We start from the raw sequence: 56,188 nt of genomic DNA, 5'->3' as shown, positions 1-56,188 counted from the left end.
GTAACGGCCGGGTCGATGACGATAAAATCGGCCTCTTTGCCGGGGGCGAAATTGCCAATTTTATCGTCCAGCCTCAGGGCGTGAGCGCCGCCCAGCGTGGCGTGATAAAACGCTTCGCTGGCGCGCAGGCGGTAGCTCTGCAGCTGACCCACCTTGTACGCCTCCCCGAGGGTGCGCAGCATGCTGAAGGTGGTTCCGGCACCCACATCGGTGCCAATGCCCATACGTACCTGGTGTTGCCAGCAGGCGGGTAAGCGGAACAGTCCGCTGCCAAGAAACAGGTTCGAGGTGGGGCAAAACGCCACCGCCGAGCCGGTATCGTGCAGACAGCGCCATTCGCTCTCATGGAGGTGGATCCCATGGGCAAACACGCTGCGTTCGCCGGTCAGCCCGTAATGATGATACACATCCAGATAACGTTCATGTTCCGGCCACAGATCGCTTACCCAGGCCACTTCATTTGGGTTTTCGCTCAGATGGGTCTGCATCCACGTGTCGGGAAACTCCTCTCTGAGCAGGCTGACCGCGGCCAGCAGTTCCGGTGAGGAGGTCGGGGCAAAGCGTGGCGTAATGGCGTAGCCCAACCGTCCACGGTGGTGCCAGCGCTGGATCAGCTCGCGCGTCTGCCGGTAGCTCTCTTTCGCGGTTTCACTCAGGTAGTCAGGCGTGTGGCGGTCCATCATCACCTTCCCGGCGATAAGGCGCATGTTAAGGCGCAGGGCCTCGGTGAACAGCGCCTCGACCGATTCAGGATGCAACGTACAAAACACCAGTGCGGTGGTGGTGCCGTGGCTGACCAGTTGGTTGATGAAAAACGCCGCGATCTCTTTCGCATAGGCCTCATCGGCAAACTGGCTTTCTACCGGGAACGTGTATGTGGTCAGCCACTCCAGCAGCTGCTCACCAAAAGCGCCAATCATCTCCGTCTGCGGGTAATGGACGTGGGTATCGACAAAACCCGGGAGCAGCAGTTTGCCGCGCAGGTCGGTGTACCCTTTGTAGGGATCAAGATACTGCTCGCCCTCCTGCCAGGCCATCTGCGCCAGAATTTTGCCGTTATGGATGAACAACAGCCCGTCTTCAAGGTAGCGTGCCTGTTGGGCGATAACGTCTGCACTGTCGCAGACCCGGGCAATATCAAAAAATGCACCGCGGATCGCAGTCTGGTAGTCCATCATGATTCCTGCCTTAGTGTTTGCGTAGCGGGGTGATGAGACTGAGCAAAAACGGTGCCAGAATGAAAAAGGCCGCAGAGGAACTGCGGCCAGGAGGAAGGGTTACTCTTTTTGCGTCGCCACGCGGGGGCTGAACGACGAGGTGCCTGCCGCTTCACGCTCTTCCCGCGCCAGCCAGCGGTAGGTGACCCCGCCCAGGAAGACGCCGATAAACCAGCTAAAGTTTGCCACTTCATGCAGGGAGGGAATAAAGCTTATCACCAGTCCAACGGCAACGGATGGCACCAGCGCGCCGATGGCTTTCGGGTTGAAACCGTTGCGATACCAGTATTTGCCTTTTGGCGTGTCATCAAACAGATCGTCTACGGAGACCTTGCCGCGCTTAATCAGGTAAAAATCGGCAATCAGAATCCCGAACAGCGGGCCAATAAATGCCCCGAGCACGTCCAGAGTGTAGTGGATAAGCTCCGGCGAGTTAAACAGGTTCCACGGGGTTAACAGGATAGAGCCGACGGCGGCGATCATCCCCCCGGTGCGGAAGCTGATTTTTTGCGGTGAACAGTTAGAGAAATCAAACGCCGGGGAGACGAAGTTCGCCACGATGTTGATCCCGATGGTGGCGGTGATCATGGTCAGCAAGCCAATGGCCACCGCCAGATCGTTGCCCACACGGCTGACGGTTTCAATCGGGTCAGTGATCATGCGGCCAAACAGCGATTGCGTACCCGACACAATCACCACGGTAACGATGGAGAACAGCAGGAAGTTAAACGGCAGGCCCCAGCGGTTACCGCGGCGGATCTCCCCCATGCTTTTACCGTAGCGGGAGAAGTCACCAAAATTGAGCAGCGGGCCGGAGAAGTAAGAGACCACCAGCGCCGTGGCGGTGATCATCTGCCAGGTCTGCTCACCGGCGCTCAGGGATTTGCTGGCAAGGGTAAAGGAGATGCCGTCAAAACCGGTCTTGTATACAATCCATCCCGCCAGCGCCAGCATCACCACGTAGACCGCCGGACCGGCGATATCAATAAAGCGCTTAATGGCGCTCATGCCGTGCCAGAAGACCATCGCCTGAAGCACCCACATGATAGCGAAACAGATCCAGCCAAGATGCGACAGGCCCAGGAACGAACCGGTGGTGAGCGTCGCGAGTGAAGGCCAGAACTTAAGCGCCACCAGCATCAGCGCGTTGGCGGCCAGGTAGGTCTGAATGCCGTACCACGCGAAAGCAATCAGCCCGCGGATCACCGCCGGAATATTGGCCCCGAAAACGCCAAATGCCTGACGGCAAATCACCGCGTAGGGTACGCCTGCCATCTGACTCGGTTTCGCCACCAGGTTGGCGCACAACTGCACAATGCAAATCCCTATCAGCAGGCAGAGCAAAACCTGCCAGCTTGCCAGCCCGAGCGTAAAGAAGCTCGCGGCAACAACATAACCCCCCATGCTGTGGACGTCCGACATCCAGAAAGAAAAGATGTTGTACCAGCTCCAGTTCTGGTCACGCGTCGGTGCCAGATCCTCATTGCAAAGACGTGGGCTGTAAACCGCACCGGAATCAGCGGCCGTACCGTACTGCGCGTTTTGTCTGTTTGGCATGAAACCTGCTCCTGTGAATGAAAACCCGTTAAGTGGGAGTGCAGACGGTGTTGCAGGATCCAGGCCAAAATAATAAATCTTGTATGCAATATTTTATTTTTATGTATACGATTCGATAGCGAAAAGTAAAAATCGGAGTGGTGAATGAACAACATAAACAGCCTGCAGACCGCGCCAGACCTGCATGACAAAGATGAATCCATCTTTCAGGCGCTGATGACCGCGATAGTCGAACATCAGTTGCTCCCGGGAAGTAAATTGCCTGAAGAGGCGCTGGCTGAGGTCTTCGGCGTGAGCCGCACCGGTATTCGCAAGGTGCTGCAACGACTCGCCGCTGTGCAAATGGTCACCTTAACGCCCAAACGTGGTGCACACGTGGCCAGCCCGACGGTAGAAGAGGCGCAGCAGATCTTCCGCACGCGCGCTCTGCTTGAGGTGGCTAACCTGCCGGACGTGCTGACCCACTGTCAGCCGCCGCATCTGGCTGCACTGGAAGGGATTATTCGCCAGGAGCAGCAGGCGCACGAGGCGTATGACGGTCCCGCCGCAATCCGCCACTCCGCCAATTTCCATATTCAGCTTCAGGCCATTTCAGGCAATCAGGTGCTGACAGAGATGGTGACCGGACTGAGCCAGCGGTCGTCGCTGGTGATCGCAGCCTGGGGCGCGCCGTGGCGTCAGGGCTGCCGCTGCAATGACCACGAGCAACTGGTGGAACTCTTGCGTCAGAAGGCGCTCCAGCCCCTGAGTGAGGCCTTAATGCACCATTTTGAACATATTGTCGCCAGTCTCTGTTTCGAACGGGCCGGTGAGTGCCTGCCTGATTTTGCCCGGCTGTTCGCCAGCCACAAGGAGTCGTAATGTCGTCTGTTTGTATACAAGTGATTAACCCCAACACCAGCCTCGCGATGACGGAAACCATCGGCGCCGCAGCCCGCGCGGTAGCAGCACCGGGAACGGAGATCCTCGCCGTCTGCCCGAGCGCAGGTGTGCCCTCGATAGAAGGTCATTTTGATGAGGCCATCGCCGCCGTGGGCGTTCTCGAACAGATAAAACGCGGACGGCAACAGGGCGTGGATGGACACGTGATTGCCTGCTTTGGTGACCCCGGCCTGCTGGCGGCGCGCGAGTTGGCGCAGGGACCGGTCATCGGTATCGCAGAAGCTGCGATGCATATGGCCACGCTGGTGGCAACACGCTTTTCCGTTGTGACCACGCTGCCTCGCACGCGGATTATCGCCCGCCATCTTTTGCACCAGTATGGTTTCCAGGACCACTGTGCAGCCCTGCATGCCATCGATCTGCCGGTGCTGGCACTGGAAGACGGTAGCGGCCTGGCTCAGGAGAAGGTGCGCGCGCGCTGCATCCAGGCGCTGAAAGAAGATGGCTGCGGCGCGATTGTGCTCGGCTGCGGTGGAATGGCGACGCTGGCGCAGGAGCTGACGCGTGAGCTGCACGTGCCGGTGATCGACGGCGTCAGTGCGGCGGTAAAAATGGTCGAGTCGCTGGTGGCGCTGGGGCTGTCAACCAGCAAGCACGGGGACCTGGCTTTCCCGGAGAAAAAAGCGTTGAGCGGACACTTTCAGGCACTGAATCCATTTTAATTGAGGGGGTGATAATGGCGCTTTTTAACGAAGATTATCCGCGGGACTTACGCGGCTATGCAGGCAAGCCGCCGCACGCGCAGTGGCCGAACCAGGCGCGCATCGCCGTGCAGTTTGTACTCAATTATGAAGAAGGGGCGGAAAACCACGTGCTGCACGGTGATGCCGGCTCAGAACAATTCCTCTCGGACATCATCAGTGCGGCCAGTTATCCGGACAGACACATGTCGATGGACTCTCTCTATGAATACGGCAGCCGCGCCGGGTTCTGGCGGATCCATAACGAATTCTGCAAGCGTGGCCTGCCGCTGACGGTCTTTGGCGTGGCAATGGCGCTGGCGCGACATCCCGATATCGTTGACGCCATCAAAGCGGCTGATTATGACGTGGTTAGCCACGGCTGGCGCTGGATCCACTATCAAAGTATGGATATCAACCAGGAGCGCGAGCACCTGCACAAGGCGGTGCATGTCCTGACTGACCTGTTTGGCAAACCGCCTGCCGGCTGGTACACCGGGCGTGACAGCCCAAACACCCGCCAGCTGGTAGTGGAGCATGGGGGCTTTGACTATGACAGCGACTACTATGGCGATGATTTACCGTTCTGGACGCAAGTGGCGTGCAGCGACGGCACGCGCAAACCCCACCTGATTGTGCCGTATACGCTGGATGCCAACGACATGCGCTTTGCGACCGCGCAGGGGTTCAACACCGCCGAGCAGTTTTATACCTACCTGAAAGACAGCTTTGACGTGTTGTACGAAGAAGGGGAACGTGCGCCGAAGATGATGTCCATCGGCATGCATTGCCGCCTGCTGGGGCGTCCGGGGCGTTTTCGTGCTTTGCAGCGGTTCCTCGATTACCTTGCGCAGCACGATCGGGTATGGGTCTGTACCCGCCAGCAGATAGCCGATCACTGGCGTGAGGTGCACCCGTTTCAACAATAACGGTCCAGCAATGCACCGGGGGGCGGTGACGCCTGTCCCGGCCTGCTGCTTATCTGATGGGAAAAGCGCCACCGGGCAGGGTTATTAACATTACGCCATCACGCTCACCTGCGCCGCCACAATCCGCCAGCCGTAAGGGAAGCGTACCCATGTCTGCTGCTGGCGACCAATCCGCTCCGTTCCTTCGCGGGTGAATTCGGTGCTACACACGGCGTAATCTTCTCCGAAGGTGGTGATTACCGTATGGCGCAACGTCCTTTGCAGACCCGCGGACGGGCGCGCCGCCCGAAAGGCGCGGATTTCCTCAATGCCGTACAGGTTTTCGCCCGCACCGAGACGCACCGTGTTTTTGTCGTGCCAGAACAGCTCATCCAGCACCGGAATGTTGTTGCTTACCAGCGCGTCTTCATAGCGGTAAAAGGCTGCGGTCACTTCTGCAACGACCCACGGAAGGTTAATGTCATCGTGATTTATCATGGTGCCATCTCCGCCGGCCGGGCATCGGTTATTCCGCTTGCTTCCAGCACCCGCGCCACGCGCAGGCAGGCTTGCTCGTTAAACGGTGCGGCGATCAACTGCAGGCCAACAGGTGCGCCCTGAGCGGTGCGCAGCGGGACGGTGGTAACGGGTAAACCTAAAAACGAAATCGGCTGCGTCAGCATGCCCATGCTGGCGCGAACCGGTAACGGCTGGCCGTTGATCTCCATAATCTCTTCGCCAATCCGCGTTGCACTGCGCGGCGTGGCCGGGGCGATCAGCACGTCGGCCTGCGCAAACAGCGCTTTAAACGCCTGTCGGGCCTGCGTGCGAAAACGCTGGGCCTGAATATACCAGGCAGAAGGGATCATCGCGCCGGCCAGCAGTCGCTCGCGCGAATGGGGTTCAAAACGCCCGGGCTCGCGGCGAAGCGCGGGCAGGTACTGATTTCCGCCTTCCGAGGCGCTGATGATAAACGCTGCGGAGCGGGCCAGCTCGGCATCGGGGAATTGCAGCGTTTCCTGCACGTCGAGAGCTTTTGCCACCCGCGCCACGGCGTCTCGCATGTCGCTGTCGCACCAGGTACTGAAATAGCCGCCGAGCACCGCGCAGCGCAAACCATCCAGACCGCGGTCGAGCAGGGGCCGGGTCTGCTCCCGGGAGCTCTCCGCCTGAAATCCGTCGCTGGTATCCCGACCCTGCAGTGCATCGTACACCGACGCCAGATCGCTCACGCGACGGGCAAACGGCCCGATGTGATCCAGACTGGCGACAAACGGATGGCTGCCGGCGCGTGACAGACGACCAAAAGTGGGCTTAAGACCGTATATTCCGCACAGGGAGGCCGGTACGCGAATCGACCCGTTGGTGTCGGTACCGAGCGAAAAATGGACCAGTCCGGCAGCGACCGCGGCGGCAGAGCCGCCGGACGATCCTCCGGCAATGCGCGTCGCATCGTGCGGGTTACGCGTTGCGCCGTAGTAAGTGTTTTCCGTCGTAAAGCCGTAGGCGTAGGCATCCATGTTGACCATCCCCGACAATAAGCCACCGGCACTGCGCAGCTGGCGTACCGCAAAGCTGTCAGCGGTGGCGGGGGGGCGCTGGCTGAACAGCTCTGCACCGGCAAGGGTCGTATGCCCGGCGACGTCGAACAGGTTTTTCACCGCGTAGGGAATACCTGCCAGCGGCGGCAGAGGGCGTTTCTCCCGACGCAGGGTGTCGATATTCTCGGCTTCGGCCAACATGCGTTCTTCCGTGACGGTGGTCCAGGCGTTGATATGGGGATTGATGCGCGTAATGGCTTCCAGGGTCTGGCGGGCGATGTCATGGGCGCTCAGGTCGCCTGCACTCAGCGCCTGCTGGATCTCACTGATACTCATCTCGTGTAGCGTCATGCTTTGTATACTCCTGCGATCTCCAGACGGTCATCAAACGGCAGCGCCATCAGCGGGGCGGCCATCGCCGCGATACGGCAGAACTGTACATGGAGTTCTGCCCGGCGGGCGTCATCCAGCTCAACGCCCAGCACGGACTCCATTTGCGCCAGATAGGCATGCCAGTCAGGTTGTGTGGTATTCATCAGTCTCTCCTTAAAATCCGGCGGCGGCGCCGTTGCTGCGCGGGTCAAATGCCCCTTCAAACAGCCCGTTAGGATGGCGAACAATCGCACCCGCGTGGCCCATGGCTTCGCTGAATGCCGGGAAGCACTCCACGTCGTGGCCCAGCGCCTGCAGGCGCGCGACGGTCTGCGGCGTAAAGCGGCCTTCCACCTTCAGGGTGTCGGACGTCTGTCCCCAGGTGCGCCCCAGTAACCAGCGCGGGCGGGCGATGCTCTCTTGCAGTGGTACCCCCTGCACCACATAGCGGGTAAACAGGGTGGCCTGGGTTTGCGGCTGGCCGTCACCGCCCATCGAGCCGTAGACCATGACGCGTCCGTCATGCAGACGCGCGGCTGCCGGGTTCAGGGTGTGGAACGGTTGTTTTCCTGGCGCAAGCGCCAGCAGGTGACGGGGATTGAGGCTGAATGAGGCTCCCCGGTTTTGCCAGACGATGCCGGTATCAGGCAGGACTACGCCGCTGCCGAACTCGTGATAAATGCTCTGGATAAACGACACGGCAAGACCGCTGTTATCCATCACTCCCATCCAGACCGTATCACCAGGGCCTTTGCCGCAGCCCCACGGTGCGGCCTGGTTATCATCGACCTGGTCGGCGAGGGCGGCCAGTGCGGCAGGATCCAGCAGACCCTGGATATCGGTTTTCAGCTCGCGCGGGTCGGTGATATGGGCATCGCGCAGACCAAACGCCAGTTTGGTGGCCTCTACAATGCGGTGAACAGTGGTCGCTTCGTCAGCATCGGCCATGGACAGGCGGTCGGTTATCCCGAGGATCGCCAGCGACACCAGCCCCTGCGTTGGCGGCGCAAGGTTCCACACTTCGCCCTGCTGATGCTGTAATTTCAGCGGCGTGGTGCGCCGGGCGACATGCGCGTTTAGGTCAGCCAGGGTGATGGGCAGCCCCAGCGTTGCCATGCCCCGGGCCAGACGCTCCGCCAGCGGGCCGCGATAAAAACTGTCCAGACCGTCTTCTGCGAGGTGCGAGAGCGTGGAGGCCAGCGCCGGTTGATAAAACCGGCTGCCGACCTGCGGCGGTTTGCCGTCCGTCAGCCAGGTCTCCGCGAAGCCGGGCAGGTCCTTCAGTTCATCCAGCTTACTGGCCGTGGCGGCGGCCTGAGACGCGGTCACCGGCGTGCCGTTTCGGGCATAGTCAATGGCGTCTGCCAGCAGGCGATTCAGGGGAAGAGCGGTGCCCGTCAGCGTGCGCGAAACCTTCAGCGCTTCGTCCCAGCCGCTCACCGTTCCCGCCACGGTCAGCGCCGCACGAGGCCCGCGATGGGGGATCTGAGAGACATCGTCATAGGCGGCAAGCGTCGCCAGTGAGCCAGCTGCGCCGCTGGCGTCAATGGCGACTGGTTCGCCGTCGGGCGGCACGATAAGCCAGAAACCGTCCCCACCGAGACCGTTCATGTGCGGGTAAACCACGGCAATGGTTGCGGCGGCGGCGACCATTGCCTCAATCGCGCTACCGCCTTCGCGCAGAATGGCCAGGGCGCTCTGGCTGGCAAGATGGTGAGGCGCCACGGCCATTCCGTGTACGGAGACATTACTTTGCATGGAGAGTCCTCATAACCCAAAAGTCATAAGGTGCTGCAAAAGCTGTTCCAGTTATGAATGAAAAGTTTCACGTCAGTCGTAACATAACGTTTTAACAAGCTGGCATGCTTAATGAAAGGTATAGTGAGGTGAAACAAAAGTTACAGAGGCTTTATGGAACAGCTTGATGAACGTCTGAAAGCGCAATACGCGTCGTTGTCACCGCAGGAGCAACGGGTGGCTGATTTTATTTTTGATCATTTCGACGACCTCATTAGTTATAACAGCGCCGAGCTGGCGCAGCTGAGCGGGGTGTCGAAAGCCACGGTGAGCCGTCTGTTTAAGCGTCTGGGCTATGAGAAGTATAAAGAGATGCGCGACGAACTGCGCACGCTGCGCCAGAGCGGCATGCCGCTGACCGATAACCGCGATGCGGTGCAGGGCAACACTCTGCTGGCGCGGCATTATAAGCAGGAGATGGCAAACCTCACCCAGTGGGTCAACGCTCTGGATGCTCAGCAGTTTGCCGAGGCCATGGCCTCAATGGTGAAGGCGCGGCGGATTGTGATTATCGGGATGCGCAACGCCTATCCGGCGGCGCTGCACCTGCGCCAGCAGCTGTTGCAGGCGCGCGGACAGGTGCTGCTGCTGCCGCAGCCGGGGCAGAGCCTGAGTGAGGAACTGGTCGATCTCACGCCCGACGATCTGGTGATTATGATGGCGTTTCGCCGTCGCCCGCGGATCGTTCGGCCGCTGTTGCAGCAGCTTCAGCACAGCGGTATTCCGGTTCTGCTGATGTGTGAGCCGCAGGCACACAGCCTGTTTCCGCTGACCAGCTGGCAGCTCTGCGCCCCGCTGGACAGCGTCTCGGCGTACGACAGCTACTCGTCGGTCAACAGTCTGATCAACCTGCTGGCTAATGCCTTCCTGCATGAAATCCTCGATAAAGGCCGTCCCCGGATCCACAATATCGCCTCCCTGTATCAGCAACTGGACGAACTGGAACAGCGATAATGGGGCATCAGGCTGGTGCTTTGCATTAAAATGGTGCAGCAGAGCGGGGCGGAAAAGGGAGGCCTTTTCCGCCCCGCTCTCGTTTTATCAGGCCTTCAGAGAAAATTTCCCGTTTCGCTTCATCTGGCACATTAGTTGCAAAATCCAATTCAAAGAATCTTTTGTTTCATGTTAACGTTACGGGGAAGCACCATGAAAAAGTTATTGATTGCACTGACCGGGGCCGTCTGTCTGTTTGCAAACCTGCCAGCAAAAGCTGACCAGCTTCAGGATATTGAGAAACGCGGCACTCTTCGTATCGCCGTCCCGCAGGATTTTCCTCCGTTTGGTTCGGTCGGGACCGATCTCCAGCCGCAGGGCTACGACATCGACATGGCGCGCTATCTGGCAAAACAGATGAAGCTCAAGCTGCAGCTGGTGCCGGTGACCAGTGCCAACCGCGTGCCGTATCTGCAAACCGATAAGGTGGATCTGGTGATCTCAAGCCTCGGTAAAAACGCCGAGCGTGAAAAGGTGATTGATTTTAGCCGTGCCTATGCACCGTTCTTCCTCGGCGTGTTCGGCCCGAAAGGGGCTGAACTGAAAGATGCAGCTCAGCTGAGTGGAAAAACCATTGGCGTGACGCGCGGCGCGGTTGAGGACATGGTGCTGACCAGCCTTGCGCCGAAAGATGCAGACGTCAAACGCTACGAAGACAATAACACCACCCTGTCGGCTTACCTGTCCGGTCAGGTCCAGTACGTGGCGACAGGCAATCTGGTCGTGGCGGCGATTTCCCGCCAGAACGCCGCCAAAGCCCCGGTTCCGAGCTTTATGCTGAAGGACTCGCCGTGCTTTATCGGGCTGAAGAAAAACGAACCGGCGCTGAAAGCGAAAGTTGATGCGGTGATTGAGCAGGGAATTAAAGACGGCACCCTGAATAGCCTCTCTGAGCAGTGGCTGAAAGCGCCGTTGCCGGCAAGCCTGGGCGTGTAAGGCGATGACAGAGCAACTCCATTTCTCTGCGCTCTGGCCGTACTGGCCGGCGCTGCTGGCAGGGCTGTGGGTCACCATTCAACTGACGGTGATGGCAACCCTCGGCGGGCTGGCGATCGGTATTTTCGGGGCGGCGATTCGCAGCGGCCGGACGACGTGGTTCAGCAGGATCTGGGGCGGCTACGTGGAGATTATCCGCAACACGCCCTTTGTCGTGCAGCTGTTTTTCATTGTGTTCGGTCTGCCGAATCTGGGGCTGAAGATGACGGCGGGCGAAGCGGCGCTGCTGGCAATGGTCGTCAACCTGGGCGCGTACAGCACGGAGATTGTCCGTGCCGGTATTCAGGTTACGCCCAAAGGACAGTGGGAGGCCGGCCGCGTGCTGGGGCTTACCCGCCTGCAAACGTTTATACGCGTGGTGCTGCCACCGGCACTGCAGCGTATTTATCCGGCGCTGGTCAGCCAGTGCATTATCGTTATGCTCGGTTCGTCGGTGGTGTCGCAGGTCTCCTATGAAGAGCTGACTTTTGCCGCCAACCTGATTCAGTCAAGAACGTTCCTGAGCTTTGAGGTCTATCTGGTGACCACCGGAATTTACCTGGTGCTGTCAATTACCCTGCGCCAGCTAATGATGGCGGCAGGACGGAAGTGGCTGGGGGTACAGGCATGATGACCACCTTTACCGACTGGGACATTATTCGCAATCTGCTGCTCGCCGGACGCTGGACGGTGCTGCTGTCGCTGGTGGCGTTTGTCGGCGGGGCGGCGGTAACGCTGCCGCTGTTGCTGTTGCGCCTCACGGGTGGGCGTACGGTAAAACGTCTTATCCGCGGCTATATCGAACTGTTTCAGGGCACGCCGCTGCTGATGCAACTGTTCCTGGCCTTCTTCGGCGTGGCGCTGTTGGGTATCGATGTTTCGCCGTGGACCGCCGCGTCGCTGGCCCTGACGTTCTACACCAGCGCCTTTTTGCTTGATATCTGGTTTGGCAGTATTCGTGCGCTGCCGAAAGGGCAGTGGGAGGCGTCGCGCTGTCTGGGGCTGACCTTCGGCCAGACGCTGTTTCGCGTGGTGGCTCCCCAGGCGTTACGCATCGCCATCGCCCCAACGGTGGGGTTCGCCGTGCAGGTGATTAAGGGGACCGCGCTGGCATCCATTATCGGTTTTATCGAGCTGACCAAGGCCGGGACGATGCTGACCAACGTGACCTATCAGCCGTTTAAAGTCTTTGCGCTGGTGGCGCTCGGCTACTTCATTCTGTGTTATCCGCTGTCGCGCTACAGCCGTTATCTGGAGACTAAATTCAATGCCTCTCATCACCATTAATCAGGTGCAGAAGTACTACGGCGATAACCACGTGCTCAAGGGCGTGGATCTGGACATCGACATGGGCCAGGTTATTTCAATTATCGGGCGCAGCGGTTCGGGTAAAAGCACGCTGTTGCGCTGCATTAACGGCCTCGAAGGGTATCAGGACGGCAGCATCAAGCTCGGCGGCATGACCATTACCGACCGGGATTCCCAGGCGCGTGAAATCAGCCGCTCGGTCGGCATGGTATTTCAGAACTTCAACCTTTTCCCGCACATGACGGCGATGGAAAACGTGATGCTCGCGCCACGTCGGGTGCTGAAGAAAAGCGCAGCAGAATGTCAGGCACTGGCGCAGCGCATGCTGGAGAAAGTCGGGCTGGGTGACCGTCTGGATTACTACCCGTCAAGCCTCTCCGGGGGCCAGCAGCAGCGCGTGGCGATTGCCCGTGCTCTGGCGATGTCGCCTAAAGTTTTACTCTGTGACGAGATAACTTCCGCGCTCGATCCGGAACTGGTAGGCGAAGTGCTCAAGGTGCTGGAACAACTGGCCGCTGAGGGGATGACGCTGATCCTGGTGACCCATGAAATGAATTTTGCCCGCGAAGTGGGCGACCGCGTGGTGTTTATGCATCAGGGGCGCGTCTGGGAGCAGGGCGACAGCAAAACGCTGTTCGCTAACCCACAGACCACTGAGCTTAAACAGTTTATCTCCTCCGTGCGCGGCCTCAATTAACTAAGGACTTAAAAATGGATATCGCTCAATTTCCGCAAATCAATCCGCCACAACGTCTGCTGATGGGGCCGGGGCCGATCAACGCCGATCCGCGCGTGCTGCGTGCCATGTCGAGCCAGCTTATCGGCCAGTACGATCCGGCGATGACCCACTACATGAACGACGTCATGGCACTCTACCGCGGCGTGTTCCGCACGGAAAACCGCTGGACGATGCTGGTGGACGGCACTTCCCGCGCGGGGATTGAAGCGATTCTGGTATCGGCCATTCGTCCGGGGGACAAAGTGCTGGTGCCCGTTTTTGGTCGCTTCGGCCATCTGCTGTGCGAAATTGCCCGCCGCTGCCGCGCAGAGGTCCACACCATCGAGGTACCGTGGGGCGAGGTGTTCACACCGGATCGGGTGGAAGATGCCATTAAACGCGTGCGTCCGCGCCTGCTGTTAACCGTGCAGGGGGATACGTCCACCACCATGCTGCAGCCGCTTGCAGAACTCGGGGCAATCTGCCGTCGTTACGATGTCCTGTTTTATACCGATGCTACCGCGTCGCTCGGCGGCAACGTCCTGGAGACCGATGCCTGGGGGCTGGATGCGGTCTCGGCGGGGATGCAGAAATGTCTTGGCGGTCCGTCCGGCACCTCGCCTGTTACCCTGAGCCCGCGGATGGAAGAGGCAATCCGTCGCCGCAAATGCATCGAAGAGGGGATCCGTACCGATGCCCATCGCGACGGCGACGAAGAGATGATTTACTCCAACTATTTCGACCTCGGCATGGTGATGGATTACTGGGGACCCGAGCGTCTGAACCACCACACTGAAGCGACCACCGCGCTGTTTGGCGCCCGCGAATGTGCCCGTCTCATTCTGCAGGAAGGGCTGGATAACGGTATCGCCCGCCACAAGCTGCACGGGGATGCGCTGCTGAAAGGTATTCAGGCGATGGGACTCGAGACCTTCGGCGACCTCAGGCACAAGATGAACAACGTGCTGGGCGTGCTTATCCCTCAGGGCGTAAACGGTGACCAGGTGCGTAAACTGATGCTGGAGGATTTCGGCATTGAAATCGGTACTTCGTTTGGTCCGCTGCACGGCAAAGTGTGGCGTATTGGCACCATGGGCTATAACGCGCGTAAAGATTGCGTAATGACCACCCTGAGTGCGCTGGAGTCGGTACTGAACTACCTGAAGTTTTCCACTACGCAGGGTGCCGCGATGCAGGCCGCGTGGGATCATTACCGCACTGAGACGGCGCTATGAATCACGCGACACGCCAGCAGGCGGCAGAACGTGTGATGGCCCGCGCCGATGCGCTGGCCGCCATCAGCGAAACCCAGGATTCCCTTACCCGCGTGTATCTCTCTGCCCAGCATCTGCAGGCTAACCAGCTGGTCGGGCAGTGGATGAACCAGGCGGGCATGACCGTCTGGCAGGACAGTGTGGGGAATATCTGCGGACGTTATGAAGGCGAGCAGGAGGGCGCACCGGCGGTGTTGCTTGGCTCGCATCTGGATACCGTGCGCAATGCCGGGCGCTACGACGGGATGCTGGGGGTGCTGACGGCCATTGAAGTCGTTGACAGCCTGCATCAGCAGGGAAAACGGCTGGCGCAGGCCGTTGAGATTGTCGGCTTTTGCGATGAAGAGGGTACCCGCTTTGGTATCACGCTGTTGGGCAGCCGCGCGTTGACGGGCACCTGGCCTGTGGGCTGGCTCGACACGTGCGATGCCAGAGGTATCAGCGTGGCGCAGGCGATGGTACAGGCAGGGTTAGATCCCAGCCGTGTCGCGATGGCCGCAAGACGCCCGGATGATTTCAGCGCCTGTCTGGAGCTGCATATTGAACAAGGACCGTGTCTGGAACAGGCCGGTCTGGCGCTGGGCGTGGTTGAAGCCATTAACGGCGCGCGTCGTCTGAACTGCCGCTTCACCGGTGAGGCCGGCCACGCCGGGACCGTGCCGATGGCGCATCGTAAGGACGCGCTGGCCGCCGCCGCCGAATGGATGGTGCTGATTGAAAACACCACCCGTCAGCACGGCGGCAACCTGGTGGCCACGGTGGGTGAGTTGCGCTGTCTGCCTGGTGCGGTAAACGTCATCCCCGGCGAGGTCGCGCTCTCGTTAGATATTCGCGGCCCGCAGGATGCGCCGCTTGACCTTCTGCTTACTGCACTGCTGACGCAGGCGCAGGCGATAGCGGCCCGTCGCGGAATACATTTTGCAGCCGACGAATTTTACCGAATCGCCGCCACGCCATGCGATACACGTCTGCAGGCGCTGCTGGCGGAGGCTGTAGAATCGGTGCAGGGGAAGACATTATCGCTGCCGAGCGGTGCCGGTCATGACACCATCGCCCTGGCGGAGCGTTGGCCGGTAGGGATGTTGTTTGTGCGGTGTAGGGGAGGCGTCAGCCACCATCCGGCGGAATCGGTGATGGCTGAGGATGTCGCGCTGGCGATTGATGCCTTTACGCGTGCGGTAACGCGTCTGGCGGGTTAAGCGACCGAGCGTACCGCTTCATCGATGTCGGCACTCACCCGCACATCCTGCTCGTCAAACACCATGCAGTGGCGATCGTCAAAAGCCACATCAATTTGCTGCCACGGCGCGAATTTCACATCGCCCGGCAGCAAAATCTTCACATTGTCGTGGCCGTAGCACTGACCAAAGAGGTAGGTGTTGTTGCCCAGACGCTCAACCACTTCACAGTTAAACGTCAGCCGCGTGCCGTGGCGGAGATCGGTGGTTAAATGTTCCGGACGAATGCCCAGCGTCACCGGGCTGCCTGCGTTCAACGGTGTGGTGGTCAGGGCCAGTGTGAGCGTCTTCTGCTGGGATAATCTCACCGTCAGCTCACCCGGTTGCCAGGCCTCTACCGTTGCTGGCAGGAAATTCATCTTCGGCGAGCCGATAAACCCGGCCACGAACTTGTTCGCCGGTTTGTAGTAGAGTTCCATCGGCGCGCCCATCTGCTCAACCTTTCCGTAGTTCATCACCACAATTTTATCAGCCAGGGTCATCGCTTCTATCTGGTCGTGGGTGACATACACCATGGTGGTTTTCAGTTCCTGGTGCAGACGGGCAAGGTGCAGACGCATCTCCACGCGCAGCTCGGCATCCAGGTTGGAGAGCGGTTCGTCGAACATAAAGACCCGCGGATTACGCACGATGGCGCGGCCAATGGCCACACGCTGGCGCTGACCGCCGGAAAGCTGCTTAGGTTTGCGATCCAGAAGGTGGGAAAGCTGCAGCGTTTTGGCCACCATCTCGACCTGATGGCGGATCTGATCTTTCGGCACCTTATTGACCTTCAGGCCGTATCCCATGTTTTCGGCCACCGTCATATGTGGGTAGAGCGCATAGGACTGAAACACCATCGCCACGCCGCGGTGGGAGGGGGCAACGTCGTTCATCACCTCGTCACCAATCAACACTTCCCCTTCGCTAATGTCCTCCAGTCCGGCAATCATGCGCAGCATTGTCGATTTACCGCAGCCGGAAGGACCGACAAAGACGGCAAACTCACCGTCTTCAATCTCAAGATTCACGTTGTGCAAGGTTACGGTGTCGCCAAAGCGTTTGGTGACATTCCTCAATTGTATGTTCGACATCTGTATTCCCCGAGTAAACCGCCGCGTATGTATTACGTATAACAATTATTTGCTACATGGCTGGACGGTGCAATTTGTCTGCTCTGACTATAACTTCCAGTATTCACGCACCCTATACCGATATTCCATTAATGTTATGACGATCACACAACTTACAGTTTTTTGTAGAGTTATCATGATGTGAAGGGTAGCGTATACCAAACCAAAGGCATTTGATGCTATACGTTGTACGCCAGTGTTAGTCGGTTTTCTGGCGAAGGTGTATGGCGATGAAATGCAATAACAACCATAAAATTGTTATACCTTCACATGAGGTTGATAATGAAAAAGAACATACTCGCTGCTCTGATCCTCTCTACGCTCGCGGTGCAGGCTTATGCCACCACGCAGCTTAACGTCTGGGAAGACATCAAAAAGTCGTCCGGCATTAAAGACGCGGTCGCCGATTTCGAAAAGCAGTACGACGTTAAGGTTAACCTGCAGGAGATGCCCTACGCGCAGCAGCTGGAAAAACTGCGCCTCGACGGCCCGGCAGGAATTGGCCCGGACGTGCTGGTCATTCCCAATGATCAACTGGGCGGCGCGGTTGTGCAAGGGCTGTTGACCCCCCTGAATCTGGAGGCGAAGCAGACCGCACAGTACACGCCGGCGTCGATAAACGCCTTCAAAATGGATAACACCCTTTACGGTGTGCCGAAAGCGGTTGAGACGCTGGTGCTGATTTACAACAAAGACCTGATCGCGAAGCCGCTCAACTCACTTCAGGACTGGTATGACTTTTCTAAACAGCAGCGCGCCAAAAACCAGTACGGCCTGCTCGCCAAGTTCGACCAGATTTACTACAGCTGGGGGGCTATCTCCCCGATGGGCGGGTACATCTTCGGTAAAAACGATAAAGGCGGTTATAACGCCAGCGACGTGGGCCTGAACAAGCCGGGCGCGGTAGACGCGGTCACCTACCTGAAAAAATTCTATACCGATGACGTGTTCCCGGCGGGGATCATCGGCGATAACGGTCTGAACGCGATCGATTCTCTGTTTACCGAGAAAAAAGCGGCAGCCGTCATCAACGGTCCGTGGGCGTTCCAGCCGTATGAAGCGGCGGGCATTAACTACGGCGTTGCGCCGCTGCCGACGCTGCCGGACGGTAAGCCAATGAGTTCATTCCTGGGCGTGAAGGGCTATGTCGTCTCTACCTGGAGCAAAGACAAAGCCATGGCGCAGAAATTTATCGAATTTATCAACCAGCCGCAGTACGTCAAAACGCGCTATATCGCGACGCGAGAAATTCCGCCGCTGACCGCGATGATTGACGATCCGCTCATTAAGAACGACGAGAAAGCCAGCGCGGTTGCCGTGCAGGCCGCACGGGCGACAGCGATGCCGGGCATTCCGGAAATGGGTGAAGTCTGGGCTCCGGCGAACGCGGCCCTCGAGCTGAGCCTGACCGGTAAACAGGATCCGAAAGCCGCGCTCGACAGCGCAGAAAAACAGGTTCAGATGCAAATCGAAGCCATGCAGGCCAGCAACCAGTAGTTTTCTGACGTCGCAGAACGGGAGGGCGTCTCTCCCGTTTTTTGAAAGGAGTTGTTTGTGAGTATCATCCCGGAACATTTTGCCAAACCGCGCGTGGCCGGGCGTCACGCCTGGACCAGCCTGCTGCTGGCGGTCATTCCCGGCTTCGGTCAGTTTTACCACCGTCAGTGGCTGAAAGGGGTCATCTTCCTGGTGCTGCTTGCCAGTTTTATCGGCGTATTTGCTGATTTTCTGCGCGAAGGGCTGTGGGGACTGGTGACGCTGGGTGAGGAGGTGCCGCGCGACAACTCCATCTTCCTGCTGGCGGAGGGGATCATCAGCGTGTTAATCGCGGCGTTCGGCGTGATGGTGTATTACCTGTCGATGCGTGACGCGTGGGTCAATGGCCTGAAACGTGACGAAGGATTGCAGCTTAACAGCGTGCGTAAACAGTATCAGATGCTATTGAGCGACGGCTTCCCGTATCTGATGATCACCCCGGGCTTTATCCTGCTGGTGTTTGTGGTGGTGTTTCCCATTTTGTTCGGGTTTGCCATCGCCTTTACCAACTACAACCTCTACCACACGCCGCCGGCTAAGCTAGTTGACTGGGTCGGGTTTAAGAACTTCATCAATATCTTTACGCTCTCTATCTGGCGCTCCACCTTCTTCGACGTGCTGCAGTGGACGGTGGTCTGGACGCTGCTCGCCACTACGCTGCAGTGTACGGTGGGCGTACTGCTGGCGATTCTGGTGAACCAGAAAGATTTACGCTTTAAGCCACTGATCCGCACCATCTTTATTCTGCCGTGGGCGGTGCCGGGCTTTGTCACCATCCTGGTTTTCGCCGGGATGTTTAATGACTCGTTCGGGGTGATTAACAACGCCATTCTGGCCTTCTTTGGGATTGCGCCTAAAGCCTGGATGACCGATCCGTTCTGGACCAAAACGGCGCTGATCATGATGCAAACCTGGCTTGGTTTCCCGTTTGTTTTCGCCATGACCACCGGCGTGCTGCAGGCCATTCCTGATGACCTGTATGAAGCGGCCACCATGGACGGCGCCAGCAGCTGGACCCGGCTGCGGACCATTACGCTGCCGCTGGTGCTCTACGCCATAGCGCCGATCCTGATTACGCAATACACCTTCAACTTCAATAATTTCAACATTATCTATCTGTTCAATAACGGCGGACCGGCGGTGGTGGGGTCGAATGCGGGCGGCACCGACATTCTGGTGTCGTGGATCTACAAACTGACGATGTCATCTTCGCAATATGCCATTGCGGCGACCATCACCATCCTGCTGTCTGTTTTTGTCGTCGGCCTGGCGCTATGGCAGTTCCGCGCCACCAAATCTTTCAAAAATGACGACATGGCGTAAGGGACGTAACAATGGCTAAATCACAAAGTATTAAACGTGAGAAATGGGTCCGCCTTTCACTCTCCTGGCTGGTTATTGTGCTGGTGTCGGTCATCATCATTTACCCGCTGGTGTGGACGGTGGGCGCCTCACTCAACGCGGGCAACAGCCTGTTAAGCTCCTCTGTTATTCCGCAGAACCTGTCGTTCCAGCATTACGCCGACCTGTTTAATGGTCAGGTGAACTATATGACGTGGTACTGGAACTCGATGAAAATCAGCTTCCTGACCATGGTGTTGACCTTAATCAGCGTTAGCTTTACCGCCTATGCCTTCTCGCGTTTTCGCTTTAAGGGGCGGCAGAACGGACTGATGCTCTTCCTGCTGCTGCAGATGATCCCGCAGTTCTCGGCGCTGATTGCCATCTTCGTGCTCTCGCAGCTGTTGGGCTTAATCAACAGCCATCTGGCGCTGGTGCTGATTTACGTTGGCGGCATGATCCCAATGAATACCTATCTGATGAAGGGCTACCTGGACGCCATTCCTAAGGATCTGGACGAGTCCGCGCGCATGGACGGAGCCAGTAACTTCCGCATCTTCATCGAGATCATCATGCCGCTTTCCAAACCCATTGTGGCGGTGGTGGCGCTGTTCTCCTTCACCGGGCCGCTGGGGGATTTCATTCTCTCCAGCACCATTTTGCGCACCCCGGACAAATACACCTTACCCATCGGGCTTTATAACCTGGTGGCGCAAAAAATGGGTGCCAGTTACACCACCTACGCGGCAGGCGCGGTACTGATTGCGGTGCCGGTCGCGATCCTCTATCTGGCCTTACAAAAATACTTCGTCTCCGGTCTGACCTCCGGGAGTACTAAGGGATAACCATGAAAAGACTCAAACCCGCTTTGCTTGCTGTTTGTCTTTCTTGCGGTCTTGCTGCGAGTGCGTTCGCCGCGGACGGGATAAAAACGCGTCCTTTTAACGCCATGCCGGCAGACTTTATTAAGGGGGCGGACATCTCGACGCTGCTCGAGGCGGAACAGCATGGCGCAACATTTTATAACCAGAATGGCCAGCAGCAGGACGCGATTGCCATTCTGAAAGCCAACGGCGTGAACTATGTGCGCCTGCGTTTGTGGGTGGATCCGCAGGATGCCAACGGAAATACCTACGGGGGCGGCAGTAACAATCTGGAAAACACGCTGGCGCTGGCGAAGCGCGTGAAGGCCCAGGGCATAAAACTCCTGCTCGATTTCCACTACAGCGATTTCTGGACCGACCCGGGCAAACAGTTCAAACCTAAAGCCTGGGAGAAGATGGATTACCCGCAGCTTAAAACGGCAATCCATGACTATACGCGCGACACCATTGCCCGCTTTAAAAAAGAGGGCGTGCTGCCGGACATGGTCCAGATTGGTAATGAAATCAATGGCGGGCTGCTCTGGCCGGAAGGCAAAAGCTGGGGGCAGGGTGGCGGCGAGTTTGACCGCGTAGCCGGGTTACTCAACGCCGCAATCAGCGGGATGAAAGAGAACCTGACCGACGGCGAGCAGGTGAAAATTATGCTGCACCTGGCCGAAGGCACTAAAAATGACACCTTCCGCTGGTGGTTTGATGAGATCACGAAGCGCGATGTGCCGTTCGATATTATCGGCCTGTCGATGTACACCTACTGGAATGGTCCGATCGGCGCGCTGAAAGCCAATATGGATGACATCAGCAAACGCTATAACAAAGACGTCATTGTGGTGGAAGCGGCCTATGGCTATACGCTGGAGAACTGCGATAACGCAGAAAACAGTTTCCAGGCCAAAGAAGAGAAGGACGGTGGCTACCCCGGCACCGTGCAGGGTCAGTACGATTATATCCACGATTTAATGCAGGCCGTGATTGACGTTCCCGATCGTCGCGGTAAGGGCCTGTTTTACTGGGAGCCGACCTGGATTGCCGTACCGGGCACCACATGGGCCACCAAAACCGGCATGAAATATATCCATGATGACTGGAAAGAGGGAAATGCCCGCGAAAACCAGGCGTTGTTTGATTGTCATGGCAAAGTGCTGCCGTCGATAACGGTATTTAAATAGTATTCTGTTTTACTTCAGGACGTTTTTAATATGAATAAATTTGCGCCTTTAAGTTCGAAGGTCGCTGCGTTATTGCATGGCGCCGACTATAACCCGGAGCAATGGGAGAATTACCCCGGTATTATTGAAAAAGATATTGCCATGATGCAGCAGGCGAAATGTGATGTCATGTCGGTGGGCATATTTAGCTGGGCGAAGCTCGAACCGCGTGAAGGGGAATATGATTTTGTCTGGCTGGATAACGTCATTGATAAATTATATTCAGCGGGGATCCATATTTTCCTCGCCACGCCGAGCGGTGCGCGCCCGGCATGGATGTCGCAAAAATACCCGCAGGTGCTGCGCGTAGGGCGTAACCGCGTGCCTGCGCTGCACGGTGGACGTCATAACCACTGTATGTCTTCCCCGGTGTACCGTGAGAAGACATTCAAAATGAATAGCTTACTGGCTGAGCGTTATTCACAGCACCCGGCGGTGCTGGGCTGGCATATCTCCAATGAGTACGGCGGTGAGTGCCACTGCGATCTGTGCCAGGAGCGCTTTCGTGACTGGCTGAAAGCGCGCTACAAAACCCTGGATGCGCTGAACCACGCATGGTGGAGCACCTTCTGGAGCCACACCTATAGCGACTGGTCGCAGATTGAGTCCCCTGCGCCGCAGGGCGAGGTGTCCATTCACGGTCTGAACCTCGACTGGCGCCGCTTTAATACGGCGCAGGTAACAGATTTCTGTCGCCATGAGGTTGCGCCGCTAAAAGCCGTCAACGCAGCGTTGCCGGTGACGACCAACTTCATGGAGTACTTCTACGATTACGACTACTGGCAGCTTGCGAAAGCGATCGACTTTATCTCCTGGGACAGCTACCCGATGTGGCACAAGGAGAAAGACGAAACCCAGCTCGCCTGCTATACCGCCATGTACCACGACATGATGCGCAGCCTGAAAGGCGGCAAACCTTTTGTGCTGATGGAGTCCACGCCGAGCACCACCAACTGGCAGCCGACCAGCAAGCTGAAAAAGCCGGGGATGCATATTCTCTCGTCAATGCAGGCGGTGGCACACGGGGCCGATGCCGTACAGTACTTCCAGTGGCGTAAAAGCCGCGGTTCGGTGGAGAAATTCCACGGGGCGGTTATCGACCACGTGGGGCATCTTGATACGCGTGTCGGGCGCGAAGTGACGCGTCTGGGCGAAATGCTTGAACGCCTGCCGGGGGTGGTCGGGTGTCGCACGCAGGCACGGGTGGCGATTATCTTCGACCAGCAAAATCGCTGGGCGCTGGACGATGCCGAAGGGCCGCGCAACATGGGGATGGAGTACGAAAAAACCGTTAACGAACACTACCGTCCGTTCTGGGAAAAAGGCATCGCTGTGGATGTGATTGATGCCGATGGCGATCTCAGCCAGTACGCGCTGGTGATTGCGCCGATGCTTTATATGGTGCGGGAAGGCTTCGCCGAACGCGCAGAAGCGTTTGTCGCCGGGGGCGGCCATCTGGTGACCACCTACTGGAGCGGCATCGTGGATGAAAGCGATCTTTGTCATCTCGGCGGGTTCCCGGGGCCGCTGCGTAAACTGCTCGGCATCTGGGCAGAAGAGATCGACTGTCTCGGTGAGGGAGAACGTAATCTAATACAGGGGCTGGCGGGTAATGCGGCTGGCCTGCAGGGGCCGTATCAGGTTCGTCATCTGTGCGAACTGATCCATGTCGAAAACGCTCAGCCGCTGGCGACCTACCGGGATGATTTCTACGCCGGTCGGCCTGCCGTGACGGTGAACCGTTTCGGTAAGGGGAAAGCGTGGCATGTGGCGTCGCGCAACGATCTGCCGTTCCAGCGTGATTTCTTCGCCGGGATTATTGACGAACTGGCGCTGCCGCGGGCCATGGAATGCGATTTCCCACCGGGTGTGGTGGCAACGGCCCGCACGGACGGCGAAACCACGTGGGTGTTTGTGCAGAACTACACCGCCCAGCAGCAGCTCATTACGCTGCCGCAGGGGTATACCGACTGCATGACCGATGCCGCCGCCGCGGGTGATACCGCTCTGCTGCCGTGGGATTGTCGGGTACTCAGGCGTAAAGCGTAGTCGCTGAGGGCGTCGCGTCGTACAACCCTGGCTAATCAATCTGAAGGCGCCTGCTCTATGAGCAGGCATTTTTTTATCTGCATAACAGAGAGGCGTATTATGGACAGTGAAATAACTCAGCGTTTAATTCCTGCATTCGGCGGCGACGATAATATCGAACATGTTGAAGCCTGCATTACCCGTCTGCGCGTCACGGTAAAAGATTTAAATAAGGTGGATACGCAGGCGTTACAACAGGAGGGGGCGCTAGGCGTGATTATTATCGGCCAGCAGGTGCATGCGATATTTGGCCGGCAGTCTGATACCTTGCGGCAATTATTAGATGCGCATTTTAATCACTAACAATAAAAAAGGGATAGCCAAAATAATGGCTATCCCAAACGAGGAGAATAGACTGCCAGTTGTTGGAGATACAATAACGATTAACGCATATCAGGAAATAAACATTACCACCAGGCTTCCACCTGCACGCCAACGTTCCAGGTATTATTTGCGGTGCCGTCTTCGAAGGATTGTCCTTTCTCGGAGTCATTCAGGTAAGAGGCGAAGACGCGCAGTTCCGGACGCGACATAAAATCAGGCCCATCCGCCAGTCCGAGTGCGAGGGTGTACTTCTCTCCGCTCTGCTTGTAGCTGGAGCCGTCGGTGTAGGTATCTTTCTGGTAGAAACCGCCCACTTCACCAATCAGACGCACGTATTCGGTGAACTGGTACTGTGCGCGACCCACCAGAGAGACAAGGCGCGATTTATCGGTGAATTGCGTGGTGTCATCCGCCGAGCCCCAGGTCAGCACGTGGTTGAAGGAGAGCTTGTCCGTAATCGGAATTAAGCCGGTGTTAATCACACGGTAGCCGCTGGCGTCGTTCACGTAGTTCCACATGTCATACCAGCCGCCGCCCTGGGACACCATGTTCTGCGCCAGGCCTTTGTTCGCATACTGCAGCACCAGCTTGTTGTAGTCGCCTAACATGTCCTGGCTGATCTCACCGGTGACCATGACGCCGTTGTCGGCCTCATACAGCCCACCGTACTCTTTCTGCTTATTGGTGGGGTTTGGCATGGCGTAATCAATGCCCACTTCAGTCCATGCACCCGCCCACGGCTTCCAGCCCGCATAGCGAAGGTCGATGTAGTTGATATTGACGTCGCTATCGCCGTCCACGCGGTAGTCCACGTCGTTGGCATCGCCACGGATCCAGGCCACGGACACCGCACCCGGTCCGAGGGTGTAGTTTTCGATACCGGCACCCGCGCCTGAGATGTTCCAGTATTTGGTGTCAATGATGTGCAGGTCATGGCGCTGGTAGTAGCGCTTACCGCCCCAGATTACCGCGTTCGGATCGCCAGGGATCAGCCCCTTGATCTGCAGATTCAGCTGACGCAACCCGAACTGCGCATCGTCGCCGAAGGTGGTTTCATTGTCGTTAGAGCCGTCAGAGACCATGCTCACCATGCTGTCGAGGTAGAAGCTGACATCGTTCTTTTTGTACACCTCTGAGCCCAGCTCCAGCTCGCCGTAGGTATCGGCCTCGTTACCCAGACGGCCAATTTTATTTTTTTGCCACTCCTCCATCCCACCATCCCGTGAGACGCCCACACCGGAGCGAAGATACCCATGAAAATCAATTGGTACTGAAGACGCTGCAAACAGCGAAGGAGACGCTAACGCGGCAGCCAACGCAACAGATACAGAGCGGATCGTCGTGTTCATTGTTACCCTCTTATTGTTTTGTAATACGTTCACAAATCCGTTGTCATAAAATGCCTAAACCTTTTTTCTGGCAATTGCGTGATCGTTAATCTGTGATTAAGTGCAAATAAAATAGCCAATTTTGTTACGATTGATGAGGTGTGACCAGAAATATAGTATTGTGAACGTAATACTTTTTGATGGTGTTATGGCAGCCAGACGTGCCCAGTGGGCGTTTTTTTATATCGCCCCTGATACAATCAGCGCATAACAACATAAGGAACCGGACCATGAAGTCGAAAAGCGCAACGTTAGAGGACGTCGCACGCCATGCGGGCGTCTCCTATCAGACCGTGTCCAGGGTACTGAATAAATCTGCCAATGTATCCGAAGCCACGCGTCACAAGGTGGAGAAATCCATAGAGTTATTGCGGTATGTCCCGAACCGCCTGGCGCAGCAGCTGGTCGGAAAGCAGACCCAGACCGTCGGACTGGTGACGATTTCGCTGGCTTTGCATGCGCCGTCACAGGTCGCCGCGGCGGTAAAACGCTATGCAAATGTGGAAGGGTATCAGGTGTTGATCTCCATGATTGATGAGAACGTCAACCACAGCATCCAGGATTCGATCAATGAACTGAAATCTCAGCTCGTCAGTAAGGTGATCATCAATGTCCCGCTGGAAGCAGAGCAGGCGCAGAAAATCGCGACGGACAACGACGATATCGTCTGTCTGTTCCTCGACGTTGACCCTTACAGTTCCGTGTTTAACGTTTCGTTTAACCCGGCAGATGGCACCCGTGCCAGCGTCAAATATCTCTACGAACTGGGGCACCGGGAAATCGCGTTGCTGGCGGGGCCAGCCTCTTCTGTCTCGGCGCAGCTCAGGCTGAAAAGCTGGATTGAAACCCTGAAAGGTTACGGTCTGGAGCCGGCCTCGGTGATCCGCGGGAACTGGGATGCGCAGAGCGGTTACGCGGGTGCGTTGCAGATGCTGCGCGAGACGCCGCAATTTTCTGCCGTGCTGGTGGCCAACGACCAGATGGCGCTGGGGGTACTAAGTGCTTTCCATCAGCATCAGATTTCCATTCCGGGTGAAAAATCGGTGATTGGCTACGATGACACCTACGAAAGCTCATTCTTCTATCCGGCATTGACCACGGTATCGCTGGACCTGGATCTGCAGGGGAAAGAGGCGGTGCGCCGCATTCTTGACAGTGGCGAAGACAATGCCGTGCGCATGTCATCCATTTTGCCTGCCCGGCTGGTGGCGCGGCAGTCGACCGGGCCGAAAGGTGAGAAGGGCAAAAACCTGCAGGCGCTGGCGCAACAGCTTCGTGATATCGCACATCAGCTTGGCGATATGTAAAACGGTGAGCACCTCAACCCGGTGGGTGAGGTGCTGCACTCTTATTCCAGCCCCAGCGTGTACTGCGCAATCTTGAAGTAGATAATCAGACCGGTTCCGTCGATAAGCGTCGCGATAAAGGGCGCGGAAACGACGGCCGGGTCAATGCCGCAGCGCTTCAGTACCATCGGAATAACTGACGAGACAATCGCACTCCACAGCGTAATGCAGACCAGCGTCAGGCTGACGATAAGGGTAATTTCCAGCCCGATACCCATCATCCAGGCGCGAACACACCCGGCAAGACCAAGCGTGGCGGCAATCATCAGCGAGGTGGTCATCTCCTTTCGTAACACGCGGCCAACGTCGCGCAGACGCACTTCACCCAGTGCCATTGCACGCACCAGCGTGGAGGTGATCTGCGTCCCGCTGTTCCCACCGGTCCCTATCAGCAGCGGAATAAAAAAGGCCAGGGCAATGGCGGATTCCAGCGCCTCTTCGAAGTGCTGAATAACCGAGCTGGTATAGGCTTCAGCGACAAACAACAGCAGCAGCCAGACGGAGCGTTTTTTCCACAGGCTGAAGGGGCTGGTTTCCAGATACGGCTTTTCCAGCGGCAGCGTTGCTCCCTGGAGCTGGGCATCTTCGGTGACATCATCTTCCAGCAGATGGGCGATTTCGCGTTCGGTCAGGCAGCCTACCACTTTACCGTGCGTGACCACCGGCACGACATCCGCCTCGCCGTGGGCCAGCAGCCCGGCGACATCGGCACGCTCGTCTTCCGGTTTGACCTGCAGAAATTGAGAAATCATCAGCGTTTTCACCGGCTGTACCGTATCGGCGGTCTGCAGCAGTTTGCGCACTGCAACCATGCCCGCCAGCCGACCGTTATCTTCGAGGAAAATATGTGATGGAATATCATCGTCTTTTAATTTTTCGAAAAATTGCTCGCGTGCCAGCGCCACGCATAATGAAATATCGAGGACGATAAAATCGGTATTCATATATTGCGCGATTGCGCTGTCATTGAATGCCAGGTTTTGATTGTGAATAGCGTAAGACATAGTGAATTCCCTTTGAATAATAAAATCTCTCAGGGGCGAGCAAGACAGGGCATGTCGAAGAGGAGATCCCCACGTCCTGGGTTCAGCACTGTACACCGTATCCCGTAAGGGAAGTTATACTGACAAAGCCTTGATTCGACAGTGCCTGTTTTACCCTGTGCCGGTTCTCTCGACCCCACCAGAGCGATAACGTGTATTTGTACAGGAGCCTCGCCATAACGAGATCGTTGTAAAACGAGAGGGATAATACGCCACTTTAAACATCGCGCTGTGGAATTTAAAAGACGTTTAAGAAACGTTTAGAACAATAATTTAATCCCGCGTATTAATGACATCGATTATTCATCAATGACGGTGGTTATTGCTCAAGAGAGTATAATTCCACCTAAATGGCGCTGACATTTTCGCGTGTCGTTAATGCCTTCCTGCTGGAGGTCTGAGCGGTTGATACCCCATTTAAGGTTGTTCGTTTCTAATGGTCAGCATCACGAACGCTGCGGGGTGGAATATGACGTGGTTTGACAATCTGCTGAATCATTTTGCGCTCTATCCGACGCATCTGTTCGCGCTGCTTTTCGTCATCGCGCTGAGCAAGTCTACGGTACTGGTTTCCTCCGTGCTTCCGCCGGCCTCGGTGATGCTGCTGGCAGGGATCACCGTCAGCCAGACCAGCCTGCATCCGGGACTGACGTGGCTGGCTGTCGCGGCGGGTGCCGCAACAGGGTCGGTATTGAATTATCATATCGGCCAGTTGATGGGCCACACGCGGCTGGTCACGCGCTTCACCTCCCGGCACGCCGAGACATTTTTGCGGGTACAACATCAGCTGCAGAAAAACGGCGTGCTGGTGCTCTTTACCGCGCGTTTCCTGGCGGTGCTGCGTTATATCGTCCCGCTGGCAGCGGGCATGCTCAGACTGAACGCGGCGAAGGTGTACGCGGTAAGCCTGATTTCAGCCGTCGTATGGGCGGCGCTGTATGTCGGCATCGTCACCGGCATCAGCGCCTTTTGACCTACAGGTTTCCCATTCCGCCGTCGACCAGCAGTTCCGTTCCCACCATATAGCGCGATTCGTCAGAGGCAAGATAGAGCGCGGCTTTCGCCAGCTCCGTCGGCGTGCCCATTCTGCCCAGCGGCACAAGTTTGGTGATATCCCCCAGCATCGCCTTGAGCGCTTCCTCGCTTAACCCCGTTTTATTAAATGCCGGTGTTTCTACCGGACCCGGGCTCAGGCCGTTGACGCGAATACCGCGCGGCAACAACTCCCCTGACAGCGTGCGTGCCAGCGACAGTAATCCCGCCTTGCTGGCGGCATAAACGCTGCTGGCAGGCAGCCCGATGCGGGCGCTCACGGACCCGCACAGGATCACAGAGGAGGGATTATTGAGCAGCGGCAGCAGGGCCTGAATCAAAAAGAACGGTCCTTTAAGGTTGATGCCCATCAGGCGATCCCAGGCGTCTTCCTGCCACTCTTCAAGCAGCCCGTGCGTCACATCGCCGGCGTTAATAAACACGGCATCAAGACGTGGCCAGCGAGAGGAGAGTGTGTCCGCCAGCGCTTTTTGCGCGGCGATGTCACCCGCATCGGTCGGAATAACCCAGGCATTATCGCCCAGAATGCGTTGTGCTTCGGCAAGGGTATCCGGGTTACGTCCGGTGACAGCAACGTGCGCCCCTTCGGCAATAAATTCCTGCGCGGTAGCGAGTCCAATACCGGAAGTGCCGCCGGTAATCAGCGTATATTTACCTGCTAAACGACCCATGTGCTTCTCCTGAAATGACTCTGGAGAAAGCACTATAGAAACGTTAGTATCGAAAGGAAACCAGGTACCATTTGGATACTAATGAGGCAAGAGGTGTGCTATGGCGGAATCACTCACTATACCCTGTGAAAAAAAATCTGAGGTTTATCTCTGCCCGATGACGCAGTTTGTAAACCTGATTTCCGGTAAGTGGGCGATCCCGGTGCTCTATCGCCTGATTATGCTCAATGCACCGGTCCGGTTTGGCGATCTGCTGCGCGCCGCCGCCCCCATCACGCAAAAAGAGCTCACGAAGCAGTTGCGCCTGTTTGAGCAGCGCGGGCTGGTGTCGCGCACTATCTACCCGGAGATCCCACCGCGGGTGGAGTACCAGATAACCGCGCTGGGATTAACCCTGCAGAGCGCGCTCTCCCCGCTGGCCGACTGGATGAGCGAATACGGCGATCGCCTTGAAAAGTAATCCTCAGTTTGCGAAACGCTTCCCGGAAAATTGTCACGAATCTGTCACACTCACTGCGACATTTTAAAACGAGTGAGGAATTAGGGATGAGAAAAGCACTACTCGCGCTGGCAATCGCCGGTTCCATTGCAGTGACATCTGGCGTGCAGGCGCAAGAGACGCCGGAAGGGTATCAGCTGGAACAAGTTTTAATCATGAGTCGCCATAATTTGCGCGCGCCGCTCGCCAATAATGGCAGCGTGCTCGAGCAATCCACACCGAAGCAGTGGCCAGAATGGGAGGTGCCAGGCGGCCAGCTCACCACCAAAGGTGGCGTGCTTGAAGTCTACATGGGCCACTATATGCGCGAGTGGCTGGCACAGCAGGGGATGGTGAAAACCGGCGAGTGCCCGGCCGCGGATAGCGTATATGCCTATGCCAACAGCCTGCAGCGCACTGTCGCCACCGCGCAGTTCTTTATCACCGGCGCCTTCCCGGGGTGCGATGTGCCTGTGCATCATCAGGAAAAAATGGGCACCATGGATCCGACCTTTAACCCGGTGATTACGGATAACTCACCTGCATTCCGTGAAAAAGCGCTGAAGGCGATGGAGACTGAGCGGCAGAAAATGCAGCTTGGCGAGAGCTACAAGCTGCTGGAGCAGATGACGAATTACGCCGATTCACCGTCCTGTAAAGAGAAGAACGTGTGCTCGCTGGCAGAGGCGAAAGATACCTTCAGCGCCGACTATGAAAAAGAACCTGGCGTATCGGGGCCGTTAAAAGTCGGTAACTCGCTGGTGGATGCCTTCACGCTGCAGTATTACGAAGGCTTCCCGGCAGACCAGGTTGCCTGGGGGGAAATTAAAACCGATCAGCAGTGGCGCGTGTTGTCGCAGTTGAAAAATGGCTATCAGGACTCGCTGTTTACCTCCACCGAGGTGGCGCAAAACGTGGCCAAACCGCTGGTGAAGTATATCGACCAGGCCCTCGTCACCGGGCAGGCGAAAGCGCCGAAAATCACCCTGCTGGTGGGGCATGATTCCAATATCGCGTCGCTGCTTACGGCGCTGGATTTCAAACCGTACCAGCTGCATGACCAGCACGAGCGGACGCCAATTGGCGGGAAAATTGTTTTCCAGCGCTGGCATGATAAAAACGCCAACCAGGAGCTCATGAAGATTGAGTATGTCTATCAGAGCGCCGACCAGCTGCGTAACGCCAGCGTACTGTCACTGGATGCGCCGGCACAGCGTGTGACGCTGGAGCTGAAGGGGTGTCCGGTTGATGCGAACGGTTTTTGCCCAATCGATAAATTCAATGCGGTGATGAATAACGCGGCGAAATAGGTAAAACCCCCCGCTCAGGCGGGGGGAAACGTTCAGACGTTTTTACGTTCGATGGTTTGCTCACCCCAGAAGAGCGCGTCTTTGTCCGTTTTCCCGAAGGCACGTTCCAGCACTTCATCGCTGCCTTCTTCCCAAATCTGCTCTGCCAGCTTCTCGTCATAGTTCGCGACTTCAAAAATGGCTTCGGCGATCTCCGGAGAGGTGTTGCGTAAACTTGCCCATTCACCCACGCGGTGGGCTTTGGATTCTTGAGTTGGCATGCTTGTCCTCCTGTTGAGTTAGCCGTTCAGTTTTTTGGCGAGGCCTGCGACATACTCACCCTGATAGCGGGCGATAGTGAGCTCTTCGTTGCTCGGCTGTCGGGAGCCATCGCCACCGGCAATGGTGGTGGCGCCGTACGGTGTCCCGCCACGAACCTGGGAAATATCAAACAGTTCCTGCGCGCCGTAGCCAATCGGCACAATCACCATCCCATGATGAGCAAGGGTAGTCCAGGTTGACGTAATCGTCTGCTCCTGACCGCCGCCGGTCCCGGTGGAGCTGAAGACGCTGGCGAGTTTGCCGTATAACGCTCCGGATGCCCAAAGTCCTCCGGTTTGATCGAGGAAGGTCCGCATCTGGCCTGACATATTGCCAAATCGGGTAGGGGTGCCGAAAATAATGGCATCGTAATCAGCCAGTTCCTGCGGGGTGGCAACCGGGGCATTTTGTGTTTTCCCCCCGGCTTTGGCGAACGCCTCAGCCTGCATCGTTTCCGGTACGCGTTTCACCACAACTTCTACGCCGTCCACTCTGTTTGCACCTTCTGCTACCGCGTGAGCCATGGTTTCAATGTGTCCATACATGGAATAATAGAGCACCAGAACTTTTGCCATTTTGCATCACTCCTCGTTTGTGTTTTCTGACAGCGGATCGCTGCGTTCATTTAAAGATAAGTCATCACAGCCAGACTGCAAAAATGAACGGCATTTCTTTGATTTATAACAATATGGATACAAAAGCGCTTTGTAGCAAAATGAAACAACTTTCCCGCTGCGGATTTTTAAAATGATAAGAAAGGCTTATAAATGGCCGTCGCGTAATCTCACCCGAATGGCTGAGATCATGTTGCAGAATATTACCTCTGACTTGCCGGATAGCCGCATTCCACTAAGCTTAATTTCACGCGGCACAGATAAAGGCACTGTCCTTCAGCCGCGCGGTGAAAGAATCCTCTTTTACTGAATGCAATATGATGTCTAATGTTTCACACTCTGGAGGTTAGAGATGGCAAACCATCGTGGTGGTTCAGGTAATTTCGCTGAAGACCGTGAAAGAGCATCAGAAGCAGGTCGTAAAGGTGGCCAGTCTAGCGGGGGGAATTTCAAAAATGACCCTCAGCGCGCATCAGAAGCTGGCAAAAAAGGGGGCAAAAACAGTCATGGCAGCAATAAGTAATACGCCGGACTGATACCCTGCCGCCGGGATCTCCCGGCGGTTTTTTATTTCTGCAACATTGAACTGTCACCAAAGGCATCGCACACTAGAGGATTGATGCTTATTTGCTGGTGCCGCATGTCTCTCTCCCGTTTCACATTCTCCGTCAAACCTCAGGAAGCCCTTCTCATTCTGATCACCATGTTCTGGGGCGGAACCTTTCTCGCCGTCCAGTATGCGGTTACGCTGAGCGGTCCGTTCTTTTTTGTCGGCCTGCGCTTTGCGACGGCGGCGATTGCCGTGGGATTACTCTCGCTTAAAACCTTGCGTGGGCTGACGCTTAAAGAACTGAAGGCCGGGGTGGCCATTGGGGTTGCGATTGCCATGGGCTACAGTCTGCAGACGTGGGGATTGCAGACCATCACCAGCAGCAAATCGGCGTTTATTACCGCCATGTATGTGCCGCTGGTGCCGTTACTGCAATGGCTCTGTCTGGGGAGAATACCGGGTCTGATGTCCTGCACGGGGATCGTGCTGGCGTTTATTGGCCTTATCTTGCTTGCCGGGCCGGAAAACAACCTGCTGGCGCTGGGGCCGGGCGAAATCATTACGCTGGTGGGCGCTATCGCGATTGCCGCGGAAATTATTCTGATCAGCGCCTGGGCTGGCAAAGTGGACGTCAAGCGCGTCACCGTGGTTCAGCTGGCGACCGCGTCGCTGGTGGCTTTTGCCACCATGGTGCCGGCAGGGGAGTCTGTTCCGCCGATGTCCACCGGGCTGGTTGTGGTGGCGCTGGGGCTGGGCATCTTTAGCGCCATTATTCAGGTCACCATGAACTGGGCGCAGCGCAGCGTTTCCCCGACGCGTGCGACGGTTATCTATACTGGTGAACCGGTATGGGCGGGCATTTTCGGGCGTATCGCCGGAGAGCGTTTACCGCTGCTGGCGCTGGTGGGTGCGGCGTTTATTGTCGCCGGCGTGCTGGTGAGTGAGCTGAAGCTGAAACGGAAGAAAAAAGCGCTGCCAGAGCGTGACAGCGCTGCGATAAATCAAGAGTCCTGATGTACCACGTCGCCCTGCGGTGCGGCCGCTTCCCGGCGGCTCAGCAGGGCGTTAAGCAGGATTGCGCCAAAGGTTGCGGTGCCAATCCCACCAAGGGTGAAGCCGCCCAGCGTCAGGGCAAAATCTCCCGCCCCCAGCACCAGCGTGACCGCCACCATAATCAGGTTGCTGTTCTGGCTCAGATCGACACGATGTTGCACCCAGATGCGTGCCCCGGCAACGGCAATCAGACCAAATACCACAATCGATGCCCCACCAATCACCGGCGCGGGAATGGTGTGGATCAGCGCGCCGAATTTCGGTGAGAAGCCGAGGAGCATCGCCATCACCGCTGCCGCCACGAAGACCAGGGTGGAGTAAACTTTGGTCACTGCCATCACACCAATATTTTCAGCGTAGGTCGTTACACCGCTGCCGCCGACCGAGCCGGAGAGCATGGTAGCCAGACCGTCGCCGACAAAGGCGCGGCCCATGTAAGGGTCCATGCTGCGCCCGGTCATACCCGCAACGGCTTTCAGATGGCCTAAGTTTTCTGCCACCAGGATCACCGCAACCGGCGCAATTAACATCATCGCCTGCGTGTTAAAGACCGGAGACGTCACCTGCGGCAGGCCGAACCAGGCGGCGTTATGCAGCAGCGTAAAATCAACCGGCTTGCCCAGACCGAAGACGTTTGCCAGCAGGGCGTACACCAGACAGGCAACGATTAACCCCACCAGGATCAACAGTCGCTGGATCATCCCCCGCGTAAACACCGCCACCAGGCCAATGCAGAGTACCGTGATCACCGCCATCCAGCTTTCAAAGGGCGAACCGGAGACGCTTCTGACGGCTATTGGCGCAAGGTTCAGACCAATTGCCATCACCACCGCCCCGGTGACGACGGGAGGCATCATCCGCTCTATCCAGCGCGTCCCGACCTTCATGACCACCAGGCCAATCAGCGTGTAGACCAGCCCGCAGGCGATAATGCCGCCGAGCGCGACGCTCAGATTCGGGTTGATGCCCTGACCGTTAAAGCCGGTGGTGGCGATGACCACGCCGACAAACGCAGCGCTGGAACCAAGATAGCTGGGCACGCGCCCGCCGGTGATGAAAAAGAACAGCAGGGTACCGATACCCGACATCAGAATGGACAGATTGGGATCAAGCCCCATCAGCATGGGCATCAGCACCGTTGCGCCGAACATCGCGACCGCGTGCTGAACCCCCATCACTAAGGTTGGTCCGAGCGGGAGCCTTTCATCCGGCGCGACCACGCCAGGTTCCGTAGAGGTCGATTTCAACTGCCAGTGGGGAAAACCGAACATTGCCATGAGCTGACTCCTTAAGGAGGGTTAACAGGCGGGTCGCATAAGCGCGTGATAGCCGCGGTCAAACCACACCAGCCCTTGCGGCGCGGGGTGGCGAATAATCGAAACGATGTCGCAAAACAGGATGTCGTGCGTGCCCACGCTCACCACCTGGCTGATACGGCAGTCAAACGAGGCCAGCGCCTCCTCAAGACGCGGGCACCCCGTTTCGCCGGTCTCCCAGCGCGCGGCGGCGAAGCGCTCGTCCATCGGGGTTTTCCCCCCAAACAGGTTTGATAGCGGCTCTTGTCCGGCGCTCAGGGTATTGACGCACAGGGTGCGGTTTTCACTGAAGGTCGGCCAGACGGATGCGCCACGGTTCAGGCATACCAGCAGCGTGGGCGGTGAATCCGTTACGCTGCACACCGCGCTGGCGGTGAAACCCGCCATCCCGGCAGGACCGTCGGTGGTGATGATATTGACCGCCGCACCGACGCAGGCCATGGCATCACGGAAGGTTTGTTTATCGGGTGTCATCATGCTGGCTCCTTATGCCAGTGCGCATGCGTCTTCAAAGGCCAGACGCGGCAAACGGCCGTAGAGTTTGCTGGTATCGCCATAGCCAATATTGATAAGCAGATTACTTTTCAGCGACGTGCCGGTGAAAAACGCGTCGTCGACTTTTTGGCGATCAAAGCCTGACATCGGGCCCGTATCGAGCCCCAGCGCCCGACAGGCGAAAATCAGGTAAGCCGCCTGCATCGCGCTGTTGCGAAAGGCTGTCTCTTCGGCAAGCGCCGGGCTTGAGGTAAACCAGCTCCGCGCATCCCCGTGGGGGAACAGGGCGGGAAGGCGTTCATAAAATTCACTATCCCAGGCGACAATCGCCGTGACCGGGGCGGTGAGGGTTTTCTCCAGGTTGCCGCTGGAAAGCGCCGGGCGCAGTTTTTCTTTTCCCTCTGCGCTTCGTACAAACACAATCCGCGCTGGCGAGCAGTTGGCGGACGTGGGACCCCATTTCATCAGGTCGTAGATCTCGCGCAGCGTCTCGTCGCTGACGGGGATCGCCTGCCAGCCGTTATGGGTGCGTGCGCCGGTAAACAGTGATGCCAGCGCGGCAGGGGTAATCGCTTCGCTCATCAGGGCTCCTTATAAAGCGGGTTCAGGGCTGTGCAGCAGGCTGGCAAGCCCGTTCAGCAGCAGCGTATTAAAAGTTTCTGGCTCGGTGACGTTGCAGGCGTGCCCGCCCTGGCGCATTACCACCTTGTGGCTGCCGGGGATGGCCGCCTGCAGCTCAGTGGAACAGACCGCAGGGATGAGCAGATCGTCGGCGGAGCAGATAAGGTGTACCGGGCAGTGAATGCGTGAGGCATGGCGACTGAAGTCCGCTTTCTTCAGGGCATTCAGCCTGTGCAGCAGGTTGTTTTTGCCCTGGAAGTGGGCCAGTGCCAGGGCCTCTTCGGCCTCCAGGCGCGGCGCGCGGGCGGCCATCCAGTCGGCCGGGTAAAGAAACAGCGGCTGCGCCTCTACCCACGCCTGTGCGCCGCCTGCATGAAGCAGGCGTTCACGGATCTGGAAACAGCGTCGGGTATGAGCATTCAGAGTGAGCCAGCCGTTCACGCACACCAGCGCGCTGAGGGCATCGGGGTGGTCGAGCGCCAGCTGCAGGCCGATCAGCGCCCCCAGCGCATGACCCACGACGCAGTAACGAACGATCCCGGCGGCATTCAGCGCCCGGGCCAGCTCGTCGGCCATCATCGCCAGGCTGTAGGCTTCCGGCAGCACGTCGGGATTATTGCCCGTCCCGCGCTGGTCGTAGCACACCACCTGGTACTCTTGCTCCAGGACGGCAAGCTGCGGTAGCCAGTAGCTGCCGCCCCCGCCAAGCCCGGCAATCAGGACAACCGTGGGCGCGCCGTCGTAAGGGGGAGGTGAGACAGAGAGCTTCATGGCCGCCTCACTTTGCGATGTGTGCAACGGTCGCGATTTCAACCAGCGCATCTGGCTTCACCAGCCCACACTGAATGCAGAACCGGGCCGGTTTATCACCGGGAAAGAACTCGGCGTAAATGTCGTTAATCGCGGCGTAGTTTTTCCAGTCGGTGATAAAGATACTGTTGAACGTCACATCCTCCATTGTGCCACCCGCTGTTTCGATCACTTTTTTGATCGTCTCCAGCACGTGGCGGGTTTGCGCCTTTGGGTCGTTGGGGTAGACCACGTTATTGTGCTGATCAAACGGCAGCGTGCCGGATACATACACCACACCATCGGCCAGCGTGCCGGGCACGAACGGGGCAATCGGGGTACTGGTTCCTGGCGGAATAATCACGGATTTCGGCATGGTCTTGTTCCTCAGGCAATACGGGCTAACGGTGGATTCAGGGCGTCGCAAAAATCCGCGACGTTGCTGACCCAGCCAAAAAAGGTTTCGATGTTGAACAGGGCCGCTTGCTGCGCAAACGCCGGCCCGGCCTGATGGGTGGCGTCTTCCAGCACCACGCCAAAATATTCCAGGAAGAAGCCGTCGCGCAGGGTGGATTCCACGCAGACGTTGGTAGCGATGCCGGTAAAGACCAGATGACGGATCCCCCGGCTGCGCAGCAGGCTGTCGAGCGGGGTGTTAAAAAAGCCGCTGTAGCGCGGTTTGGGCAGCACGATATCGCCTGCCTCTGGCACCAGCTCATCCACCAGCTGGTAATCCCAGCTGCCTTTCGCCAGCAGTGTGCCCTGCAGTTCGGGCCGTTTGCGCATGGTTTTCAGGGCGTTCGATTTATGGAAATTGGGAGAGCCCGGGCCACCGGCCTCCACATATTGATCGTCCCAGCCGTTCTGGAACCAGACGATCAGCATGCCTGCCGCGCGGGCTGCGTTGACGGCGGTTTTAATGTTTTCAATCACCGGTCGGGTGGCGGAGACGTCAAATCCCGCCAGATCCAGATAGCCGCCCTGGCTGGCATAGGCGTTTTGCATATCCACCACAATCAGGGCGCTTTGGTGCGGCGCAAAGGTGATGGCTTCCGGACGTGCTGCAAGCGTGGTCATTACGCGACCTCCTTTGTGATAGCAGGAATGTGGGCGCGGCACTGCATCAGCGGCTGAATGCGCTCGCCGAATGTTTCCACACCGGTCAGGAACTCATCGAAGGTCAGCAGCACGCCTTCCGCACCGGGCACGGCGGCCACTTCATCGAGCATTCTGGCGACGCTGGCATAGGAACCGACCAGCGTGCCCATGTTGATGTTGACCGCTGAGGTCGGGTCGGCCATCTGACGGACGTTGGTGTCCGAGCCGGAACGGGTATCTTTCTGGCTCTGTTCGGTGAGCCAGCTCAGCGCTTCATCGTCCGCGCCCGCCTTATACCGTTCCCATTTCGCGCGGGCGGCGTCGTCGGTTTCGTCGGCAATGACCATAAACAGGACATAGGAACCCACATCGCGACCGGTTTTGTCCGCGGCCTCTTTCATGCGTGCCGCGGTCGGGGCGAAGGCGGCTGGGGTATTCACGCCTTTGCCAAAGCAGAAGTTGAAGTCGGCGTATTTAGCGGAGAATTCCATTCCTGCGTCGCTCTGCCCGGCGCAGATCACTTTCATCGGGGCGGAAGGCTGCGGGCTGACGCGGCAGTCGTTCATGGTGAAGTAATCACCTTTGAAGTCGCTTTTGCCGGTGCCCCAGAGATCGCGCAGCACCTGCACATACTCGGTCAGGTAGTCGTAGCGGCGGGAGAAATACTCGTCGCCCGGCCAGATCCCCATCTGCTCATACTCAGGTTTTTGCCAGCCCGTAACCAGGTTAACGCCAAAGCGACCACCGGAGATGGAGTCGATGGTGGAGGCCATTCTGGCAACGATCGCCGGCGGCAGGGTGAGGGTGGCGGCCGTCGCGTAGATCTGAATGCGCGAGGTGACGGCTGCCAGCCCGGCCATCAGGGTGAAGGACTCCAGGTTGTGATCCCAGAATTCGGTTTTGCCGCCGAAACCCCGCAGCTTGATCATCGAAAGCGCAAAATCGAAATGGTAGTGCTCCGCCTTTTGCACAATGGCCTTATTCAGCTCAAAAGTAGGCATGTATTGCGGGGCGGTGGTCGAGATTAGCCAGCCGTTGTTGCCGATAGGTACAAATACGCCAATTTTCATCACGAACCTCTCTTTACGACGTTGCAGGTAAAGAGGGGTTTGCAAAGGCAATGCCAGTTTTGAAAATGGCTTTGTTATTAATGTGTTAATCAATGGTTGGTTAATTGAGGTATGCAAATGTGGACTAAATGGTCAAAAACATTGCACAGAAAACAGGCATTCATGCGCGATCGGAGTGCAGAGTGTCGTGGTCGGTGAGGGGTTTTGCTATGCTGATGGCAACGCAAAATATGGAGAGCGGGAATGACACAAGGTGCAGTGAAAACACCCGGTAAACGTTCGCAGGCGGTCAGTGCGAAGAAGCAGGCCATCCTCGGTGCGGCGCTGGAGACCTTTTCGCAGTTTGGTATTCATGGCACGCGCCTTGAGCAGGTGGCGGAACTGGCCGGGGTGTCGAAAACGAATCTGCTCTACTACTACCCGTCGAAAGAAGCGCTTTATATTGCGGTGATGCAGCAGATCCTCGATATCTGGCTGGCGCCGCTCAAGGCGTTTCGCGAAGAGCTTGCCCCGCTGGTGGCGATCAGGGAGTACATTCGCCTGAAGCTGGAGGTGTCGCGTGATTATCCGCAGGCGTCACGGCTGTTCTGCCTGGAGATGCTGCAGGGCGCACCGCTGTTGCAGGCGGAACTGACCGGGGATTTAAAACAGCTGGTTGACGAGAAATCGGCCATTATTGCCGGATGGGTGGCGGGCGGGAAGCTGGCTCCAGTTGACCCACATCATCTGATCTTTATGATTTGGGCCTCCACTCAGCATTACGCTGACTTTGCGGCCCAGGTTGAAGCGGTGACCGGTAAAACGCTCCAGGATGAGGCGTTTTTCCACAGCACGCTGGAAAACGTTCAGCAGATGATCATTGAAGGGATCCGCGTGCGTTAGTTTCCCGGCGGAAGAGGGCAGCTTAAATCGCCCTCTTCACACTGCATCAGTGAGGCAAGAAACGCTTCACGCTCAACGGTTTTTTCGCTCAGGCACTGGCTGATGATCATCGGCTGGACGCTGCCTCCCTCCGTACCCGACCCGATAAAGTTGCAGTCGGCATCGCGCAGGGCAATCCACGCTTGCTGTGCCTTTTTCAGAAGCTCACGCTGTGGGGCTTCTGCGCGTTTGATGGCAGCCTGATACGTCTGATTCAGTTTTTTATCGGCTGCCTGGTACTGCTGCGCCGTACAGGTGTTCATTTCAAGCTGGGTGGTCGCATTTGCGCACTCTTCTGCCAGCGCGTTCGCGCTCAGCAGCAATGCAGCCCCCGCGATCAGATATCTTTTCATCATCCCCTCCATGTAAAAAAGCCGGATGCGCTGTGCTTATCCGGCCCTGGTTATTTTGTCACCCCGGTAAGCGTAGTGCCACCGGGGATATTTTACACGATTAACCGATAGTCATCAGGCTCGCGTTACCGCCCGCTGCCGCGGTGTTCACGCTGAGCGAGCGCTCAACGTACAGACGTTCCAGCAGCAGGTTGGTTTCGCCGCGGGCAAAGCCCTGTACCGAAACAATCGCACCGCTGCGGGCCGCTACCTGCTCGCACAGTTCGCGCAGCTGGTCGGAATCACCGTGATAGATAACGGCATCAAACGGCTGAGTCAGCAGGGCATCGGGCTTCACAAAATGAATGCGGGCAGAGACCGCTTTCGGCAGCTGTTTCGCGAGGTCACGATGCAGTGCATCTTCCGGCCACAGCACTTCACAACCGGTTGCAGCAGCAGCGGCCAGTTGAACCAGCGCATCCTGCTCGTTGTCTGCCACGCACAGCACACGCTCGCGCGGCATCAGCGTCCAGGTGTTGCGCTCACCGGTTGGCCCCGGCAGCAGGCGCTGCGTACCCGCCTGCGCCAGTTCGCCATACTGCTGTGCGACAGCGCGCAGTTCCGGGCGTTTTTCTGCCCACGTGATGAGCGCTTCAAGCGGCTGTGTCAGCATGGCCTTCAGCTGCGCGTCCACCGGACGTTCGGCATCCTGACGTGCCAGCGTCACGCCGAGCGCATTGTCCGGACGGTTTGCCAGCAGACGGTACAGGTAGAGTGGACCACCGGCTTTTGGACCGGTACCTGACAGACCTTCACCGCCGAACGGCTGTACGCCCACTACCGCGCCGACCATGTTACGGTTGACGTACAGGTTGCCTACTTTAGCGCTGCCGGTCACCTGAGCGATGGTCTCATCGATGCGGGTATGCACGCCGAGGGTCAGGCCATAGCCGGAGGCGTTTATCTGTTCAATCAGCTCGTTGAGGTTGTTACGGTTGTAGCGCACCACGTGCAATACCGGGCCAAAGACCTCTTTTTTCAGCTCGTCGAAGCTGGCCAGTTCAATCAGCGTTGGCGGCACAAAGGTGCCGGTCTGCCACTCGCGGGCATCCTCGCTGTTTTCACGCACGGCCTGGAAGACCGGACGGCCTTTGGCGCGCATGGTCTGAATGTGGTTTTCGATATTTGCTTTGGCTTCCGCGTCGATAACCGGCCCGATATCGGTCGTGAGACGGCCCGGGTTACCCATACGACATTCGGCCATCGCGCCGCGCAGCATCTTCAGCGTGTGGTCTGCCACGTCATCCTGCAGACACAGCACGCGCAGGGCGGAACAGCGCTGGCCCGCGCTGTCGAAGGCGGAGGAGAGAACATCGACCACCACCTGCTCGGTGAGCGCGGAGGAGTCGACGATCATGGCGTTCATGCCGCCGGTTTCAGCGATGAGCGGCGTTGGACGCCCCTGCGCATCAAGACGGGTGGCAATATTGCGCTGCAGCAGGGAGGCCACTTCAGTCGAGCCGGTAAACATCACGCCGCGCACACGGTTATCGGCGGTCAGTTTCGCCCCAACCGTTTCACCGCGGCCCGGCAACAGCTGTATGACACCCGCAGGCACGCCCGCTTCCAGCAGAATGTTAATACCCTGAGCGGCAATCAGCGGGGTCTGCTCCGCCGGTTTTGCCAGCACGCTGTTGCCTGCGGCAAGTGCGGCGGCAATCTGGCCGGTGAAGATCGCCAGCGGGAAGTTCCACGGACTGATACACACCACCGGACCGAGAGGACGGTGGGTTTCGTTATCGAAATCATCACGAACCTGGCCTGCGTAGTAGTGCAGGAAGTCGACCGCTTCACGAACTTCGGCAATGGCGTTGCTGAAGGTTTTACCTGCTTCGCGCACCAGGATCCCGATGAGCGACTGCATCTGGTCTTCCATCAGCACCGCAGCACGTTCCAGAATGGCGCCACGCTCTTGCGGCGGCGTCGCGAACCAGATTGGCGCGTTATTCACCGCGCTGTCCAGCGCCTGATCCACTTCTGCTTCGGTTGCTTCCCGCACGTAGCCGACGATATCTTTTGGCTCCGCCGGGTTAATCACGGGCTGCATTTCGCCATCAGCGACGGGCTGCTCCAGAATCGGTTTGGCCTGCCATTTCTGCAGCGCGCTGTTGAGCAGGGCGGAGGAGAGGGAGGCCAGACGGTGTTCGTTCGCCAGGTCCAGGCCCGCGGAGTTCACGCGACCTTTGCCGTACAGTTCGCGCGGCAGCGGGATCTTCGGATGCGGCAGGCCAATCTGACCTTCCTGGGCCGCCATCTTCTCAACCGCCTGCACCGGATCGGCAACCAGCTCGTCAAGCGGCAGGGTGGTATCGGCGATACGGTTAACGAAGGAGGTGTTCGCCCCGTTCTCCAGCAGGCGACGCACCAGGTACGCCAGCAGGGTTTCATGGGTGCCCACCGGGGCATAAATACGGCATGGACGGTTCAGTTTGCCATCCGCCACTTTACCGGTGACCTGCTCGTACAGCGGTTCCCCCATGCCGTGCAGGCACTGGAACTCATACTGACCCGGATAGTAGTTCTGACCGGCCAGGCTGTAGATGGCCGCCAGAGTGTGGGCGTTATGGGTGGCAAACTGCGGGTAAATCAGGTTCGGCACGCCGAGCAGTTTTTTCGCGCAGGCAAGGTAGGAGACATCGGTGTAAACCTTGCGGGTATAGACCGGATAGCCTTCCAGACCTTCCATCTGGGCGCGTTTAATTTCGCTGTCCCAGTAGGCGCCTTTTACCAGGCGGATCATCAGGCGACGGCGGCTGCGGCTTGCCAGGTCAATCAGGTAATCAATCACGAACGGACAACGTTTCTGATACGCCTGGATAACGAAACCAATTCCGTTCCAGCCTGCCAGCTCCGGCTCGAAGCACAGTTTTTCCAGCAGATCGAGGGAGATCTCCAGGCGGTCGGCCTCTTCGGCATCGATGTTGATACCGATGTCGTACTGGCGCGCCAGCAGGGTCAGGGATTTCAGGCGCGGATAGAGCTCTTCCATCACCCGGTCGTACTGCGCACGGCTGTAGCGCGGATGCAGGGCCGAGAGCTTGATGGAGATCCCCGGGCCTTCATAAATACCACGACCGTTTGACGCTTTACCAATGGCGTGAATCGCCTGCTGGTAAGAGACCATATAAGCCTGCGCGTCGGCGGCGGTCAGCGCCGCCTCACCCAGCATGTCGTAAGAGTAGCGGAAACCTTTATCTTCGAGCTTACGGGCGTTGGCCAGCGCTTCCGCGATGGTTTCGCCGGTAACAAACTGCTCGCCCATCAGGCGCATCGCCATATCCACACCTTTGCGGATCAGCGGTTCACCGCTCTTGCCGATGATGCGGTTCAGGGAGCGGGAGAGGTTGGCTTCGTTATGGGTCGAGACCAGTCGGCCGGTAAACAGCAGGCCCCAGGTCGCCGCGTTGACGAACAGCGACGGGCTGCGGCCAATGTGTGACTGCCAGTTACCGTTGCTGATTTTGTCGCGGATCAGTGCGTCACGGGTGGCTTTGTCAGGAATACGCAACAGCGCTTCCGCCAGACACATCAGCGCTACGCCCTCCTGAGAGGAGAGGGAAAACTCCTGCAGCAGCCCCTGTACCATTCCGGCGCGGCCGGTGGCATTTTTCTGGTTACGCAGTTTGTCGGCAAGCTGATACGCCAGGCTGTGCGCCTGAGAGGCAATGGCTTCTGGCAGACGGGCCTGCTCCAGCAGCATCGGTACGGCGTCGGTTTCGGCACGACGGTAAGCACCGGTAATGGCGGCGCGGCTGACCGACTGAGGCAGGATCTGCTCGGCGAATTCAAGGAACGGCTGATGGTTTTCGTCAGCAGCGGCGGAAACCTCATCACTTTCATTGGCCGCACCCGCCAGCAGCGCGGGCAGCTCTGGCAGCCCCTCATCGCTTTCGAGTCTTTCGAGGTAGTTAAAAATCGCCTGCTTGATTAGCCAGTGCGGCGTGCGGTCAATGCGGGTTGCTGCGGTCTTAATCCGTTCGCGGGTTGCGTCATCCAGCTTAACCCCCATGGTGGTCATACCCATGCCAAAGCTCCTGTTGTTCTGTCGTCGTGTGCTATCGATAGCGTGAAATATCCACCATGTTGCAACTTTGTGCAACCGTGTTAAATGTGACCTGGTTTGCAACCCAGGAAATGAATGGAATGTTAAGAGATGGTTAGCTGGAAAAAAGTGCTGGCTTCTGGATGAGAGGCCTGTTTTTATGCGGGACTTAACACTTTTAAAAGGTGCAACCCGTAAAAGCGTGAGCGAGTGCAACCTATACGAAAGACGTATAAAACCAGGGATGAATTTGATGTAAATGCAGTGTTAAATCGTTTGTGTGCGAGCACTGCTTACGGCAGGATACGCGCGGCCAACAGAAACACATACACACATCACTACGTTCCGGTGATGACATAACAAGGCAACCCGGACGGTTGTCGCTCGACATTTTGGAGAATTTGAATGGCAATTAGCACACCGATGCTGGTGACATTTCTCGTTTATATATTTGGCATGATCCTGATAGGGTTTTTGGCATGGCGTTCAACAAAGAACTTTGACGACTACATTCTGGGCGGGCGTAGCTTAGGGCCGATGGTCACCGCACTCTCTGCGGGCGCGTCCGACATGAGCGGCTGGCTGCTGATGGGGCTGCCGGGGGCGATTTTCATCTCCGGTATTTCTGAAAGCTGGATCGCCATTGGCCTGACCGTCGGGGCATGGATCAACTGGAAGCTGGTTGCAGGCCGTCTGCGCGTGCATACCGAAGCCAACAACAATGCGTTGACCCTGCCGGATTACTTCACCGGACGCTTTGAAGATAACAGCCGCGTGCTGCGCATTATCTCTGCGCTGGTTATCCTCGTGTTCTTCACCATCTATTGTGCCTCTGGCATTGTGGCCGGTGCGCGCCTGTTCGAAAGCACCTTCGGCATGAGCTATGAAACGGCGCTATGGGCCGGTGCTGCGGCAACCATTCTCTATACCTTCGTGGGCGGTTTCCTGGCCGTAAGCTGGACTGACACCGTGCAGGCGAGCCTGATGATCTTCGCTCTGATCCTGACGCCAGTCATTGTCATCTTCACCGTCGGCGGCTTTGCTGATTCGCTGGAAGTGATTAAGCAGAAGAGCATTGAAAACGTCGACATGCTGAAAGGGCTGAACTTTGTCGCCATCGTTTCTCTGATGGGCTGGGGTCTGGGCTACTTCGGTCAGCCGCACATTCTGGCGCGCTTCATGGCCGCTGACTCTCACCACACGATTGTTCATGCCCGTCGTATCAGTATGACGTGGATGATCCTCTGTCTGGCGGGTGCCTGTGCGGTTGGCTTCTTCGGCATCGCTTACTTCAACAATAACCCGGCGCAGGCAGGTGCAGTAAACCAGAACGCCGAGCGTGTGTTCATCGAACTGGCGGGCATTCTGTTCAACCCGTGGATTGCCGGTATTCTGCTCTCCGCGATCCTGGCGGCCGTGATGTCCACCCTGAGCTGCCAGCTGCTGGTCTGCTCAAGTGCAATCACCGAAGACCTCTACAAGGCGTTCCTGCGTAAAGATGCGAGCCAGAAAGAGCTGGTATGGGTGGGGCGTTTCATGGTGCTGGTGGTGGCCTTAATTGCCATTGCGCTGGCGGCAAACCCTGAGAACCGCGTGCTGGGCCTGGTGAGCTACGCGTGGGCGGGCTTTGGTGCGGCGTTTGGTCCGGTGGTGCTCTTCTCGGTGCTGTGGTCGCGCATGACCCGCAACGGCGCGCTGGCGGGGATGATTATCGGTGCGCTTACCGTGATCGTCTGGAAGCAGTTCGCCTGGCTCGGTCTGTACGAAATTATCCCGGGCTTCATCTTCGGCAGTATCGGCATTGTGGTGTTCAGCCTGCTGGGTAAAGCGCCTTCTGCCTCAATGCAGAAACGTTTTGCTGAAGCAGACGCACACTATCACACTGCACCGCCGTCTAAGCTGCAGGCTGAGTAATCTTTTTCGCTGATAGACAGGCCGGGTAAGCGCGTGCGCTTACCCGGCTTTTTTCTTGCCAAAATTCGCAATTTACGATGATATCGCTGTGCTTATAACAATGAGGATAGCGAAGCATGACAATCAAAACAGGGGTAATGGCAGCGGCATTATTGATGCTGGCGGGCTGCAGTGTGCCGTCGCAACACGCGGCGATGGAGACCTGCAAAGCGGATAACCAGATGCAGCAAACCACGCTCTATTTCGGGCTAAACCGTCCCGCAGGGGCGCAAATCACCACCGGCGAGTGGCAGCAGTTCGTTGACCAGGACGTGACGCCGCGTTTTCGCGATGGCCTGACGGTCTTTGATGCGCGCGGGCAGTGGCTGGGTAACGACGGGAAAGTGGCGCGTGAACCGAGCAAGGCGCTTATGCTGATCCATGGTAAAGATGCGCAGAGCGAGAAGAATATTGAAGCGTTGCGCGGTATTTATAAATCACGCTTCGCGCAGGAGTCGGTGATGCGGGTCGATCAACCGGTGTGCGTGCAGTTTTAATGAAAAACGGCGGGAGAACCCGCCGTTATCGCTTACAGCACCAGTCCTGCAAAGCTGGCGGACAGCAAACTGACCAGCGTCGCGCCATACACCAGACGTAAGCCAAAACGTGATACCACGTTCCCCTGTTGCTCGTTCAGGCCTTTGATCGCCCCGGCCACAATGCCGATAGAGGCAAAGTTAGCGAACGACACCAGGAAAACGGACAAAATGCCCAGTCCGCGTGGTGACATCTGATGCGCAATTTTTTGCAGCTCAATCATTGCCACAAATTCATTTGCGACCAGCTTGGTTGCCATAATACTGCCGGCATTCAACGCGTCGCTCAGCGGAATACCAACCAGCCACGCCAGCGGATAAAATACATAGCCCAGGATCTGCTGGAAGCTCATACCAAATACGCTGGAGAAGAGGGCGTTAACGGCGCTAATAAGGGCAATAAAGCCAATCAGCATCGCCAGAATAATCATCGCCACTTTAAAACCGGCCAGAATATACTCGCCAAGCATTTCGAAGAAGCTCTGGGACTCGTGCAGCTTTTCAAGCTTGATGTCCGGCTCTGCTTCCGGGCGCGTCGGGTTGATAATGGAGAGAATAATAAAGGTGCTGAACATGTTCAGGATGAGCGCGGCAACGACAAATTTGGCGTCGAGCATGGTCATATAGGCACCGACAATCGACAGAGATACCGTCGACATGGCCGTGGCCGCCATGGTGAAGAGACGACGAGAGGAGAGGTCGCCCAGTACACCCTTGTAAGCAATAAAGTTTTCAGACTGTCCGAGGATCAGCGAGCTCACCGCGTTGAACGATTCCAGCTTACCCATGCCATTCAGTTTTGACAGCAGTGTCCCGATCACCCGAATAAAAATCGGCAGAATTCGCCAGTGCTGAAGAATACCAATCAGTGCGGAGATAAAAATAATCGGGCAGAGTACGCCGAGGAAAATGAACGCCAGTCCTTTTTCACCCATCCCGCCAAAGACGAAATTGGTGCCTTCGGCCGCGAATTTCAGCAGTGACTCAAAGAATCCCGAGACATATTTAATAATGAACAGCCCGCTTTCGGCATGCAGGAAAAAGAACGCCAGGGCTATTTCAATGACAATCAGCTGTAAAACAAAACGAATGCGAATTTTTCGGCGGTCGAAACTCACCAGCCAGGCAAGCGCAAGAATAATCACCAGCGCCAGCAGGAAATGGATAATGTTAAACATGGTTAATTTTCAGTTGGTTTTTGAGGCAGATATTTAGCCACAGCCCTGATTAACCGTAAATGGGCATTTTCGCTATAACTTATAAACTTAACGATAACGCCAGCAATTATTACCAGGCTGGGTGTTTACAACTCGTCATCAAAACAACACACATTTCGCTTGTTTTTCTTGCTGGCGTAATGATAATCACTATCACAAGAATTTACCTTTCTTTGCATCAGTTGACCGCGATAAACATTTAAGGTGTCGGCATGTTTGTTCCATTTCTCATTATGTTACGTGAAGGTCTCGAAGCGGCCCTCATCGTCAGCCTCATCGCCAGTTATCTGAAGCGAACCCAGCGTGGACGCTGGATTGGTGTCATGTGGATAGGGGTATTCCTCGCCGCAGCACTCTGTCTGGGCCTCGGCATTCTTATCAATGAAACCACCGGTGAGTTTCCCCAGAAAGAGCAAGAGTTGTTTGAAGGGATCGTGGCCGTCATTGCCGTGGTAATCCTCACCTGGATGGTGTTCTGGATGCGTAAAGTGTCCCGCAACGTGAAGGTGCAGCTGGAGCAGGCGGTGGATAACGCCCTGCAAAAGGGCAATAACCACGGCTGGGCGCTGATCATGATGGTCTTTTTCGCCGTGGCGCGGGAAGGGCTGGAGTCGGTTTTCTTCCTGCTGGCGGCATTTCAGCAGGATGTGGGGATCTGGCCACCGCTGGGTGCGATGCTGGGTCTGGCCACTGCTGTGGTGCTGGGCTTCCTGCTCTACTGGGGCGGCATTCGTCTTAACCTGGGTGCGTTCTTTAAATGGACCAGCCTGTTTATTCTGCTGGTGGCCGCTGGGCTGGCGGCGGGAGCGATCCGCGCTTTCCACGAAGCGGGCCTGTGGAATCACTTCCAGGAAGTGGCGTTCGACCTCAGTAACGTGCTCTCAACGCACTCCCTGACCGGTACCTTGCTCGAAGGTATATTTGGTTACCAGGAAACGCCGAGCGTCAGCGAAGTGGCGATGTACTTTATCTATTTGGTTCCGGCGCTGGTGCTGTTTGCCATGCCGCCGCGCACCGGCTCTCAGACGTCGCGCGTTGCGCCGTAATCTGTCTGCATTAGTTACAACATACTTTTAAAGGGAAGAGTCATGGCAATTCAGTTCCGTCGTAGTGCGTTATGCGCAGGCATTGCCGCGCTGTTCGCTTCAGCATTTTCCGCCTGGGGCGCGGATGTTCCGCAGGTCAAGGTTTCGGTCAATGATAAGCAGTGCGAGCCAATGACCATCACGGTCAACAGCGGCAAAACCCAGTTTATTATTCAGAACCACAGCCAGAAGGCGCTGGAGTGGGAAATCCTGAAAGGCGTCATGGTGGTGGAAGAGCGTGAAAATATCGCGCCGGGCTTTAGTCAGAAGATGACCGCCAACCTGCAGCCGGGTGAATATGAGATGACCTGCGGGCTGCTGACGAACCCTAAAGGCAAGCTTATCGTGAAGGGTGACGCCACGGCCGACGCCGGAAAAGGCACGGCCCTGTTGAGCCTGGGTGATGCGATTACTGCTTATAAAGCGTATGTCATCAAAGAGACGGCGGACCTGGCCACCGGTACTAAAGCCTTCACCGATGCAGTAAAAGCGGGCGATATCGCGAAAGCGAAATCCCTGTATGCGCCAACCCGTCAGCATTACGAGCGTATTGAGCCGATTGCCGAGTTGTTCTCTGACCTGGATGGCAGCATTGATGCCCGTGAAGATGATTTTGAGCAAAAAGCAGCCGACCCGAAATTTACCGGCTTCCACCGTCTGGAGAAAGCCCTGTTTGGCGATAACACTCTCAAAGGGATGGATAAATATGCCGATCAGCTGAACAGTGACGTGCTTGAGCTGCAAAAACGCATCAGTGAGCTGGCCTTCCCGCCATCAAAAGTGGTGGGCGGTGCCGCGGGTCTGATTGAAGAAGTGGCGGCAAGTAAAATCAGCGGTGAAGAAGACCGTTACAGCCACACCGACCTGTGGGACTTCCAGGCCAACGTCGATGGCGCGCAGAAAATTGTCGATCTGCTGCGTCCTAAGCTGCAGAAAGATAACAGCGAACTGCTGGCGAAAGTGGATGCCAACTTCAAAAAAGTCGACACCATTCTGGCGAAGTACCGTACCAAAGACGGGTTTGAAACCTACGATAAACTGACCGATGCCGACCGTAACGCGCTGAAAGGCCCGATTACCACACTGGCGGAAGATCTCTCCCTGCTGCGTGGCGTACTGGGTCTGGATTAAGCACGATGAACAAGCAGAATGAACACGACGTGGTGGAACCTTCACGTCGTCGATTGTTAAAAGGGGTAGGGGCGCTGGGGGGCGCCCTTGCTCTGGCCGGAGGGTGCCCGGTGGCGCATGCGGCGAAACCGCAAAGTGCTCCCGGCACGCTGTCACCCAATGCACGCATGGAGACGCAGCCTTTTTATGGCGAGCATCAGTCGGGCATTCTGACGCCACAGCAGGCCTCTATGATGCTGGTGGCTTTTGATTCGCTGGCAAGCGATAAAGCCGATCTTGAGCGTTTGTTCCGCCTGCTGACGACGCGCATCGCGTTTCTCACCGCCGGTGGTCCGGCGCCGGACACGCCTAACCCGCGTCTGCCGCCGATGGATTCCGGTATCCTCGGGGCATTTATCGCTCCGGATAACCTGACGATAACCGTTTCGCTCGGTGAGTCGCTGTTTGATGCGCGCTACGGGCTGGCAAAACAGAAGCCAAAAGCGCTGCAGAAAATGACGCGTTTCCCGAATGACTCTCTGGATGCTGCTCTCTGCCACGGCGATCTGCTCCTGCAAATTTGCGCCAACACCCAGGATACGGTGATCCACGCGCTGCGCGACATCATCAAGCACACGCCGGACCTGCTGAGCGTTCGCTGGAAGCGGGAAGGGTTTATCTCTGACCATGCCGCCCGCAGCAAAGGGAAAGAGACGCCCGTAAACCTGCTGGGCTTTAAAGACGGCACGGCCAACCCGGACAGCCGTAATGATCCGCTCATGAAAGAGGTGGTCTGGGTGACGGCCGATCAGGGCGAGCCGGCATGGGCTGTGGGGGGAAGTTATCAGGCGGTGCGGATTATTCAGTTCCACGTGGAGTTCTGGGACCGTACGCCGCTCAAAGAGCAGCAGACGATTTTTGGCCGCGATAAACAGAGTGGCGCTCCGCTCGGGATGAAGAACGAGCATGATGTGCCTGACTACGCCAGCGATCCGAATGGCGATGTCATCGCGCTGGACAGCCATATCCGCCTGGCCAATCCGCGTACCAAAGAGACACAATCCAGCCTGATGATGCGTCGGGGATATAGCTATTCACTTGGCGTAACCAACGCCGGCCAGCTCGATATGGGGCTGCTGTTTGTCTGCTATCAGCACGACCTGGAGAAGGGCTTCCTGACCGTACAGAAACGCTTAAACGGGGAAGCGCTGGAAGAGTACATTAAACCCATCGGCGGCGGTTATTTCTTTGCCCTGCCTGGCGCACGCGATCGCAACGCCTATCTCGCTCAAGGGTTGATTGAAGCCTGATAATTGTCCCTGCGATAATTCGCGGGGACATTATTTTTTCATATGCCTGTCCTGCTGTTATATTTCTGTATGAGACTGATTTCCACTGTAGGGACAGTCTTAAAGTTACGTTCAGGTAAAATAAATGTTGCATTTATGATAACTCCTGATGTACTTAAGATAAGACAGCGGTAGTTCCCGGCAGTGATGCTGAATCACTATGGAGATCGCGAATGGTTGCGTCCTGTACTGGACATGGTAAACACAACACCCGCAGCACCCGGCGCGGAGGCTCAGACTCCGGCAGCGATTTCCTCACCACAAAATTATCCCCCTCGACTCAAGAATCTCTTTCGACCGACGTGCAGAATGGTGCGCGTAGCCGTTCTGTTGCGTCATCCGGTAAAGCAAGCAATGGCTTACAAGGAAGCCAACCCTCTGATGTTCGTGCGCATAATCGTGCTGAAACTGGCACGTGTGATGAATACCAACAACTCAAGGTGCTATCCATGGGAAGACAAAAAGCAGTGATCAAAGCTCGTCGCGAAGCAAAACGTGTGCTGAGACGGGATTCACGTAGCCATAAACAGCGTGAAGAAGAATCGGTCACCTCGCTTGTGCAGATGAGTGGCGTAGAAGCAATTGGCATGGCCCGAGACAGCCGTGATAATTCTCCAATTGTGGCGCGCAATGAGGCTCAGGCGCACTACCTGAATGCTATCGAGAGTAAACAGCTCATCTTTGCAACCGGCGAAGCCGGATGCGGGAAAACGTGGATCAGTGCAGCCAAAGCGGCAGAGGCGCTGATCCATAAAGACGTGGAGAGAATTATTGTCACCCGTCCGGTACTGCAGGCTGATGAAGATCTTGGCTTCTTGCCCGGAGATATTTCAGAGAAGTTTGCCCCTTACTTCAGGCCCGTCTATGACGTGCTGGTGAAACGTCTGGGAGCATCCTTTATGCAGTACTGTCTGCGACCAGAGATTGGCAAGGTGGAAATCGCGCCGTTCGCTTATATGCGCGGACGTACATTTGAAAATGCGGTCGTCATTCTTGACGAGGCTCAGAACGTGACCGCAGCGCAAATGAAGATGTTTTTAACGCGCCTCGGGGAAAACGTGACGGTCATCGTCAATGGTGATATTACCCAGTGCGATCTGCCGTCGGGCGTGAAATCCGGACTGAGCGACGCCATGTCACGTTTTGAGGAAGATGAGATGATTGGGGTGGTACGCTTCACGAAAGAAGACTGCGTGCGTTCAGCGCTCTGCCAGCGCACGCTGCAAGCGTACTATTGAGTTAGCCGTTGTGTTCAAGGCCCGGGAAACCGGGCTTTGTTTTTTGTGCGGGCGTCCTGTCCGGAGAATATAAAAGAAAAAAGCCCGTACTTTCGTACGAGCTCTTATCTTGAATATGGCGGTGAGGGGGGGATTCGAACCCCCGATACGTTGCCGTATACACACTTTCCAGGCGTGCTCCTTCAGCCACTCGGACACCTCACCATATTGTTTTGCTGCCTGACCGCTTGGGGGGCAACGGGGCGCTACTATAGGGAGTTGCGCTAAAACGGTCAAGCAGATTTTCTGCTTTAGTGCTTGTTCGGTTAAGCAATAATCAGCTCCACGTCTTTTTGACCGTGGAGCCGGTGATTAACGCTGTGAATCGAGCACTTCACTGTTTGTGATCACCTCTTGTGCTCTGGTATAGCTTTCGATCAGCAGCTGATAGGCAGGGAAGATATGGGTATACACTTCAGCCCACTCGGCTGCATCTTCCCGGTTCCATGTCCGCTGGATCTCAGAGGCAACCGCCGCGGTATCCATTGGTACCACCCCGGCCTGGACCACGCGCGCCAGGGTGATCTCCTGAGCCATTTTGCTGTAGGTGCCGGAGGCATCAATAACCGCAAACACTTTATAACCCTCCGCGACTGCGCTAATAGAGGGAAACGCCATGCAGACGCTGGTGATGGTGCCGGCGATGATCAACGTTTTGCGCCCGGTGGCTTTCACCGCAGCCACAAACTCCGGGTTATCCCAGGCGTTGATCTCACCTTTACGTGGAACGTATTGCGCATGTGGCGCATTAGCGTGGATCTCCGGGATAAGGGGGCCATTCGGTCCCTGTGGAACAGAAGCGGTGGTGATCACCGGGATCTTCGCCAGGGTAGCGATTTTTGCCAGCGCCGCAGCACGTGCGCGCAACTCTGGCATTGGCATATCCCCCACGGTCTGGAAAAGTCCGCTCTGGTGATCGATAAGCAACATCACCGCATCGTTTACATCAATAACCGGGCGTGAGCCGTTAAAATTTGCAGGTGCAGACATCTTCTTCTCCTTTATTACCATCAGATCTGGCCGAAGCGGCCGGAGTTGAAATCACGAATGGCTTCCGCGATTTCGGTTTTACTGTTCATCACAAACGGCCCATAGCCCACGATGGGTTCATTCAGCGGTTCGCCGGCCATCAGCAGGACTTTGGCATCGAGGCTCGCTTCCAGATGGAGTGTGTCGCCTTGCTGGCTTAATACAACCAGCTGTGCCTCGCCTGCCTGGGCTGTTCCGTTCACTGTAATGGTGCCTTCCATCACAACCAGCGCCGTGCTCCATCCCTCCGGCTGACTGAGCGTGAGATGGCTACCCTGATTGAGCGCGATGTCCCAGACGTTTAGCGGCGAAAAGGTGTGTGCGGGGCCAGCAACATCCTCGTAGCGACCTGCGATAACCCGCAGCGAGCCGCTGTTATCCGGCAGCGTGACCACAGGGATATCCGCCTTAGTGATGCTCTGGTAGCCCGGCGTCGCCATTTTGTCTTTGGCAGGCAGGTTGACCCACAGCTGCATCATTTTCAGTTCACCGCCTTTCTGCGCGAACGCGCTGGAGTGGAACTCCTCGTGCAAAATGCCAGCGCCCGCCGTCATCCATTGCACGTCCCCGGGGCCTATTACGCCGCCTCTGCCGGTGGAATCTCGATGTTCAACTTCGCCGGAATAGACGAGGGTGACCGTTTCGAAACCCCGGTGCGGATGCTCGCCGACGCCGCGCTTTGCCCCATCCGCCGGGAAGGTGTATGGCCCGGCGTAGTCCAGCAGCAAGAACGGGCTGAGCGGCTCGCCGTGTGTCTGGTAAGAAAACATTGAACGTACCGGGAAACCATCACCAACCCAGTGTTGACGGGGAGCGGTATACACGCCTGTTACGTTTTTCATGATGAACTCCTGAAGCGTTGTTGATGTAATTAGCTTATATTCATCGTTAATATCCCGGTAGATAGTGAAAATGGCATTCACTGTTCTAAAAATAGAACGATGAGGATTTATGCAGGATCTCAATGACTTCGTCTGGTTTGTGAAGGTGGTCGACTACGGTGGTTTTGCTGCAGCGGGGCGTGCGCTCGATTTGCCGAAGTCCCGGCTAAGCCGCCGGATAGCTCAGCTGGAAGAGCGGCTTGGCGTGCGGTTAATACATCGCACAACGCGGCAGTTTACGGTGACAGAAGTTGGCCAGACCTTCTATCAGCACTGTAAAGCGATGATGGTGGAAGCAGAAGCTGCTGAGGAGGCGGTGGCCGCGTTACAGGCTGAGCCGCGCGGTATTGTCAGGATCACCTGCCCGATAACATTGTTGCATGTCCATGTTGGCCCGATGCTGGCGAGATTTATGGCGCGCTATCCAGGGATCGCGCTGCAGCTTGAGGCAACCAACCGGCGGGTAGACCTGGTGGGGGAGGGGATTGATGTCGCGATCCGTGTGCGCCCGCGTCCGTTCGATGACAGCGATCTGGTGTTAAGGGTACTGGCGGACCGGGGACATTGTCTGGTCGCCGGACCGGCGTTGATTCAGCGGATGGGTAAACCGTTGGTGCCCTCTGAACTCAGTGCCTGGCCTGGATTAAGCACGAACGAGGGTAAACACATCCATAAATGGGAACTGAGCGGACCCGAAAGGGCGAAGGCGGAAATCCATTACCATCCTCGCCTGATCACTACCGATATGCTGGCGCTGCGTGAAGCGGCTATAGCGGGTATCGGCGTGGTGCAGTTGCCCATATTGATGGTGAAAGATCAGCTTGCGTCAGGGGACCTCATTCGCGTACTTGATGCCTGGGAGCCACGACGTGAGGTGATTCATGCTGTGTATCCTTCAAGACGCGGGTTACTCCCGTCTGTCAGGGCACTGGTGGATTTTCTTACCGAAGAGTATGCGCGGATGGTGGAAGATTAATCTTTCCCTCTCCCCTGGAGCGAGGGTGAGGATCTTACACCACACAAGGTCTCATGCTGCGCGGGCGGAGAATATAAAAGAAAAAAGCCCGTACTTTCGTTCGGGCTCTCATCTTAAATATGTCGGTGAGGGGGGGATTGACTCGCTTTGCTCGCCCTGCGGGCAGCCTGTTCGCTGCGCGCTCAGTCTGTCCAACTGGCTGTCGCCCGTTGTCG

At 57.0% G+C, this 56,188-nt stretch carries 52 protein-coding genes, 1 tRNA gene, 2 pseudogenes and 1 riboswitch (1 of these 56 running past the window's edge); of the genes and pseudogenes, 30 read left to right on the top strand and 25 right to left on the bottom strand.

The window, feature by feature from the left end; genetic code table 11:
• Together guaD and AB6731_RS07940 are read right to left on the bottom strand one after the other, a co-directional pair.
• Positions 1 to 1,178 carry the 5' portion of a guanine deaminase gene (gene guaD / locus AB6731_RS07945; protein ID WP_025204501.1) on the bottom strand. 142 nt of this gene lie to the left of the window's left edge, so the window shows 1,178 of its 1,320 coding nt (coding positions 1–1,178); it begins with the start codon at positions 1,176 to 1,178; its stop codon lies off the left edge, out of view.
• Between the two features lie 99 nt (positions 1,179 to 1,277).
• Positions 1,278 to 2,774 (bottom strand): NCS1 family nucleobase:cation symporter-1, encoded by a 1,497-nt coding sequence (locus tag AB6731_RS07940; RefSeq protein ID WP_371006114.1) that lies wholly within the window; start codon positions 2,772 to 2,774, stop codon positions 1,278 to 1,280.
• Positions 2,775 to 2,918: 144 nt separating this feature from the next.
• Here AB6731_RS07940 and AB6731_RS07935 point away from each other — a divergent pair, with 144 nt between their 5' ends.
• The 3 genes and pseudogenes from AB6731_RS07935 to puuE all read left to right on the top strand — a co-directional run.
• Entirely contained in the window at positions 2,919 to 3,635 is a 717-nt protein-coding gene (locus tag AB6731_RS07935; protein WP_025204500.1) for a GntR family transcriptional regulator, read from the top strand.
• A pseudogene (gene hpxA / locus AB6731_RS07930) lies at positions 3,635 to 4,508 on the top strand (allantoin racemase). Before AB6731_RS07935 ends, hpxA begins: the two are co-directional and overlap by 1 nt.
• A pseudogene (puuE, locus tag AB6731_RS07925) lies at positions 4,408 to 5,325 on the top strand (allantoinase PuuE); the annotation flags it as partial. The pseudogenes hpxA and puuE, both read left to right, overlap by 101 nt.
• A 90-nt stretch (positions 5,326 to 5,415) precedes the next feature.
• Here puuE and hpxZ read toward each other — a convergent pair.
• The 4 genes from hpxZ to hpxW are packed head-to-tail and all read right to left on the bottom strand — an operon-like array spanning position 5,416 to position 8,975.
• Complete coding sequence (gene hpxZ / locus AB6731_RS07920) at positions 5,416 to 5,802, bottom strand: oxalurate catabolism protein HpxZ (protein ID WP_032677834.1); 387 nt, start codon at positions 5,800 to 5,802, stop codon at positions 5,416 to 5,418.
• Positions 5,799 to 7,196 (bottom strand): AtzE family amidohydrolase, encoded by a 1,398-nt coding sequence (locus AB6731_RS07915; protein WP_371006113.1) that lies wholly within the window; start codon positions 7,194 to 7,196, stop codon positions 5,799 to 5,801. Before AB6731_RS07915 ends, hpxZ begins: the two co-directional genes overlap by 4 nt.
• Positions 7,193 to 7,381, bottom strand: coding sequence for an oxalurate catabolism protein HpxX (gene hpxX / locus AB6731_RS07910; protein ID WP_020884742.1), 189 nt, complete (start codon positions 7,379 to 7,381; stop codon positions 7,193 to 7,195). The genes AB6731_RS07915 and hpxX overlap by 4 nt, the downstream gene beginning before the upstream one ends.
• Before the next feature lie 10 nt (positions 7,382 to 7,391).
• The gene (gene hpxW, locus AB6731_RS07905) at positions 7,392 to 8,975 is read right to left on the bottom strand and encodes an oxamate amidohydrolase (protein ID WP_371006112.1); all 1,584 of its coding nucleotides are present in this window, start codon (positions 8,973 to 8,975) and stop codon (positions 7,392 to 7,394) included.
• A gap of 153 nt (positions 8,976 to 9,128) precedes the next feature.
• Here hpxW and hpxU point away from each other — a divergent pair, with 153 nt between their 5' ends.
• The 7 genes from hpxU to hpxK all read left to right on the top strand — a co-directional run bounded on the left by hpxU (position 9,129) and on the right by hpxK (position 15,481).
• On the top strand, positions 9,129 to 9,968 hold the full coding sequence (gene hpxU, locus AB6731_RS07900; RefSeq protein WP_032681291.1) for a MurR/RpiR family transcriptional regulator HpxU: 840 nt from the start codon (positions 9,129 to 9,131) through the stop codon (positions 9,966 to 9,968).
• Positions 9,969 to 10,160: 192 nt separating this feature from the next.
• Positions 10,161 to 10,943: a transporter substrate-binding domain-containing protein gene (locus AB6731_RS07895; protein ID WP_020884739.1), complete on the top strand. Its 783-nt coding sequence runs from the start codon at positions 10,161 to 10,163 to the stop codon at positions 10,941 to 10,943.
• A gap of 4 nt (positions 10,944 to 10,947) precedes the next feature.
• Positions 10,948 to 11,613: an amino acid ABC transporter permease gene (locus AB6731_RS07890; RefSeq protein ID WP_014169471.1), complete on the top strand. Its 666-nt coding sequence runs from the start codon at positions 10,948 to 10,950 to the stop codon at positions 11,611 to 11,613.
• Positions 11,613 to 12,269 (top strand): amino acid ABC transporter permease, encoded by a 657-nt coding sequence (locus AB6731_RS07885; RefSeq protein WP_025204495.1) that lies wholly within the window; start codon positions 11,613 to 11,615, stop codon positions 12,267 to 12,269. Before AB6731_RS07890 ends, AB6731_RS07885 begins: the two co-directional genes overlap by 1 nt.
• Positions 12,250 to 12,987: an amino acid ABC transporter ATP-binding protein gene (locus AB6731_RS07880; protein ID WP_032677837.1), complete on the top strand. Its 738-nt coding sequence runs from the start codon at positions 12,250 to 12,252 to the stop codon at positions 12,985 to 12,987. Before AB6731_RS07885 ends, AB6731_RS07880 begins: the two co-directional genes overlap by 20 nt.
• A 14-nt stretch (positions 12,988 to 13,001) precedes the next feature.
• The gene (locus AB6731_RS07875; RefSeq protein ID WP_078773863.1) at positions 13,002 to 14,243 is read left to right on the top strand and encodes an alanine--glyoxylate aminotransferase family protein; all 1,242 of its coding nucleotides are present in this window, start codon (positions 13,002 to 13,004) and stop codon (positions 14,241 to 14,243) included.
• Positions 14,240 to 15,481, top strand: a complete 1,242-nt coding sequence (gene hpxK, locus AB6731_RS07870; protein WP_063214612.1) for an allantoate amidohydrolase — start codon at positions 14,240 to 14,242, stop codon at positions 15,479 to 15,481. Before AB6731_RS07875 ends, hpxK begins: the two co-directional genes overlap by 4 nt.
• Here the strand turns inward: hpxK and AB6731_RS07865 are convergent.
• Positions 15,478 to 16,593 carry an ABC transporter ATP-binding protein gene (locus AB6731_RS07865; protein ID WP_020884735.1) on the bottom strand — a complete coding sequence of 372 codons (1,116 nt, stop codon included), beginning with the start codon at positions 16,591 to 16,593 and terminating at the stop codon, positions 15,478 to 15,480. The two genes, hpxK and AB6731_RS07865, sit on opposite strands and share 4 nt — an antisense overlap.
• A gap of 321 nt (positions 16,594 to 16,914) precedes the next feature.
• Between AB6731_RS07865 and AB6731_RS07860 the strand changes: the two genes are divergently transcribed.
• The 6 genes from AB6731_RS07860 to AB6731_RS07835 all read left to right on the top strand — a co-directional run bounded on the left by AB6731_RS07860 (position 16,915) and on the right by AB6731_RS07835 (position 23,989).
• Positions 16,915 to 18,129 (top strand): extracellular solute-binding protein, encoded by a 1,215-nt coding sequence (locus AB6731_RS07860; RefSeq protein ID WP_138613722.1) that lies wholly within the window; start codon positions 16,915 to 16,917, stop codon positions 18,127 to 18,129.
• Positions 18,130 to 18,186: 57 nt separating this feature from the next.
• A complete protein-coding gene (locus AB6731_RS07855) occupies positions 18,187 to 19,491 on the top strand; it encodes a carbohydrate ABC transporter permease (RefSeq protein WP_020884733.1) in 1,305 nt (434 codons plus the stop codon).
• Between the two features lie 11 nt (positions 19,492 to 19,502).
• Positions 19,503 to 20,354 carry a sugar ABC transporter permease gene (locus tag AB6731_RS07850; protein ID WP_014169479.1) on the top strand — a complete coding sequence of 284 codons (852 nt, stop codon included), beginning with the start codon at positions 19,503 to 19,505 and terminating at the stop codon, positions 20,352 to 20,354.
• Positions 20,355 to 20,356: 2 nt separating this feature from the next.
• Positions 20,357 to 21,559: an arabinogalactan endo-beta-1,4-galactanase gene (locus AB6731_RS07845; protein WP_371006111.1), complete on the top strand. Its 1,203-nt coding sequence runs from the start codon at positions 20,357 to 20,359 to the stop codon at positions 21,557 to 21,559.
• Between the two features lie 30 nt (positions 21,560 to 21,589).
• Positions 21,590 to 23,647 (top strand): beta-galactosidase, encoded by a 2,058-nt coding sequence (locus tag AB6731_RS07840; RefSeq protein ID WP_371006110.1) that lies wholly within the window; start codon positions 21,590 to 21,592, stop codon positions 23,645 to 23,647.
• Between the two features lie 99 nt (positions 23,648 to 23,746).
• Entirely contained in the window at positions 23,747 to 23,989 is a 243-nt protein-coding gene (locus AB6731_RS07835) for a glucose PTS transporter subunit EIIB (protein ID WP_025204491.1), read from the top strand.
• A gap of 104 nt (positions 23,990 to 24,093) precedes the next feature.
• Here the strand turns inward: AB6731_RS07835 and AB6731_RS07830 are convergent, their stop codons facing one another.
• The gene (locus AB6731_RS07830) at positions 24,094 to 25,359 is read right to left on the bottom strand and encodes a maltoporin (protein WP_371006109.1); all 1,266 of its coding nucleotides are present in this window, start codon (positions 25,357 to 25,359) and stop codon (positions 24,094 to 24,096) included.
• Positions 25,360 to 25,628: 269 nt separating this feature from the next.
• Here AB6731_RS07830 and AB6731_RS07825 point away from each other — a divergent pair, with 269 nt between their 5' ends.
• Positions 25,629 to 26,705, top strand: coding sequence for a LacI family DNA-binding transcriptional regulator (locus AB6731_RS07825; protein WP_371006107.1), 1,077 nt, complete (start codon positions 25,629 to 25,631; stop codon positions 26,703 to 26,705).
• Between the two features lie 41 nt (positions 26,706 to 26,746).
• Here the strand turns inward: AB6731_RS07825 and AB6731_RS07820 are convergent, their stop codons facing one another.
• Entirely contained in the window at positions 26,747 to 27,748 is a 1,002-nt protein-coding gene (locus AB6731_RS07820) for a magnesium transporter (protein WP_020884727.1), read from the bottom strand.
• A 60-nt stretch (positions 27,749 to 27,808) separates the two neighbouring features.
• Positions 27,809 to 27,978: riboswitch (M-box (ykoK) riboswitch) on the bottom strand.
• Between the two features lie 278 nt (positions 27,979 to 28,256).
• On the opposite strand from AB6731_RS07820, the gene AB6731_RS07815 reads away from it, so the two are divergent.
• Positions 28,257 to 28,760: a DedA family protein gene (locus tag AB6731_RS07815; protein WP_371006106.1), complete on the top strand. Its 504-nt coding sequence runs from the start codon at positions 28,257 to 28,259 to the stop codon at positions 28,758 to 28,760.
• A gap of 1 nt (position 28,761) precedes the next feature.
• On the opposite strand, the gene AB6731_RS07810 is transcribed toward AB6731_RS07815, so the two are convergent.
• A complete protein-coding gene (locus AB6731_RS07810; RefSeq protein WP_044857451.1) occupies positions 28,762 to 29,511 on the bottom strand; it encodes an SDR family oxidoreductase in 750 nt (249 codons plus the stop codon).
• 100 nt (positions 29,512 to 29,611) lie between these two features.
• Between AB6731_RS07810 and AB6731_RS07805 the strand changes: the two genes are divergently transcribed.
• Both AB6731_RS07805 and agp read left to right on the top strand, forming a co-directional pair.
• Positions 29,612 to 29,971, top strand: a complete 360-nt coding sequence (locus AB6731_RS07805) for a helix-turn-helix domain-containing protein (RefSeq protein ID WP_020884724.1) — start codon at positions 29,612 to 29,614, stop codon at positions 29,969 to 29,971.
• A gap of 86 nt (positions 29,972 to 30,057) precedes the next feature.
• Positions 30,058 to 31,299, top strand: coding sequence for a bifunctional glucose-1-phosphatase/inositol phosphatase (gene agp, locus AB6731_RS07800; RefSeq protein WP_025204488.1), 1,242 nt, complete (start codon positions 30,058 to 30,060; stop codon positions 31,297 to 31,299).
• A gap of 32 nt (positions 31,300 to 31,331) precedes the next feature.
• Here the strand turns inward: agp and AB6731_RS07795 are convergent, their stop codons facing one another.
• Positions 31,332 to 31,559 carry a YccJ family protein gene (locus AB6731_RS07795; RefSeq protein WP_014169490.1) on the bottom strand — a complete coding sequence of 76 codons (228 nt, stop codon included), beginning with the start codon at positions 31,557 to 31,559 and terminating at the stop codon, positions 31,332 to 31,334.
• Positions 31,560 to 31,577: 18 nt separating this feature from the next.
• A complete protein-coding gene (wrbA, locus tag AB6731_RS07790) occupies positions 31,578 to 32,174 on the bottom strand; it encodes an NAD(P)H:quinone oxidoreductase (protein ID WP_014169491.1) in 597 nt (198 codons plus the stop codon).
• A 391-nt stretch (positions 32,175 to 32,565) separates the two neighbouring features.
• Between wrbA and AB6731_RS07785 the strand changes: the two genes are divergently transcribed.
• Both AB6731_RS07785 and AB6731_RS07780 read left to right on the top strand, forming a co-directional pair.
• Positions 32,566 to 32,736: a general stress protein gene (locus AB6731_RS07785; protein ID WP_001273664.1), complete on the top strand. Its 171-nt coding sequence runs from the start codon at positions 32,566 to 32,568 to the stop codon at positions 32,734 to 32,736.
• A 117-nt stretch (positions 32,737 to 32,853) separates the two neighbouring features.
• Positions 32,854 to 33,777: a DMT family transporter gene (locus AB6731_RS07780; protein WP_041162529.1), complete on the top strand. Its 924-nt coding sequence runs from the start codon at positions 32,854 to 32,856 to the stop codon at positions 33,775 to 33,777.
• Here AB6731_RS07780 and rutG read toward each other — a convergent pair.
• The 7 genes from rutG to rutA are packed head-to-tail and all read right to left on the bottom strand — an operon-like array spanning position 33,765 to position 39,205.
• Positions 33,765 to 35,093 carry a pyrimidine utilization transport protein G gene (rutG, locus tag AB6731_RS07775; protein WP_014169495.1) on the bottom strand — a complete coding sequence of 443 codons (1,329 nt, stop codon included), beginning with the start codon at positions 35,091 to 35,093 and terminating at the stop codon, positions 33,765 to 33,767. The two genes, AB6731_RS07780 and rutG, sit on opposite strands and share 13 nt — an antisense overlap.
• Positions 35,094 to 35,114: 21 nt before the next feature.
• Positions 35,115 to 35,609 carry an NADH-dependent FMN reductase RutF gene (rutF, locus tag AB6731_RS07770; protein ID WP_014169496.1) on the bottom strand — a complete coding sequence of 165 codons (495 nt, stop codon included), beginning with the start codon at positions 35,607 to 35,609 and terminating at the stop codon, positions 35,115 to 35,117.
• A gap of 9 nt (positions 35,610 to 35,618) precedes the next feature.
• On the bottom strand, positions 35,619 to 36,209 hold the full coding sequence (locus AB6731_RS07765) for a malonic semialdehyde reductase (protein ID WP_086532700.1): 591 nt from the start codon (positions 36,207 to 36,209) through the stop codon (positions 35,619 to 35,621).
• A 9-nt stretch (positions 36,210 to 36,218) separates the two neighbouring features.
• Entirely contained in the window at positions 36,219 to 37,019 is an 801-nt protein-coding gene (gene rutD, locus AB6731_RS07760; protein ID WP_020884719.1) for a pyrimidine utilization protein D, read from the bottom strand.
• 7 nt (positions 37,020 to 37,026) lie between these two features.
• Positions 37,027 to 37,413: a pyrimidine utilization protein C gene (rutC, locus tag AB6731_RS07755; protein ID WP_020884718.1), complete on the bottom strand. Its 387-nt coding sequence runs from the start codon at positions 37,411 to 37,413 to the stop codon at positions 37,027 to 37,029.
• Between the two features lie 11 nt (positions 37,414 to 37,424).
• The gene (rutB, locus tag AB6731_RS07750) at positions 37,425 to 38,114 is read right to left on the bottom strand and encodes a pyrimidine utilization protein B (RefSeq protein ID WP_020884717.1); all 690 of its coding nucleotides are present in this window, start codon (positions 38,112 to 38,114) and stop codon (positions 37,425 to 37,427) included.
• Positions 38,114 to 39,205, bottom strand: coding sequence for a pyrimidine utilization protein A (gene rutA / locus AB6731_RS07745; protein ID WP_025204484.1), 1,092 nt, complete (start codon positions 39,203 to 39,205; stop codon positions 38,114 to 38,116). Before rutA ends, rutB begins: the two co-directional genes overlap by 1 nt.
• A 243-nt stretch (positions 39,206 to 39,448) precedes the next feature.
• Between rutA and rutR the strand changes: the two genes are divergently transcribed.
• Complete coding sequence (rutR, locus tag AB6731_RS07740; protein ID WP_371006105.1) at positions 39,449 to 40,087, top strand: HTH-type transcriptional regulator RutR; 639 nt, start codon at positions 39,449 to 39,451, stop codon at positions 40,085 to 40,087.
• Here rutR and AB6731_RS07735 read toward each other — a convergent pair.
• Positions 40,084 to 40,479, bottom strand: a complete 396-nt coding sequence (locus tag AB6731_RS07735; protein ID WP_121340430.1) for a lysozyme inhibitor LprI family protein — start codon at positions 40,477 to 40,479, stop codon at positions 40,084 to 40,086. The two genes, rutR and AB6731_RS07735, sit on opposite strands and share 4 nt — an antisense overlap.
• Before the next feature lie 100 nt (positions 40,480 to 40,579).
• Positions 40,580 to 44,542 (bottom strand): trifunctional transcriptional regulator/proline dehydrogenase/L-glutamate gamma-semialdehyde dehydrogenase, encoded by a 3,963-nt coding sequence (gene putA, locus AB6731_RS07730; RefSeq protein WP_371006104.1) that lies wholly within the window; start codon positions 44,540 to 44,542, stop codon positions 40,580 to 40,582.
• 423 nt (positions 44,543 to 44,965) lie between these two features.
• Between putA and putP the strand changes: the two genes are divergently transcribed.
• Positions 44,966 to 46,474: a sodium/proline symporter PutP gene (putP, locus tag AB6731_RS07725; RefSeq protein ID WP_020884712.1), complete on the top strand. Its 1,509-nt coding sequence runs from the start codon at positions 44,966 to 44,968 to the stop codon at positions 46,472 to 46,474.
• Positions 46,475 to 46,590: 116 nt separating this feature from the next.
• Complete coding sequence (locus AB6731_RS07720) at positions 46,591 to 47,010, top strand: DUF3574 domain-containing protein (RefSeq protein WP_014169506.1); 420 nt, start codon at positions 46,591 to 46,593, stop codon at positions 47,008 to 47,010.
• Between the two features lie 32 nt (positions 47,011 to 47,042).
• On the opposite strand, the gene AB6731_RS07715 is transcribed toward AB6731_RS07720, so the two are convergent.
• A complete protein-coding gene (locus AB6731_RS07715) occupies positions 47,043 to 48,227 on the bottom strand; it encodes a NupC/NupG family nucleoside CNT transporter (RefSeq protein WP_228175675.1) in 1,185 nt (394 codons plus the stop codon).
• A 251-nt stretch (positions 48,228 to 48,478) separates the two neighbouring features.
• Between AB6731_RS07715 and efeU the strand changes: the two genes are divergently transcribed.
• The 4 genes from efeU (at position 48,479) to phoH (ending at position 53,048) form a co-directional block, all read left to right on the top strand.
• The gene (efeU, locus tag AB6731_RS07710; protein ID WP_371006103.1) at positions 48,479 to 49,312 is read left to right on the top strand and encodes an iron uptake transporter permease EfeU; all 834 of its coding nucleotides are present in this window, start codon (positions 48,479 to 48,481) and stop codon (positions 49,310 to 49,312) included.
• Between the two features lie 42 nt (positions 49,313 to 49,354).
• Positions 49,355 to 50,482 carry an iron uptake system protein EfeO gene (gene efeO / locus AB6731_RS07705; protein ID WP_371006102.1) on the top strand — a complete coding sequence of 376 codons (1,128 nt, stop codon included), beginning with the start codon at positions 49,355 to 49,357 and terminating at the stop codon, positions 50,480 to 50,482.
• Between the two features lie 5 nt (positions 50,483 to 50,487).
• A complete protein-coding gene (efeB, locus tag AB6731_RS07700; protein ID WP_020884708.1) occupies positions 50,488 to 51,771 on the top strand; it encodes an iron uptake transporter deferrochelatase/peroxidase subunit in 1,284 nt (427 codons plus the stop codon).
• 488 nt (positions 51,772 to 52,259) lie between these two features.
• Positions 52,260 to 53,048 (top strand): phosphate starvation-inducible protein PhoH, encoded by a 789-nt coding sequence (gene phoH / locus AB6731_RS07695; RefSeq protein WP_024908976.1) that lies wholly within the window; start codon positions 52,260 to 52,262, stop codon positions 53,046 to 53,048.
• Between the two features lie 116 nt (positions 53,049 to 53,164).
• Here the strand turns inward: phoH and AB6731_RS07690 are convergent.
• The 3 genes from AB6731_RS07690 to AB6731_RS07680 form a co-directional block, all read right to left on the bottom strand.
• Positions 53,165 to 53,252: transfer RNA gene (locus AB6731_RS07690), tRNA-Ser, on the bottom strand.
• Positions 53,253 to 53,399: 147 nt separating this feature from the next.
• Positions 53,400 to 54,077: an isochorismatase family protein gene (locus AB6731_RS07685; RefSeq protein ID WP_020884707.1), complete on the bottom strand. Its 678-nt coding sequence runs from the start codon at positions 54,075 to 54,077 to the stop codon at positions 53,400 to 53,402.
• Positions 54,078 to 54,097: 20 nt separating this feature from the next.
• Complete coding sequence (locus AB6731_RS07680) at positions 54,098 to 54,958, bottom strand: pirin family protein (RefSeq protein ID WP_020884706.1); 861 nt, start codon at positions 54,956 to 54,958, stop codon at positions 54,098 to 54,100.
• A 109-nt stretch (positions 54,959 to 55,067) separates the two neighbouring features.
• Between AB6731_RS07680 and AB6731_RS07675 the strand changes: the two genes are divergently transcribed.
• Positions 55,068 to 55,973, top strand: a complete 906-nt coding sequence (locus AB6731_RS07675; protein WP_079231174.1) for a LysR family transcriptional regulator — start codon at positions 55,068 to 55,070, stop codon at positions 55,971 to 55,973.
• Positions 55,974 to 56,188 lie beyond the last annotated feature (215 nt).

The organism is Enterobacter sp. RCC_40 (assembly GCF_041360735.1).
Taxonomy (GTDB): Bacteria; Pseudomonadota; Gammaproteobacteria; order Enterobacterales; family Enterobacteriaceae; genus Enterobacter; species Enterobacter ludwigii.
The sequence above is the reverse complement of the archived record's forward strand: the minus strand, read 5'-3'. Positions and strand labels throughout refer to the sequence as shown.

Bases quoted from the DNA above. Each gene is read 5' to 3' on its own strand.
- AB6731_RS07940 (WP_371006114.1), bottom strand. From the start codon at position 2,774: ATGCCAAACAGACAAAACGCGCAGTACGGTACGGCCGCTGATTCCGGT.
- AB6731_RS07935 (WP_025204500.1), top strand. From the start codon at position 2,919: ATGAACAACATAAACAGCCTGCAGACCGCGCCAGACCTGCATGACAAA.
- hpxZ (WP_032677834.1), bottom strand. From the start codon at position 5,802: ATGATAAATCACGATGACATTAACCTTCCGTGGGTCGTTGCAGAAGTG.
- AB6731_RS07915 (WP_371006113.1), bottom strand. From the start codon at position 7,196: ATGACGCTACACGAGATGAGTATCAGTGAGATCCAGCAGGCGCTGAGT.
- hpxX (WP_020884742.1), bottom strand. From the start codon at position 7,381: ATGAATACCACACAACCTGACTGGCATGCCTATCTGGCGCAAATGGAG.
- hpxW (WP_371006112.1), bottom strand. From the start codon at position 8,975: ATGCAAAGTAATGTCTCCGTACACGGAATGGCCGTGGCGCCTCACCAT.
- hpxU (WP_032681291.1), top strand. From the start codon at position 9,129: ATGGAACAGCTTGATGAACGTCTGAAAGCGCAATACGCGTCGTTGTCA.
- AB6731_RS07895 (WP_020884739.1), top strand. From the start codon at position 10,161: ATGAAAAAGTTATTGATTGCACTGACCGGGGCCGTCTGTCTGTTTGCA.
- AB6731_RS07890 (WP_014169471.1), top strand. From the start codon at position 10,948: ATGACAGAGCAACTCCATTTCTCTGCGCTCTGGCCGTACTGGCCGGCG.
- AB6731_RS07885 (WP_025204495.1), top strand. From the start codon at position 11,613: ATGACCACCTTTACCGACTGGGACATTATTCGCAATCTGCTGCTCGCC.
- AB6731_RS07880 (WP_032677837.1), top strand. From the start codon at position 12,250: ATGCCTCTCATCACCATTAATCAGGTGCAGAAGTACTACGGCGATAAC.
- AB6731_RS07875 (WP_078773863.1), top strand. From the start codon at position 13,002: ATGGATATCGCTCAATTTCCGCAAATCAATCCGCCACAACGTCTGCTG.
- hpxK (WP_063214612.1), top strand. From the start codon at position 14,240: ATGAATCACGCGACACGCCAGCAGGCGGCAGAACGTGTGATGGCCCGC.
- AB6731_RS07865 (WP_020884735.1), bottom strand. From the start codon at position 16,593: ATGTCGAACATACAATTGAGGAATGTCACCAAACGCTTTGGCGACACC.
- AB6731_RS07860 (WP_138613722.1), top strand. From the start codon at position 16,915: ATGAAAAAGAACATACTCGCTGCTCTGATCCTCTCTACGCTCGCGGTG.
- AB6731_RS07850 (WP_014169479.1), top strand. From the start codon at position 19,503: ATGGCTAAATCACAAAGTATTAAACGTGAGAAATGGGTCCGCCTTTCA.
- AB6731_RS07845 (WP_371006111.1), top strand. From the start codon at position 20,357: ATGAAAAGACTCAAACCCGCTTTGCTTGCTGTTTGTCTTTCTTGCGGT.
- AB6731_RS07840 (WP_371006110.1), top strand. From the start codon at position 21,590: ATGAATAAATTTGCGCCTTTAAGTTCGAAGGTCGCTGCGTTATTGCAT.
- AB6731_RS07835 (WP_025204491.1), top strand. From the start codon at position 23,747: ATGGACAGTGAAATAACTCAGCGTTTAATTCCTGCATTCGGCGGCGAC.
- AB6731_RS07830 (WP_371006109.1), bottom strand. From the start codon at position 25,359: ATGAACACGACGATCCGCTCTGTATCTGTTGCGTTGGCTGCCGCGTTA.
- AB6731_RS07825 (WP_371006107.1), top strand. From the start codon at position 25,629: ATGAAGTCGAAAAGCGCAACGTTAGAGGACGTCGCACGCCATGCGGGC.
- AB6731_RS07820 (WP_020884727.1), bottom strand. From the start codon at position 27,748: ATGTCTTACGCTATTCACAATCAAAACCTGGCATTCAATGACAGCGCA.
- AB6731_RS07815 (WP_371006106.1), top strand. From the start codon at position 28,257: ATGACGTGGTTTGACAATCTGCTGAATCATTTTGCGCTCTATCCGACG.
- AB6731_RS07810 (WP_044857451.1), bottom strand. From the start codon at position 29,511: ATGGGTCGTTTAGCAGGTAAATATACGCTGATTACCGGCGGCACTTCC.
- AB6731_RS07805 (WP_020884724.1), top strand. From the start codon at position 29,612: ATGGCGGAATCACTCACTATACCCTGTGAAAAAAAATCTGAGGTTTAT.
- agp (WP_025204488.1), top strand. From the start codon at position 30,058: ATGAGAAAAGCACTACTCGCGCTGGCAATCGCCGGTTCCATTGCAGTG.
- AB6731_RS07795 (WP_014169490.1), bottom strand. From the start codon at position 31,559: ATGCCAACTCAAGAATCCAAAGCCCACCGCGTGGGTGAATGGGCAAGT.
- wrbA (WP_014169491.1), bottom strand. From the start codon at position 32,174: ATGGCAAAAGTTCTGGTGCTCTATTATTCCATGTATGGACACATTGAA.
- AB6731_RS07785 (WP_001273664.1), top strand. From the start codon at position 32,566: ATGGCAAACCATCGTGGTGGTTCAGGTAATTTCGCTGAAGACCGTGAA.
- AB6731_RS07780 (WP_041162529.1), top strand. From the start codon at position 32,854: ATGTCTCTCTCCCGTTTCACATTCTCCGTCAAACCTCAGGAAGCCCTT.
- rutG (WP_014169495.1), bottom strand. From the start codon at position 35,093: ATGGCAATGTTCGGTTTTCCCCACTGGCAGTTGAAATCGACCTCTACG.
- rutF (WP_014169496.1), bottom strand. From the start codon at position 35,609: ATGATGACACCCGATAAACAAACCTTCCGTGATGCCATGGCCTGCGTC.
- AB6731_RS07765 (WP_086532700.1), bottom strand. From the start codon at position 36,209: ATGAGCGAAGCGATTACCCCTGCCGCGCTGGCATCACTGTTTACCGGC.
- rutD (WP_020884719.1), bottom strand. From the start codon at position 37,019: ATGAAGCTCTCTGTCTCACCTCCCCCTTACGACGGCGCGCCCACGGTT.
- rutC (WP_020884718.1), bottom strand. From the start codon at position 37,413: ATGCCGAAATCCGTGATTATTCCGCCAGGAACCAGTACCCCGATTGCC.
- rutB (WP_020884717.1), bottom strand. From the start codon at position 38,114: ATGACCACGCTTGCAGCACGTCCGGAAGCCATCACCTTTGCGCCGCAC.
- rutA (WP_025204484.1), bottom strand. From the start codon at position 39,205: ATGAAAATTGGCGTATTTGTACCTATCGGCAACAACGGCTGGCTAATC.
- rutR (WP_371006105.1), top strand. From the start codon at position 39,449: ATGACACAAGGTGCAGTGAAAACACCCGGTAAACGTTCGCAGGCGGTC.
- AB6731_RS07735 (WP_121340430.1), bottom strand. From the start codon at position 40,479: ATGAAAAGATATCTGATCGCGGGGGCTGCATTGCTGCTGAGCGCGAAC.
- putA (WP_371006104.1), bottom strand. From the start codon at position 44,542: ATGGGTATGACCACCATGGGGGTTAAGCTGGATGACGCAACCCGCGAA.
- putP (WP_020884712.1), top strand. From the start codon at position 44,966: ATGGCAATTAGCACACCGATGCTGGTGACATTTCTCGTTTATATATTT.
- AB6731_RS07720 (WP_014169506.1), top strand. From the start codon at position 46,591: ATGACAATCAAAACAGGGGTAATGGCAGCGGCATTATTGATGCTGGCG.
- AB6731_RS07715 (WP_228175675.1), bottom strand. From the start codon at position 48,227: ATGTTTAACATTATCCATTTCCTGCTGGCGCTGGTGATTATTCTTGCG.
- efeU (WP_371006103.1), top strand. From the start codon at position 48,479: ATGTTTGTTCCATTTCTCATTATGTTACGTGAAGGTCTCGAAGCGGCC.
- efeO (WP_371006102.1), top strand. From the start codon at position 49,355: ATGGCAATTCAGTTCCGTCGTAGTGCGTTATGCGCAGGCATTGCCGCG.
- efeB (WP_020884708.1), top strand. From the start codon at position 50,488: ATGAACAAGCAGAATGAACACGACGTGGTGGAACCTTCACGTCGTCGA.
- phoH (WP_024908976.1), top strand. From the start codon at position 52,260: ATGGGAAGACAAAAAGCAGTGATCAAAGCTCGTCGCGAAGCAAAACGT.
- AB6731_RS07685 (WP_020884707.1), bottom strand. From the start codon at position 54,077: ATGTCTGCACCTGCAAATTTTAACGGCTCACGCCCGGTTATTGATGTA.
- AB6731_RS07680 (WP_020884706.1), bottom strand. From the start codon at position 54,958: ATGAAAAACGTAACAGGCGTGTATACCGCTCCCCGTCAACACTGGGTT.
- AB6731_RS07675 (WP_079231174.1), top strand. From the start codon at position 55,068: ATGCAGGATCTCAATGACTTCGTCTGGTTTGTGAAGGTGGTCGACTAC.